This is a genomic window from Bacillus sp. Xin1 (assembly GCF_013314535.1).
Classification (GTDB): Bacteria; Bacillota; Bacilli; order Bacillales; family Bacillaceae_G; genus Bacillus_A.
The window spans coordinates 1-57,671 of the sequence record NZ_JABUAE010000023.1 but is presented as its reverse complement, the minus strand read 5'-3'; the positions used below and the strand labels follow the sequence as shown (position 1 = coordinate 57,671).

General features: G+C 36.7%; 52 protein-coding genes, 1 rRNA gene, 5 pseudogenes and 2 riboswitches (1 of these 60 running past the window's edge). Of the genes and pseudogenes, 14 read left to right on the top strand and 44 right to left on the bottom strand.

Features of this window, described 5'->3' with window-relative positions; all coding sequences use genetic code 11:
- On the top strand, nt 1–251 hold the 3' end of the coding sequence (locus HRG09_RS18480; protein ID WP_174102339.1) for an aminopeptidase. It extends 979 nt beyond the left edge of the window; the window shows 251 of its 1,230 coding nt (coding positions 980–1,230); the start codon falls outside the window, past its left edge; it ends in the stop codon at nt 249–251.
- A 57-nt stretch (nt 252–308) separates the two neighbouring features.
- On the opposite strand, the gene HRG09_RS18475 is transcribed toward HRG09_RS18480, so the two are convergent.
- The 13 genes and pseudogenes from HRG09_RS18475 to HRG09_RS18420 form a co-directional block, all read right to left on the bottom strand.
- Entirely contained in the window at nt 309–1,760 is a 1,452-nt protein-coding gene (locus tag HRG09_RS18475; RefSeq protein WP_174102338.1) for an NAD-dependent succinate-semialdehyde dehydrogenase, read from the bottom strand.
- 275 nt (nt 1,761–2,035) lie between these two features.
- Nucleotides 2,036–3,397: a sigma-54 interaction domain-containing protein gene (locus HRG09_RS18470; RefSeq protein ID WP_174102337.1), complete on the bottom strand. Its 1,362-nt coding sequence runs from the start codon at nt 3,395–3,397 to the stop codon at nt 2,036–2,038.
- A 313-nt stretch (nt 3,398–3,710) separates the two neighbouring features.
- Nucleotides 3,711–5,072, bottom strand: a complete 1,362-nt coding sequence (gene gabT, locus HRG09_RS18465; protein ID WP_174102336.1) for a 4-aminobutyrate--2-oxoglutarate transaminase — start codon at nt 5,070–5,072, stop codon at nt 3,711–3,713.
- Nucleotides 5,073–5,228: 156 nt separating this feature from the next.
- Nucleotides 5,229–5,975 (bottom strand): HAD family hydrolase, encoded by a 747-nt coding sequence (locus HRG09_RS18460; protein ID WP_174102335.1) that lies wholly within the window; start codon nt 5,973–5,975, stop codon nt 5,229–5,231.
- A gap of 311 nt (nt 5,976–6,286) precedes the next feature.
- Complete coding sequence (locus HRG09_RS18455) at nt 6,287–7,192, bottom strand: diacylglycerol kinase (RefSeq protein WP_174102354.1); 906 nt, start codon at nt 7,190–7,192, stop codon at nt 6,287–6,289.
- 482 nt (nt 7,193–7,674) lie between these two features.
- The gene (gene gatB / locus HRG09_RS18450; RefSeq protein ID WP_016112844.1) at nt 7,675–9,102 is read right to left on the bottom strand and encodes an Asp-tRNA(Asn)/Glu-tRNA(Gln) amidotransferase subunit GatB; all 1,428 of its coding nucleotides are present in this window, start codon (nt 9,100–9,102) and stop codon (nt 7,675–7,677) included.
- Nucleotides 9,103–9,115: 13 nt separating this feature from the next.
- On the bottom strand, nt 9,116–10,573 hold the full coding sequence (gatA, locus tag HRG09_RS18445; protein ID WP_174102334.1) for an Asp-tRNA(Asn)/Glu-tRNA(Gln) amidotransferase subunit GatA: 1,458 nt from the start codon (nt 10,571–10,573) through the stop codon (nt 9,116–9,118).
- A gap of 15 nt (nt 10,574–10,588) precedes the next feature.
- The gene (gatC, locus tag HRG09_RS18440) at nt 10,589–10,879 is read right to left on the bottom strand and encodes an Asp-tRNA(Asn)/Glu-tRNA(Gln) amidotransferase subunit GatC (protein ID WP_174102333.1); all 291 of its coding nucleotides are present in this window, start codon (nt 10,877–10,879) and stop codon (nt 10,589–10,591) included.
- 152 nt (nt 10,880–11,031) lie between these two features.
- Nucleotides 11,032–11,178: pseudogene (locus tag HRG09_RS29825) on the bottom strand (YiaA/YiaB family inner membrane protein); the annotation flags it as partial.
- A 57-nt stretch (nt 11,179–11,235) separates the two neighbouring features.
- Complete coding sequence (locus HRG09_RS18435; protein WP_174102332.1) at nt 11,236–12,102, bottom strand: peptidylprolyl isomerase; 867 nt, start codon at nt 12,100–12,102, stop codon at nt 11,236–11,238.
- 214 nt (nt 12,103–12,316) lie between these two features.
- Nucleotides 12,317–12,730, bottom strand: a complete 414-nt coding sequence (locus HRG09_RS18430) for a GtrA family protein (RefSeq protein ID WP_222869302.1) — start codon at nt 12,728–12,730, stop codon at nt 12,317–12,319.
- The gene (locus tag HRG09_RS18425) at nt 12,723–13,703 is read right to left on the bottom strand and encodes a glycosyltransferase family 2 protein (RefSeq protein ID WP_174102330.1); all 981 of its coding nucleotides are present in this window, start codon (nt 13,701–13,703) and stop codon (nt 12,723–12,725) included. Before HRG09_RS18425 ends, HRG09_RS18430 begins: the two co-directional genes overlap by 8 nt.
- A gap of 15 nt (nt 13,704–13,718) precedes the next feature.
- A complete protein-coding gene (locus HRG09_RS18420) occupies nt 13,719–16,037 on the bottom strand; it encodes an ArnT family glycosyltransferase (RefSeq protein WP_174102329.1) in 2,319 nt (772 codons plus the stop codon).
- Nucleotides 16,038–16,274: 237 nt separating this feature from the next.
- Between HRG09_RS18420 and HRG09_RS18415 the strand changes: the two genes are divergently transcribed.
- From HRG09_RS18415 to HRG09_RS18395, 5 genes are all read left to right on the top strand, one after another.
- Nucleotides 16,275–16,961: a response regulator transcription factor gene (locus tag HRG09_RS18415; RefSeq protein ID WP_174102328.1), complete on the top strand. Its 687-nt coding sequence runs from the start codon at nt 16,275–16,277 to the stop codon at nt 16,959–16,961.
- Nucleotides 16,958–18,460 carry a sensor histidine kinase gene (locus HRG09_RS18410; protein ID WP_174102327.1) on the top strand — a complete coding sequence of 501 codons (1,503 nt, stop codon included), beginning with the start codon at nt 16,958–16,960 and terminating at the stop codon, nt 18,458–18,460. Before HRG09_RS18415 ends, HRG09_RS18410 begins: the two co-directional genes overlap by 4 nt.
- Nucleotides 18,461–18,780: 320 nt before the next feature.
- Nucleotides 18,781–19,263: a MarR family winged helix-turn-helix transcriptional regulator gene (locus HRG09_RS18405; RefSeq protein WP_174102326.1), complete on the top strand. Its 483-nt coding sequence runs from the start codon at nt 18,781–18,783 to the stop codon at nt 19,261–19,263.
- Between the two features lie 78 nt (nt 19,264–19,341).
- Entirely contained in the window at nt 19,342–20,520 is a 1,179-nt protein-coding gene (locus HRG09_RS18400) for an ArsA family ATPase (RefSeq protein WP_174102325.1), read from the top strand.
- Complete coding sequence (locus tag HRG09_RS18395) at nt 20,513–20,707, top strand: DUF3926 domain-containing protein (protein WP_174102324.1); 195 nt, start codon at nt 20,513–20,515, stop codon at nt 20,705–20,707. The genes HRG09_RS18400 and HRG09_RS18395 overlap by 8 nt, the downstream gene beginning before the upstream one ends.
- Before the next feature lie 76 nt (nt 20,708–20,783).
- On the opposite strand, the pseudogene HRG09_RS18390 reads toward HRG09_RS18395, so the two are convergent.
- Nucleotides 20,784–21,152 (bottom strand): annotated as a pseudogene (locus HRG09_RS18390) (ATP-binding cassette domain-containing protein); the annotation flags it as partial.
- A 121-nt stretch (nt 21,153–21,273) separates the two neighbouring features.
- A riboswitch (SAM riboswitch) is annotated at nt 21,274–21,378 on the bottom strand.
- 334 nt (nt 21,379–21,712) lie between these two features.
- Between HRG09_RS18390 and HRG09_RS18385 the strand changes: the two are divergent.
- Nucleotides 21,713–22,270, top strand: coding sequence for a cysteine hydrolase family protein (locus HRG09_RS18385; RefSeq protein ID WP_174102323.1), 558 nt, complete (start codon nt 21,713–21,715; stop codon nt 22,268–22,270).
- A gap of 241 nt (nt 22,271–22,511) precedes the next feature.
- On the opposite strand, the gene pruA is transcribed toward HRG09_RS18385, so the two are convergent.
- The 6 genes from pruA to pcrB form a co-directional block, all read right to left on the bottom strand.
- Nucleotides 22,512–24,059 (bottom strand): L-glutamate gamma-semialdehyde dehydrogenase, encoded by a 1,548-nt coding sequence (pruA, locus tag HRG09_RS18380; RefSeq protein ID WP_174102322.1) that lies wholly within the window; start codon nt 24,057–24,059, stop codon nt 22,512–22,514.
- 155 nt (nt 24,060–24,214) lie between these two features.
- Entirely contained in the window at nt 24,215–24,985 is a 771-nt protein-coding gene (locus tag HRG09_RS18375; RefSeq protein ID WP_174102321.1) for a TSUP family transporter, read from the bottom strand.
- 94 nt (nt 24,986–25,079) lie between these two features.
- On the bottom strand, nt 25,080–26,270 hold the full coding sequence (locus tag HRG09_RS18370) for a CamS family sex pheromone protein (RefSeq protein ID WP_174102320.1): 1,191 nt from the start codon (nt 26,268–26,270) through the stop codon (nt 25,080–25,082).
- A 16-nt stretch (nt 26,271–26,286) separates the two neighbouring features.
- A complete protein-coding gene (gene ligA, locus HRG09_RS18365) occupies nt 26,287–28,296 on the bottom strand; it encodes an NAD-dependent DNA ligase LigA (protein ID WP_174102319.1) in 2,010 nt (669 codons plus the stop codon).
- A 14-nt stretch (nt 28,297–28,310) separates the two neighbouring features.
- Nucleotides 28,311–30,545 carry a DNA helicase PcrA gene (gene pcrA / locus HRG09_RS18360; protein WP_174102318.1) on the bottom strand — a complete coding sequence of 745 codons (2,235 nt, stop codon included), beginning with the start codon at nt 30,543–30,545 and terminating at the stop codon, nt 28,311–28,313.
- Between the two features lie 12 nt (nt 30,546–30,557).
- Nucleotides 30,558–31,247: a heptaprenylglyceryl phosphate synthase gene (gene pcrB, locus HRG09_RS18355; protein WP_174102317.1), complete on the bottom strand. Its 690-nt coding sequence runs from the start codon at nt 31,245–31,247 to the stop codon at nt 30,558–30,560.
- 411 nt (nt 31,248–31,658) lie between these two features.
- Between pcrB and HRG09_RS18350 the strand changes: the two genes are divergently transcribed.
- From HRG09_RS18350 to HRG09_RS18335, 4 genes are all read left to right on the top strand, one after another.
- Nucleotides 31,659–32,039 (top strand): YgaP family membrane protein, encoded by a 381-nt coding sequence (locus tag HRG09_RS18350; protein ID WP_174102353.1) that lies wholly within the window; start codon nt 31,659–31,661, stop codon nt 32,037–32,039.
- Nucleotides 32,040–32,350: 311 nt separating this feature from the next.
- Complete coding sequence (locus tag HRG09_RS18345) at nt 32,351–33,196, top strand: SPFH domain-containing protein (RefSeq protein WP_174102316.1); 846 nt, start codon at nt 32,351–32,353, stop codon at nt 33,194–33,196.
- Between the two features lie 14 nt (nt 33,197–33,210).
- Nucleotides 33,211–33,375 (top strand): type II toxin-antitoxin system antitoxin, encoded by a 165-nt coding sequence (locus HRG09_RS18340; protein ID WP_003194620.1) that lies wholly within the window; start codon nt 33,211–33,213, stop codon nt 33,373–33,375.
- Nucleotides 33,376–33,824: 449 nt separating this feature from the next.
- Nucleotides 33,825–34,397 carry a tyrosine-type recombinase/integrase gene (locus tag HRG09_RS18335; RefSeq protein ID WP_174102315.1) on the top strand — a complete coding sequence of 191 codons (573 nt, stop codon included), beginning with the start codon at nt 33,825–33,827 and terminating at the stop codon, nt 34,395–34,397.
- Between the two features lie 155 nt (nt 34,398–34,552).
- Here the strand turns inward: HRG09_RS18335 and HRG09_RS18330 are convergent, their stop codons facing one another.
- The 7 genes and pseudogenes from HRG09_RS18330 to HRG09_RS18305 all read right to left on the bottom strand — a co-directional run bounded on the left by HRG09_RS18330 (nt 34,553) and on the right by HRG09_RS18305 (nt 38,328).
- Nucleotides 34,553–35,023 carry an SMI1/KNR4 family protein gene (locus HRG09_RS18330; RefSeq protein WP_174102314.1) on the bottom strand — a complete coding sequence of 157 codons (471 nt, stop codon included), beginning with the start codon at nt 35,021–35,023 and terminating at the stop codon, nt 34,553–34,555.
- Between the two features lie 90 nt (nt 35,024–35,113).
- On the bottom strand, nt 35,114–35,443 hold the full coding sequence (locus HRG09_RS18325; protein ID WP_174102313.1) for a hypothetical protein: 330 nt from the start codon (nt 35,441–35,443) through the stop codon (nt 35,114–35,116).
- Between the two features lie 19 nt (nt 35,444–35,462).
- On the bottom strand, nt 35,463–35,855 hold the full coding sequence (locus HRG09_RS29710; RefSeq protein WP_254610123.1) for a hypothetical protein: 393 nt from the start codon (nt 35,853–35,855) through the stop codon (nt 35,463–35,465).
- Between the two features lie 215 nt (nt 35,856–36,070).
- A pseudogene (locus HRG09_RS29705) lies at nt 36,071–37,169 on the bottom strand (T7SS effector LXG polymorphic toxin); the annotation flags it as partial.
- The gene (locus HRG09_RS18315) at nt 37,166–37,528 is read right to left on the bottom strand and encodes a DUF3958 family protein (RefSeq protein ID WP_174102312.1); all 363 of its coding nucleotides are present in this window, start codon (nt 37,526–37,528) and stop codon (nt 37,166–37,168) included. The gene HRG09_RS18315 and the pseudogene HRG09_RS29705, both read right to left, overlap by 4 nt.
- 41 nt (nt 37,529–37,569) lie before the next feature.
- On the bottom strand, nt 37,570–37,845 hold the full coding sequence (locus tag HRG09_RS18310) for a TIGR04197 family type VII secretion effector (protein WP_174102311.1): 276 nt from the start codon (nt 37,843–37,845) through the stop codon (nt 37,570–37,572).
- Between the two features lie 186 nt (nt 37,846–38,031).
- Nucleotides 38,032–38,328: a WXG100 family type VII secretion target gene (locus HRG09_RS18305; RefSeq protein ID WP_174100419.1), complete on the bottom strand. Its 297-nt coding sequence runs from the start codon at nt 38,326–38,328 to the stop codon at nt 38,032–38,034.
- 172 nt (nt 38,329–38,500) lie between these two features.
- Here HRG09_RS18305 and HRG09_RS18300 point away from each other — a divergent pair.
- A pseudogene (locus HRG09_RS18300) lies at nt 38,501–38,925 on the top strand (ABC transporter ATP-binding protein); the annotation flags it as partial.
- Nucleotides 38,926–39,122: 197 nt separating this feature from the next.
- On the opposite strand, the gene HRG09_RS18295 reads toward HRG09_RS18300, so the two are convergent.
- The 4 genes and pseudogenes from HRG09_RS18295 to HRG09_RS18275 all read right to left on the bottom strand — a co-directional run bounded on the left by HRG09_RS18295 (nt 39,123) and on the right by HRG09_RS18275 (nt 41,626).
- Entirely contained in the window at nt 39,123–39,503 is a 381-nt protein-coding gene (locus HRG09_RS18295) for a BA_1872 family lipoprotein (protein ID WP_174102310.1), read from the bottom strand.
- A 160-nt stretch (nt 39,504–39,663) separates the two neighbouring features.
- Nucleotides 39,664–39,947: pseudogene (locus HRG09_RS29040) on the bottom strand (DUF4176 domain-containing protein).
- 1 nt (nt 39,948) lies between these two features.
- Nucleotides 39,949–40,158, bottom strand: a complete 210-nt coding sequence (locus HRG09_RS18280) for a hypothetical protein (RefSeq protein ID WP_174102307.1) — start codon at nt 40,156–40,158, stop codon at nt 39,949–39,951.
- A 583-nt stretch (nt 40,159–40,741) separates the two neighbouring features.
- Nucleotides 40,742–41,626 (bottom strand): LysR family transcriptional regulator, encoded by an 885-nt coding sequence (locus HRG09_RS18275; RefSeq protein WP_174102306.1) that lies wholly within the window; start codon nt 41,624–41,626, stop codon nt 40,742–40,744.
- Nucleotides 41,627–41,747: 121 nt separating this feature from the next.
- Between HRG09_RS18275 and HRG09_RS18270 the strand changes: the two genes are divergently transcribed.
- Nucleotides 41,748–42,944: a YbfB/YjiJ family MFS transporter gene (locus tag HRG09_RS18270; RefSeq protein WP_174102305.1), complete on the top strand. Its 1,197-nt coding sequence runs from the start codon at nt 41,748–41,750 to the stop codon at nt 42,942–42,944.
- A gap of 138 nt (nt 42,945–43,082) precedes the next feature.
- Here the strand turns inward: HRG09_RS18270 and purD are convergent, their stop codons facing one another.
- The 12 genes from purD to purE form a co-directional block, all read right to left on the bottom strand.
- A complete protein-coding gene (gene purD / locus HRG09_RS18265) occupies nt 43,083–44,348 on the bottom strand; it encodes a phosphoribosylamine--glycine ligase (RefSeq protein ID WP_174102304.1) in 1,266 nt (421 codons plus the stop codon).
- A 165-nt stretch (nt 44,349–44,513) separates the two neighbouring features.
- Nucleotides 44,514–46,049, bottom strand: coding sequence for a bifunctional phosphoribosylaminoimidazolecarboxamide formyltransferase/IMP cyclohydrolase (gene purH, locus HRG09_RS18260; protein WP_174102303.1), 1,536 nt, complete (start codon nt 46,047–46,049; stop codon nt 44,514–44,516).
- 24 nt (nt 46,050–46,073) lie between these two features.
- A complete protein-coding gene (gene purN, locus HRG09_RS18255; protein WP_174102302.1) occupies nt 46,074–46,661 on the bottom strand; it encodes a phosphoribosylglycinamide formyltransferase in 588 nt (195 codons plus the stop codon).
- Complete coding sequence (gene purM / locus HRG09_RS18250) at nt 46,658–47,698, bottom strand: phosphoribosylformylglycinamidine cyclo-ligase (RefSeq protein ID WP_174102301.1); 1,041 nt, start codon at nt 47,696–47,698, stop codon at nt 46,658–46,660. The genes purN and purM overlap by 4 nt, the downstream gene beginning before the upstream one ends.
- A gap of 99 nt (nt 47,699–47,797) precedes the next feature.
- Nucleotides 47,798–49,213 (bottom strand): amidophosphoribosyltransferase, encoded by a 1,416-nt coding sequence (gene purF, locus HRG09_RS18245; RefSeq protein ID WP_174102300.1) that lies wholly within the window; start codon nt 49,211–49,213, stop codon nt 47,798–47,800.
- Nucleotides 49,198–51,417 carry a phosphoribosylformylglycinamidine synthase II gene (gene purL, locus HRG09_RS18240; RefSeq protein WP_174102299.1) on the bottom strand — a complete coding sequence of 740 codons (2,220 nt, stop codon included), beginning with the start codon at nt 51,415–51,417 and terminating at the stop codon, nt 49,198–49,200. The genes purF and purL overlap by 16 nt, the downstream gene beginning before the upstream one ends.
- Nucleotides 51,401–52,084 carry a phosphoribosylformylglycinamidine synthase subunit PurQ gene (gene purQ / locus HRG09_RS18235; protein WP_174102298.1) on the bottom strand — a complete coding sequence of 228 codons (684 nt, stop codon included), beginning with the start codon at nt 52,082–52,084 and terminating at the stop codon, nt 51,401–51,403. The genes purL and purQ overlap by 17 nt, the downstream gene beginning before the upstream one ends.
- Nucleotides 52,081–52,335: a phosphoribosylformylglycinamidine synthase subunit PurS gene (gene purS / locus HRG09_RS18230; protein WP_000278826.1), complete on the bottom strand. Its 255-nt coding sequence runs from the start codon at nt 52,333–52,335 to the stop codon at nt 52,081–52,083. Before purS ends, purQ begins: the two co-directional genes overlap by 4 nt.
- Nucleotides 52,328–53,047: a phosphoribosylaminoimidazolesuccinocarboxamide synthase gene (gene purC / locus HRG09_RS18225; RefSeq protein ID WP_174102297.1), complete on the bottom strand. Its 720-nt coding sequence runs from the start codon at nt 53,045–53,047 to the stop codon at nt 52,328–52,330. The genes purS and purC overlap by 8 nt, the downstream gene beginning before the upstream one ends.
- A 94-nt stretch (nt 53,048–53,141) precedes the next feature.
- A complete protein-coding gene (gene purB, locus HRG09_RS18220) occupies nt 53,142–54,443 on the bottom strand; it encodes an adenylosuccinate lyase (protein WP_174102296.1) in 1,302 nt (433 codons plus the stop codon).
- A complete protein-coding gene (gene purK, locus HRG09_RS18215) occupies nt 54,440–55,591 on the bottom strand; it encodes a 5-(carboxyamino)imidazole ribonucleotide synthase (RefSeq protein WP_174102295.1) in 1,152 nt (383 codons plus the stop codon). The genes purB and purK overlap by 4 nt, the downstream gene beginning before the upstream one ends.
- Entirely contained in the window at nt 55,588–56,073 is a 486-nt protein-coding gene (purE, locus tag HRG09_RS18210; protein WP_174102294.1) for a 5-(carboxyamino)imidazole ribonucleotide mutase, read from the bottom strand. Before purE ends, purK begins: the two co-directional genes overlap by 4 nt.
- A gap of 110 nt (nt 56,074–56,183) precedes the next feature.
- Nucleotides 56,184–56,285: riboswitch (purine riboswitch) on the bottom strand.
- 838 nt (nt 56,286–57,123) lie between these two features.
- Between purE and HRG09_RS18205 the strand changes: the two genes are divergently transcribed.
- On the top strand, nt 57,124–57,462 hold the full coding sequence (locus HRG09_RS18205; RefSeq protein WP_174102293.1) for a hypothetical protein: 339 nt from the start codon (nt 57,124–57,126) through the stop codon (nt 57,460–57,462).
- 81 nt (nt 57,463–57,543) lie between these two features.
- Here HRG09_RS18205 and rrf read toward each other — a convergent pair.
- A 5S ribosomal RNA gene (gene rrf, locus HRG09_RS18200) occupies nt 57,544–57,659 on the bottom strand.
- Nucleotides 57,660–57,671 lie beyond the last annotated feature (12 nt).

The window sequence follows — 57,671 nt, the reverse complement described above, 5'->3', positions numbered from 1 at the left end:
ACACAAATATTTTATTCTATAATACTTTATTTGATGAAAATGCATCTTGCCATTTAGCAATCGGAAATGCTTATGCATTTAACTTAGACGGAGGTAAAACAATGTCGAAGGAAGAGCTTGCAGAAAATGGTGCAAACGCTAGTATTACACACGAAGACTTTATGATTGGCTCAGCTGAACTTGATATCGATGGTATTACAGCGGATGGAACACATGAACCAATCTTCCGTAAAGGGAATTGGGCGTTCTAAGGCTATAAATAACTTAATAAAAAAGAGCTATTTTCCTAGGAAAATAGCTCTTTTTTATTACAATCCTAACGAAATATATTTAATTTCTAAATACTCTTCAATTCCAAAATGACCGCCTTCACGACCAATCCCACTTTCTTTAAATCCGCCAAATGGAGCTTGTGCAACAGATGGAAGCCCATCGTTTAAGCCAATAATTCCATATTCTAGCGCTTCACTAATTTGAAAGGCTTGGCTAATATCTTTTGTAAATACATACGCCGCTAAGCCATATGGCGTGTTATTCGCACGCTCAATAACCTCTTCTACCGTTTCAAATTTCGCAACTGGTGCCACTGGACCAAATGTTTCTTCAGTCATACATAACATTGTGTCGTTGGCGTCTCCAATGACAGTTGGCTCAATGAAGTGACCATTTAATTCTGTAAGTGTTTGACCTCCATACAGAATTTCACCGCCTTTTTTGATTGCATCTTCAATATGCTCCTGTACTTTTTCTACAGCATTCGCATCAATTAGCGGTCCTACAGTCGTACCTTCTCCAAATCCATCGCCTACTTTAAGCTGCCCTACTGCCTTTTGGAACTTCGCCGCAAATTCTCCATACACCGCTTCTTGTACAAATACGCGATTTGTACATATACATGTTTGTCCAGCATTACGGAATTTCGAACCAATTACTGCTTCTACTGCTTTATCTAAATCCGCATCGTTCATTACGATGAATGGAGCATGGCCACCTAGCTCAAGCGAAACTTTCTTCATCGTTTTCGCAGCTCCACACATTAGTTCTTTGCCGATTTCAGTTGATCCTGTAAATGAAACCTTTCTTACGCGTCCATCTTCCATCCAAGTATCGGCAATTGCCTTTGCACTACCTGTTACAATGTTTAACACACCCTTTGGGATATCAGCTTCATGTGCAAGTTCAGCTAATTTTAATGCCGTTAACGGTGTTTGACTTGCAGGTTTTACAACTGCTGTACAGCCTGCTGCAAGTGCTGGTGCTACTTTTCTTGTAATCATTGCAGCTGGAAAATTCCACGGTGTAATTGCCGCAATAACGCCCACAGGTTGCTTCGTTACTAAAATGCGTTTATTGGGGTGGGAAGCTGGGATCATTTCACCGTATACTCGTTTCCCTTCTTCTGCATACCACTCTACAAAACTATTTGCATAGTTCACTTCCCCAAGTGCTTCTGCAAACGGCTTTCCTTGTTCTTTTGTCATAATCGCCGCAATTTCTTCTTTGTTTTCATCAATTAATGTAAACCACTTTTTTAATTTTTGTGCACGGTCAGCTGCCGTTAATTTTGACCAAGATTTAAAAGCTTCGTGTGCGGCATCTACAGCTTGCTTTGCCTCAGTTACTCCGCCCTTTGGAACAGTTGCAAATACTTCCTGCGTCGCTGGATTATTAATCTCAATTTGTTCCTGCAGCTTAATCCACTCTCCATTTATATACATCGCTTTTTGATCTAAGTTTACATACGTCGCTTTCTTATCCAATGTTCTCTTCCTCCTTTATATTCCCTTCATTTTCTTCTATATTTCTATCATACTTTCAAAAAAGCATTCGAACAAAGAAATAACCTCCAAAAACCTTTCACCCTAATACCATTTTAATTTTCCAACATGTAAGTCGAGGTTCTGAAAATTAAAGAAGTTCTCTCCTTATTCTCTCCTGACATGGAGCTAAAAAAGGTAGTGATCACTTCTACACATGATCAGATACTCTTTTCTGCCAAAGAAAAAAGGCTTTATGCAATTTTTTCAATTTGTATTTATATAATTTCTTCTCCTATAAACTTCTTGATTTTTCTAGTAGCTGCAGATTGACTTATTTTCAGGAATTCTGCGACCTTATAACTTGACCCATGTGTTTTATACGCTTTCATAATAATATTTCGTTCTACTTCTTCCAGCATTTTATAGAGGCTTTGACCGGATTGCTCAACTGTAGATTCCTGCATAGATATCGGTAAGTCTTCTATCATAACGATGTCATCAGCAGTAATAACAATCCTTTCAATTACATTTTCTATTTCTCTATTATTTCCTTCCCAAGGATACCCTACGAGTATTTGTAATGTGCTAGGTGCTAGCTTTACATCACGTCCATACTTTTCATTAAAATGTTGTAGGTAATGATAAACTAACGGTAAAATATCTTCCGTTCTCTCGCGCAGCGGCGGAATTTGAATCGGTATGACATTAAGACGATAATATAAGTCTTTCCGAAACGTCCCTTGCTTTACCATTTCAGCTAAATCCCTATTCGTAGCTGCCACAATTCGAACATCTACTTTTTTTAGTTCTCTACCTCCTACTGGGCGGAATGTTTTTTCTTGTAGTACTTGCAGCAGTTTTGCCTGAATTTCAAGCGGCATTTCACCAATTTCATCTAAGAAAAGGGTTCCTTTATGAGCTAACTCCAAAATGCCCTTTTTCCCTTCGCGATTTGCGCCTGTAAAAGAACCACCTGAGTAGCCAAACAGTTCCGATTCAATTAAGTTTGTCGGTAATGCCGCACAATTAATTTCATAAAACATTTCATTTTTACGATGACTTACTTCATGCAAATGACGTACTAATCTACTTTTTCCTACTCCAGTCTCACCTAAAATAAGAACCGTACTATCTACCATGGATACTTTTTTGATTGTTGCGACTATTTTTTGCATAGCTACACTTTTAAAAATAAGCCCTTCATATTCATACGTTTCTCTTAACTCTTTTTTATATGTCTTTAACTGATTATCCATCTCCTCTACCTTTTTTCGTAATTGATAGAGTTCCGTAAGATCACGAGAGTAACTAATCACTCTTCGTAAATTCCCTTGTTCATCAAACACAGGCCTTGTTCGAACGTGCAAATACTCTCCCGACTTTGTTGTTTGAACAAGTTCAATTGGTTTTTTCTTCTCAATTACTTCCAATGTTGCAGATGGATAAAAAATCCCTTCTTTTTGCAGCTCTTTTACATGTTTTCCTACTAACTCTTCAGCAGATAATTGATAGTGTCTTTCGCATGTACTATTTACACGAACGACAGTCCCTTCCTCATCCGTAACAAAAATTTCATCAAATGCATATTCAAACACATCTTTTAAATCCATAAATGCTCGTTCCTTTTCTGCAACCATTCCAGCCACTCCTCAAATGCAGGATCCAATCTTCCCTTTATTATCACCTACATTTCATTATAAAGTGAAATCTCTTTTTAAGGGAATTTTCTGTATTTTTTCTGAACCGAGTAAACTAGAATGATTGCACATTTGTTGTAAATCCATTTTGCTTTTCAGGCAGATAGGTTACTGCCATGAAAACAAAAGGGAATCCGCACTCATTTTCTCTCTTTTCTTTTATTTGGTATGGGCGAGGAAGAGGACCTGACCGCTTCTATGTATAAACGGACGCTCTCTCCCACCCCAAAAAAAGGTTTTATCTCGCTATTATTTACACACGAGCGATATCTGCTTGCTCATAACAAGCTTGCAAGGAATCTTCAATAATTGTAAGCCCTTCTTCCAATTGCTCATCTGTAATAACCAGTGGCATTAGGACACGAACTACATTCCCATACGTTCCAGCAGATAATAAGAGCAGTCCACGTTTATTTGCTTCAGCACATAAACGTGCTGTTAATTCTTTATCTGCTTCTTTCGTTGTACGGTCTTTAACAAGTTCAAATGCACACATCGCTCCTAAACCACGTACGTCACCAATACAGTTGTACTTTTCCTTCATTTCCTCAAATCGATCCATCACAACTTTCCCTACATGCAGAGCTCGATCATTTAATTTTTCTTTCTCTATAATATCCAAAACAGCTAATGCAGCAGCGCAGCCTAATGGACTTCCAGCGTATGTTCCACCAAGTTCTCCTGGTGCTGATTCATTCATAATTTCTTTTCGCCCAATAACTCCACTAATCGGTACTCCTGCCCCTAATGATTTCGAAACAGTAATTAAGTCTGGAACGACATCATAGTGATCAATTGCAAAGTATTTTCCTGTACGGCTAAAACCTGTTTGGATTTCATCAGCTACAAATAAAATACCGTGTTCCGAGCAAAGACGACTTACTTCTTGTACAAACTTCTTACTTGGAATGATAAAACCACCTTCACCTTGAACAGGCTCCATTACAACGGCAGCTATGCTTTCTGGGGCAACTTCTGAGATTAAGAAATTCTTAAATTCTTCAATAATAAAGTTATCATATTGTTCGTCTGTTAAGCCTTCTGGACGACGGTATTCATATGGGAATGGTGCTTTATATACTTCCGGTGCAAATGGTCCAAATCCAAATTTATAAGGCTTTACTTTACTTGTCATCGTCATTGTCATCAATGTACGACCGTGAAATCCTTTTGTAAATGCAATAATGCCAGTTCTTTTCGTATACTTACGAGCAATTTTCACAGCATTTTCAACCGCTTCAGCACCGCTATTTAAAAACAGTACTTGTTTCTCAAAGTTTCCAGGAGCTAATGCAGCAAGCTTCTCTGCTAATTCAATATACGGTTCATACATCATTACATTAAAGCCAGTATGAATGTATTGATCTACTTGTTTATGAAGCGCCTCTTTCACAGCAGGATGACAATGTCCTACGTTAATCGTTCCAATTGCTCCTGCAAAATCGATAAATTGATTTCCATCTACATCTGTTACAAGCGCACCATCGGCTGACTGTACGAATGTTGCAATCCCATTGCTCACGCCCTTTGGTACGATATTTTGACGGCGTTCTAATAAAGAAGCTGCTTTTGGTCCTGGAATTTGTTCATTTACTTTAGCGAATTTTTTATTCATCGTTTCTCCCATCCTTTTCTATGCTATGATTTTCTTTTTCTATATTGCAAGATGTATGCCAACATAACGAATGCATAATCTTCTAGTTTTCTCAGGATTTCGACATAAAAATAAGTCTATATTGACTTAATGCGAGTCAATATAGACTTATTTTATTTATAGATTAGACTTTTCTCGTTCCCAAATCAGTTCTCCAGAATCAGAAATGAAATTACTGACAGAATCTAATACAATATCTGCAAGTGGTGCTAACGTTTGACGATCACCCGTCCCTGAAAGAACTCCAATTGCATAACAAGCACCGCTATTTTTTGCTAAATATAAATCTGTTGGTGTATCCCCAACAACTACTACCTCTCCTGGGTCTAACCCGAACTTTTCACAAAATGATTCTACAATTTGCTTATCTGGTTTTTGAGCTGGAAATGTATCTGAAGCTATAATATAGTCAAAAAACGATTCTAATTGACACTGTTTTAAAAAGAGTTCTGTTGGCGCAAAATCATCAGCAGTCACAACACCTAAAATTAACCCTTTTTCTTTCAATGCTTGTAAAAGTTTTGGTAAGTCTGCTGTCATTCTCATATGTGAACGATGTTCGTACATAATAGTAAATAGTTTTTCACTTATCCAGTGATGCATATCACTCTCTTCAACAGACGGTATATACTTACAACAAATTTTCGCTATATCGTGGCTTGTTCCTGCTGCCAATACACTACGTGGATGAACGAATGCCCCTTCAACACCAATTTCCTCCAAAATAGTTAACCGTAATGATTGAGGTAATTGATGTAGTTCTATAAGTTCAGCTACAAGTTCTTCTGCTACCTTTATCCAAATTGAGTGAAAATCCATTAACGTTCCATCTTTATCAAAGAGTATTGCCTTTATCTTCTCCATAACACCCTACCTTTCTGCCCTTCTCACATTCAGTGTAGCAAGTAAATGTGGATGTAAGATGAACGCATTGTAAAAATACCATAAAAATCAAACCAACTCCCAATTTACAAAAGAAATTAATGGCAATATTCCATGTACACATAAACCATAAAAGAGGATGCCTTTTATAGGAGGGTACCGAAAAAATCCACTTTATAAGAAAAAGGAGTCCACTACCTACTATATACAGGTAATGGACTCCTTTCTCTTTTCAACATCCTGATAAAATGCGTGCTATTATTTCAAAGCAATGACTTTTTCAGTGCCTTCTTTTATAGGACATCCTCTTGATGTTCAGGAACAAATAGTTCAAGACAATGATATATATTTTCAAATTCCATCGGTGCATCTCCGCCATATTCACCATCTAAATTAATCATTAATTTATCCGGTGAATGAACCTTAATACGATTTGCCTGCGTATATAAAACCTTTGGGTTATTAATATGCTCACCGCGCTGCGCTTGTGTTGCTGCTTTAATTAAATCAGCAATAGAACCCTTCTTCAGCACTAATAAATCAAATAAACCATCGTTAATAGATGCATATGGTGCAACCTTTTCAAAACCACCAACAGAGCGCGTATTCGTAATTAAAAACATCGTAATCTCTTCTTGTAATAGCTTTCCATCATACTCGATTTCAACATATGTTGGATGTAGTGATGGTAACATTTCAATCCCTTTTAAATAGTACGCTAACTGTCCAAGAACTGTTTTTAATTTACTTGGCACTTCATATGTTAATTCTGTAATACGTCCTCCACCAGCAATATTAATAAAATATGTATCATTTGCTCTGCCTAAGTCTAATGGAACTGTTTTACCTTCACAAATAATATTGGCAGCTTCTTCAATAGAACGAGGTACACCAATTGCACGTGCAAAGTCATTTGTCGTTCCAACTGGAATGATACCGAATTTCGGACGATGTTCATGTCCTACTAAACCGTTCACTACTTCATTTAACGTCCCGTCACCGCCTGCTGCAATCACAACATCAAACTTACGATCTGCAGCTTGCCTCGCCGCCACAGTCGCATCTCCAGGACCAGTTGTTGCATGACAAGATGTTTCATATCCAGCTTGTTCTAATTTTTGTAATACTTCTGGTAAGCTCTTTTTAAATAACTCACGACCAGAAGTAGGATTATAAATTATTCTTGCTCGCTTCATTATTCATTAGCACAGGAAATTTCTGATTCATAGAAAAAGAATATACCGAATCCTTATTCAGCGTTCCTATGCCTACCTCCTCTCATCTTCCTATCCTTCTTTTATCCCGCTCAAATAGGCAGTAAGAACCCGATTCGTGTAGCCCTTCATTAGTATATGTTCACTAACGAAGGTTTTGCTTTATTTGACCAAGAAATATATCTTTCCATTCTTTATTACTTCTCATTATTTCATAAAAAATAAATATAACGAATAATAAGTATCTATTATTTCACGAGATGAAAAACTCTCTATGTCTAGATTTATCATTATTCCCACCTTTTTGCAACTATCATACCATAGTTGCTATACAAACATTTTCTCACATTTGACAGTTAATCAAACGTTTGTTTAAATAATTTCTTAATTTAAACAAACGTTTGATTAACTCAGAAAAAACACCCAAATATGGGTGCTTTCTCTGTTTAATCTTTAATCGTTTCAGCTTATCGTTTATTGATTTCTTCTAACAAGATCTTGTTAACAAGTGGCGGGTTAGCTTGTCCTTTTGTTGCCTTCATAATTTGACCAACTAAGAAGCCAATCGCACGGTCTTTACCGTTTTTGAAGTCTTCAATAGATTGTTCGTTATTATCAAGAATTTCAGTTACGACTTTACGAAGTGTGCCTTCGTCAGAAATTTGAACAAGACCTTTTGCTTTAACGATTTCTTCTGGGTCTCCACCTTTTTCAATTAATTCGTTAAATACTTTTTTCGCAATCTTAGACGAAATTGTACCCTTTTCAATTAATTGAACCATTTTAGATAGACCAGCTGGCGTTAATGCTACGTCTTTTAATTCTTTTTGTTGTTTGTTTAAGTATGCAAGTACTTCACCCATTAACCAGTTTGATGTTAATTTCGCGTCTGCACCATCTGCGATTGTCGCTTCAAAGAAATCAGACATCTCTTTTGTTAATGTTAATACGTGTGCATCATAAGCTGGTAAACCAAGTTCTTCAACATAGCGTACTTTACGAGCATCTGGAAGTTCTGGAATAGAAGCACGAACGCGTTCTTTCCACTCATCATCGATGTAAAGTTCAACTAAATCCGGCTCTGGGAAGTAACGATAATCGTCAGATCCTTCTTTGACACGCATTAGGATCGTCTTCTTCGTTGCTTCATCATAACGACGTGTTTCTTGTTGAATGATGCCACCAGATAATAGTTCTTTTTCTTGGCGTACTTGTTCATGCTCAAGTCCTTTTTGTACATAAGTAAATGAGTTTAAGTTTTTCAGTTCTGCTTTTGTACCAAACTTCTCTTGTCCTACTGGACGAAGGGAAATGTTCGCATCACAGCGAAGAGAACCTTCTTCCATTTTACAATCAGATACACCTGTATATTGAATGATCGATTTTAATTTTTCTAAGTATGCATATGCTTCTTCTGGCGTACGCATATCCGGCTCAGATACGATTTCAATTAATGGCATACCTTGACGGTTATAATCCACTAATGAGCCTTCACTTGTATGCGTTGATTTACCCGCATCTTCTTCTAGGTGAAGACGTGTAATACCGATACGTTTCTTTTTGCCATCTACTTCAATTTCAATCCAACCATTTTCCCCAATTGGCTTATCATATTGAGAAATTTGGTATGCTTTCGGATTATCTGGGTAGAAATAGTTTTTACGATCAAACTTTGTTTCTGTTGCGATTTCACAGTTTAATGCCATTGCAGCTTTCATCGCAAAGTTAACTGCTTCTTTATTTAGAGTTGGAAGCACCCCAGGATATCCTAAGTCAATTACACTTGTTTGTGTATTTGGATCTGCTCCGAATTCTGTTGGACTCGCAGAGAAAATTTTCGAATTCGTTTTTAACTCAACGTGAACCTCTAAACCGATAATTGTTTCTAAATTCATCTATGCTCGCCTCCTACAGACTTGCTTTTTTTGTATGATAATCTGTTGCTTGCTCAAACGCATGTGCAACGCGGTAAATTGTCGCTTCATCGAAGTGTTTACCGATAATTTGTAAACCAAGCGGCATGTTGTTCGCACCAAATCCACATGGAACAGAAATTGCCGGAACACCTGCTAAGTTTACTGGGATTGTTAAAATGTCGTTTGCATACATTGTCATTGGATCGTCTACTTTTTCGCCTACTTTAAATGCAGGAGTTGGCGTTGTTGGTCCAATGATAACATCATAGTTAGCAAATACATTTTCAAAGTCATTTTTAATTAATGTACGTACTTGTTGTGCTTTTTTGTAATATGCATCATAGTAACCAGAGCTAAGAGCAAATGTACCAAGCATAATACGACGTTTTACCTCATCACCGAAGCCTTCGCTACGCGTGTTTTTGTAAAGGTCCATTAAGTTATTCACATTGTCAGAACGAACGCCATAGCGTACGCCATCAAAACGTGAAAGGTTAGCAGACGCTTCAGAAGAAGAGATTAAGTAGTACGTTGCTAAAGCATATTTAGAGTGCGGAAGAGATACTTCTTCCCAAGTTGCGCCCATACCTTCTAATACTTTTAAAGCAGCTAGCACTGACTCACGAGCTTCTTCGCCAACACCTTCTCCTAAGTATTCTTTTGGTACAGCGATACGTAAGCCTTTTACATCACCTGTTAAACCAGCTAAGTAGTTACCAACTTCAATATTTGCAGAAGTTGTATCCATGCGGTCAACACCTGAAATTGCTTGTAATAAGTATGCATTATCTTCTACTGTACGTGTAATTGGTCCGATTTGGTCAAGAGAAGATGCGAATGCAACTAAACCAAAGCGAGATACACGTCCATAAGTTGGTTTTAGACCAACAACGCCGCAATATGCAGCTGGTTGACGGATAGAGCCACCAGTATCAGATCCTAAAGAGAATAGTACTTCTCCAGCCGCTACTGCTGCTGCAGAACCACCACTAGATCCACCTGGAACGTAATCTAAATTCCATGGATTTTTCGTAGCATAGAAACCAGAGTTTTCATTTGAAGAACCCATTGCGAACTCGTCCATATTTAATTTACCAATTGTAATTGTGTCAGCAGCTTTTAGCTTTTGCACAACTGTCGCATCATAAATTGGATCGAAGTTTGCTAAAATTTTGCTCGCACAAGTTGTACGAAGACCATTTGTTACAATGTTATCTTTCACACCGATTGGCATACCAAATAGTAAACCATTATCTTCAGCACCAATCTTCGCATCTAATTCTTTTGCTTTCGCACGTGCATTTTCTTCATCTAATGTAAGAAAAGCTTTTACGTTATCTTCAACATCCGCAATACGCTTGTAAGATTCTTCTACTAAATCCGTAACGGAAATCTCTTTGTTGTTTAATTTTTTATGTAACTCTGATACAGAATGATCAAATAATGACATCGAAATTCCCCTCCTCTATTCTAATACTGCTGGAACACGGATTTGATTATCTTTGTGATCCGGTGCATTTTTTAATACTTCTTCAACTGGTAAACCTTTTTCTGGCACATCTTCACGCATAATATTTTTCATATCTAATACGTGAGTTGTTGGTTTAATACCTGTTGTATCTAATTCATTTAACTGTTCTGCAAATGTAACAATTGCATCTAGTTGTTTTTGAAATTTTTCTGCTTCTTGATCTGTAATTGCAAGACGTGCTAAATGCGCTACATGCTTTACATTCTCAACGGAAATTCTTGACACGGCTAGGCCACCTCCATAATATATCGTTCAATCTACAATACTATTGATGATACCAAATTTTCAGTACTTCAAGCAAGTCAACACACGGTACTTACAGCATTTTTACATAAAAAAAGAAAGGCTTCTGCCTTTCTACACAATTCACTCTTTATTTAAGGTTCATTTTTCGGAAAACACTCGTTATCTTCTTCATTATCACAAATTGTTTTTTGAAATACAAAACAAGACATTGCTAAAAGTAATGTTCCAAATAAATAGTAGTCTTTTACACTAAGCATTTTATCTAGTATATACATACCAGTTTTGTATTACTCTATCACATACATTTTCTATCTATAACTACTACATCACTTCCATCATGAAGGTACTGTAGTAGCTATTTGTTTTTTTAAATCCTTATCCATTATTTCTACATTTTTACTTTTCTTCAGTTTGTCCATTACATCATCAATCGATTTAGCATTAGCACTTAAATAACCCTTCTTCACTTGCTCTTTGATATCATTATATTTCTTTTGTTCATGCTTAGTAACTTTGATGATATGGTAACCATAATCTGTTTTCACCGGATTACTGATTGTACCAACTTCTTGATTAAATGCAGCTTCTGCAAATTCTGTAACCATTTCACTACGCGTAAATTCACCAAGAGATCCGCCTTTTTCACCGGAAGTTGTATCTGTAGATTTCTCCTTTGCCAGCTTAGCAAAATCCGATCCATCATCCAGCTGTTTTTTAATTTCAATTGCTTCTTCTTCCGTACTAACCAAAATATGAGATGCTGTCACATATTCATAGTTCGTCTTATTTTCATTATAATAAGCTTTTAGCTTTTTCTCAGATGTCTTGATTCCTTCCGTAGTAGCTTTTTCTTGCAGTAAGCTTAGCTCCAATTGTTCTTTAAAAGCAGCTTCGTCGGCATATCCATTACTAGTCAATGCTAATTCAAATTCATCATCTGACCCATACTGAGATTTTATTTCATTGAACGCTTTATTTAATTCTCCATTGGAAATTTTATATTTTGTACTCAATAATTTTTCTTCAATTAAACTCTCTAGCACTGTTGCTCCGCTCGATGTTTTTAGCACCTCATATAAGTCATCTTTTGTAATATTTCCGGCATCCGTTTTGACGATGACTTCACTGCTGGAGGGTGAGCACCCCACAAGTCCAATAGTGAGCGCTAGGCTGAAAGATAAAGCTGCGATTGTTTTTTTCATTTTTCTTGATCTCCGTTCTACAGTAATATATACGAAATTACCTAATGGAATGTGTTTATTTTTTTACATATACTCTCTTTCATTTTGCCTAAAAAACTTTAATAGCCATTTAAAAATCGAATGATAGATTTATTGATTGGTCTCCCTTTTGACTACGCTTCTATCACTAATAAAAAAACGCTACCTATTCTCGTTGGCAAAATTATTACTTTTGTTAGTTTCTATTTGATTCCACTCTCTTATTGCAAGAAACACGGAACACCCAATATCGACTTCCTACATAATTTATTAAGCTACCAATCAAAGTTGCAGTCACTTTAGAAACAGCCAAAGACTGCTCTAAAGTGTCATACATACCACTTAGTATTAGAGATACTACAACAAGACTTAAAAGATTAACGCACATAAATTTCAATGGTTCTTTTACAACTTGTTTTCCCTTTCGCTGGAATGTCCACTGTCTATTAAGCAAGTAGCTGTTCGCTACACCACAGCTATAGGAAATCCATTGTGCCAATAGCAGCGGTACCTTCCCCATGACCAGCAGTGTGAAAATCATTATATCGATACCAGTATTAAGCACACCCACTGCCAAGAATTTCAAAACTTGTATCAAACCCTTATTCATACACTACCTCATGGTTCGTAATTGACTTTTCCTTTCTCTGTTCCTCATAAAATTCTCGGACAATATATAAAGGTCTTCCTTTTGTTTCATCGTAAATCCGTCCAATATATTCACCAATAATCCCCAGCATAAACAGCATAAAACCGTTAAAGATTAACATAATACTAATCATAGAAGGCCAGCCCTTCATAGTTGCTTCAGTGAAAAGAGCAAGGTAGAGGACATACATAAAATACAGAAAGCCCGATCCAGATAGCAATAAGCCAGAATAGATCGCTAGTTTCAAAGGCTTATATGAGAAAGAAAGAATTCCATCCAAACATAGCTTTATCATTCGTTTGAGGGGGTATTTTGTCTCACCTGCTAACCTTTCATCCCGAACATATTCAATAGATATTTGACGGAATCCAACCCAGCTGACCAATCCTCGAACAAATCTATTATTCTCTGTGATTCGTTTCATTTCTTTACATACCTTTTGGTCCATGAGACGAAAATCTCCAGTATCCACTGGTATATCGATATCTGTGGAAGCGCGAAGCACACGATAAAACGTGCTTGCTGACCACCTTTTAAACCATGTTTCACCCTTACGCTTGATTCTTTTTGCGTAAACTACTTCATAACCTTCTTTCCACTTGTCAATCATTTGTAAAATTAATTCGGGTGGATCCTGTAAATCAGCGTCAATGATAATAACCGCATCCCCTCTCGCGTAATCCATGCCAGCCGTAATTGCAATCTGATGACCAAAATTCCGAGAAAAATCAATGAGCTTCACTGTTTTATCACATCTAGCAAATTCCTTTATAATATCAGCACATCTGTCTTGGCTTCCGTCGTTAATGAACAGTAACTCATACGTACCATTCGTATCCTTCATGACCTTTTTCAGTCTCCGGTAGGTTTCTTCAATAACAGCTTCTTCGTTATACATGGGAATTATGATCGAATAACATATATCGCTTCTCATTCTTGCTCCACTCCTTTACAACGTTACTTTATACAAAGTATTTGAGCGTTCAGGACTACCCATATTAACGCTTTCCTTGTCACTGTTTTGCGTTGTCTGCCATTCTTCAGATGGAATTTTCTCACCATTTTCCTGAATCCACTTTGTCACTTCAGAACTTCCGCCTCGCATCCCTTCACCTGAAATGAGGAAGTATTTTACTTTCCCACTTGATACCAATTCTTTTAATTCCTCAACGGTATAAACCGGATCAGAACCAGAAAATCCGCCCATTGTTATCACGGATTCCCCTTTATCTATCATGTAAGGAGCTCCAGTTTGATAGCTTGTTGTAGCAAACAAATATTGTTCACCAGTATTGTTTTTCTTTAAGTATGACAAAGTTTTACTATCTAAACTCTCGCTATCCATTCCTCCTTGCTTGTTTCTTGGTATTCCCGATGGTTGTCCACTAGTCATTGGCACTTTCATATCATCTTCTGATGAAGTATTAGATTTATCTTCACGATCTCGTTCGGTCGGAATTTCACCGCCGTCAGGACCTTCTTGTCCATTCATTGTAGGCATCGCTCCTCCTGCGAAACCACCCATGTTACCTTTACCATCAGCCGAGCTTGGTCCCGCCTGTGGCAGCATACTGTTTCCACCATACGAAATCGGTGTAGTAGCCCAATACAATGGTCCAATCAGCAGTATAAGTAATCCTGCAATGCTTACTGCAAGAGGTAACTTTACCTTTCTATACTTAAACAGAACAAGCACCAGAGCAAAGATTATTCCTGCAGACGTTATACTAATAGACCAACCAGCCCCAATTACATCATCATAAGGATGGATAATGTACCATTGGAATCCTGCCGTTCCTACAATTGCTGCCGGCAATAACCAAGACTTCCAACCAGCATTGTTTTTATAATCCCCAAAAAGCTGTGTCCAACCTGATCCAAACAAAGCTGCAATAGGAGCTGCAAGCATAATTAGATAATAATGATGGAAGAAACCTGCAATACTGAAGAATGCCATTGCCGGGATTAACCATACGAGCCAGAAGACTGTTTCTTTATGCTTGGGCGTTATATTGTTTCTTCTTAAACCAGCCAGCAAACCGACACTAGCGATGGCAACGAACGGAAGAAGCCAACTAGCCTGCCCAGACAATTCAGACTGGAATAGACGGAGTGGCCCTTTCTCACCAGTTCCAAAATTGCCACCTGCTCTGCCACCCGGACCACCATTATTACCTCCGGGCGGGCCGTCTCCTTTACCAATTTGAACGCCCTGGTTATCTCCGTTTGTTGAATTAACCCTATTTTCAGTGTCATCGTTCGGCTTTGCCTCATTGTTATCTAGAGGCGATTGATATTGACTATTTACATTAGGAGCTCCTCGGTCATCTCCTTCACCCGTTTGAACTCCCTGGTTACCACCATCACTACTTGCCGATTCAACTCCATTTTCAGTCCCACCATTCGTCATCTCCCAATTGTTATCCTGAGTGGGTTGCTGTTGGTCGTTCGCACCAGGTGCTCCCCCGTCGCCTCCTTGATTTCCTGTAAGGCGCGAGAGTCCATTGTAACCAAACGCTAATTCTAGAACTGAATTTGTCTCACTACTACCAACATATGGACGCTTATCCTCAGGAATAGCATCCACAATAACTGCCCATGAAAGAGAAATAGTAAGCATGATAACCGTTGCCCCAGACAGTAAACCAATCTTTTTCTTCCAATTTACTTTGGCAGCCCAAACATAGAAGACATAAAAAGCGGGAAGTACCATATAAGCCTGTAGCATCTTCATATTGAAAGCCAAGCCTATTACCGCAAAGGCACCAAAGAGACTCCAAACGCTACTACGCTTCACGCTTCTAAATAAAAACCAAGTAGCTATCAAAAGGGTAAATACAAGCATACTATCAATATTATTTGTTCGACTCACTGCCGCTGCAATTGGCGTACATGTGAAAGCTAAAGCACCAAGCCGTGCAGCAGTTAAGCCAAAAGATGGTTTTACTAAAAAATAGATGAGTAGTACCGACCCCACTCCAGCCAATGCCTGAGGGAGAATCACGCTCCAACCGCGCAAACCAAAGATATAAGCACTGATTGTTTGTATCCAAAATGTAACAGGTGGTTTATCCACTGTTACAGATCCTGCTGAATCGAGAGAACCGAAAAAGAAATTATGGAAGTTTTGCAACATACTTGCCACTGCGGTCGTATAATAAGTATTTGCATATTGATCGATCCAAATGTTATATCCATTTAAAAAGACTGCCAATAAGACTATTAATATTAAAGGCACATCTAAGCGTTTTTTTAACCGTGAAAACATAGTATTACAACTCCTTTTATATATTGAACTAGGCCATGACTGTATTATCTCTCTTCCATCTGAAATGGACTTGAATATAAGCTGAAAGTTTCCTGAATGCGTAAAATACCTTTAACATTAAGGATTAAATAAGAAGGAAAAAATAATTTCACTACTAATCCAAACTCCTTTCAGCAAATTTTCAGCGTAATCGTAGATAATAATAATAATAATGACAACACAGGAGGTATGAAAAAGATGAATCCTCTTAAAGGAATTAAAATATTGTTAGTAGATGACGAACCACACATTTTACAATTTTTAGAGATAGGATTAATGAACGAAGGATATGAGGTAAAAAAAGCTACTGATGGGATAAGCGCTATTAACCTGGCACAAGAATTTAAGCCACATGTAACAATCTTAGATGTAATGATGCCAGGCATTGATGGATTTGAGGTGTGCCGGATGATGAAAAAAAGCGGTGCCCGCACTTCTGTAATTATGCTCACCGCAAAAGATGAAGTGGATGACCGGATTAAAGGACTAACATTAGGCGCAGATGACTATGTTATAAAGCCGTTTAGTTTTGATGAGTTACTGGCACGTATACACGCTCGCCTTCGCAATCAATTTCCGAACCTATTTGGCGAAGTAATTTATGGCCCATTTAAAGTAGATGATCGTAGAAAAGAATTACTATTTAACGGTCAAATTTTAGAACTTTCCCCAACAGAATATGAACTTCTTAAATACATTGTAGTCAATCATGGAATTGTATTGAGCAAGGGAAGGATACTTGATAAGGTATGGGGCTATGACTTTCAAGGGGATGAAAATATTGTAGAAGTGTATATTCGCTCACTCAGGGAAAAATTAAAAGATAAGGAACATCGACTCATTCGTACGATTAGGGGTGCCGGTTACCGTGTGGATTTACCATGATTACAAACATCACTGCTTTTATAAAAAAGATATTTGTACCCCGGTCTCTACGGCGTCAACTCCTAACGCGAACATTATTTATTTTATCTCTTATTCTTTTGAGTATTGGTCTTTTGCAATATTGGGTGATGAAAGATTTTCTATATAAAAATGAGTCTGAAACATTACGAGCAAAACTAATGTCTTTACCACCAGAAATAGACTTACTTCCCTTTGATTCACAAAATAAAGTAGAAAACCACCCTGAACCTAACCGACCAAAATTCCTGTTTTCACAAGATATTTCACTTGCAGTTATCGGAAAAGATGGTAGTTATGAAGATCTAGCAAGGAGCACTGGCATGTCATCTCCCAAGCTTTCAAACGAAGACTATACAAAAGTATTAGAACAAATTTCAAATCACAAACAAATCGAATATAGAGTGCTACGCAATAAAGAAGGAATCGATCAGTTAGTAGTATTCAGACCAATGAGAGGCACTCCTGCTCATCCGAATGGCACTTTAGATCAAACTCCTGATCATATTCTTCAAATCGGAACAGATACCGCACCTTTACGTGATGTTCTATTCCAACAACTGCTCACATTCATTGTTCTATCTGGACTAGCCCTAGTTGCCGGCTTAGCACTATATTTACCGGTTCTGAAAAAAACACTTGTCCCTCTTTCCAACATTGTAAACGCAGTGAAGAATACAAATGCAGGCAATTTAGCTGAACGCCTACCGACACACCAAGGACAAGAGGAAATTGACCGTTTATCAGAAACGTATAACGGTATGTTAGAACGATTGGAGGCATCCTTTGAGTATGAAAGGGAAACAAAAGAACAAATGAGGCGTTTTATTGCTGATGCTTCTCATGAACTAAGAACACCGCTTACGTCAATTCATGGTTTCTTAGAAGTTCTATTGCGAGGTGCAGCAGACCGTCCTGAACAGCTCTATAACGCTTTAAATAGTATGCATGGCGAATCAAAACGGATCATCAAGCTAGTAGAAGACTTATTATTCCTTGCAAAGATGGATCGCGAACCCGGATTACATTTATCAGAAACCAATATTACAAACCTCATTCGGCAGATGGAGCCGCAATTAAGTGTTTTGGGAGGTAACCGAAAGATAGCATACGATCTAACAGAAGGTATAAAAGGAGATTATGATACCGATAAAATCAAGCAAGTGATCTTAAACTTATTTCACAATGCAGTCCAACATACCGACCCAATTACAGGAAAAATAACAATTTCTTTAATGGCTATGGAGAATCAAGTAGAACTTTCAATCCATGATAATGGTTCCGGTATAAAAACAGAGAATCTCCCCTATCTATTTGACCGTTTTTATCGAATAGATAGCTCTCGAGCAAGACAGTACGGCGGGGCTGGTCTAGGTCTTGCTATTACTCAAACTATCGTTTACGCACATGGCGGAACAGTAGTTGTAAAGAGTAAGCTTGGAGAAGGAACTACATTTTTTGTTTATCTTCCGTTAACATAAGGTATCGCTATTCTCTTTTAAAGTTATAAGAAAAAGAAGAGAACCATCGCTCTCTTCTTTTCTTATACTTATCTTAACTCTTATGAAGAATAACCCTTCCATACTCTCATACTTCTGATTCTTAATAACTTTCCATTGAATTGAACCACCCTATGATGAAATGTCACACAAAGTATCTCTTTCTATTTTATTGCCTTGGCATTTAACATTCTTCCTACAAATAGACTGAAAGATTAAAATAAATATTTGACATTTATTCCTATTCAACATAGAATGATAATAAATATTACGAACCTCGAAATATACGGGAGTGGAAATAATTGTTGCAATACGAACATTTTTTAGACTTACTGCTAGATAACGCCAAGAAGCTTTTCTATCCAGAAGAATGGGTAAGCATTGATTTATCGCTTTCTAAAACGGAGGTATTCTGTCTATTATGGATGGAACGAAATACAGATATTACAATGACAAAGATCACCGAACTCCTTGATATTCCGATGAGCACGACGACAGGTGTCGTGAATCGACTTGTGAAAAAAGGATATATCGAGCGCTACCGAAATGAAAATGATCGACGCATTGTACTCATTCGTTTAACTGAAACTGGCGTAAAACTCGTTCAAGAAGTGAAACAAAATGCAGCTCATTACTTTAATCTTGTGACGGAAGCATTATCAGAAGAAGAGAAAGCATTCTTACTACAAATCTTCCAAAAGATTATGAACCATATCGCTACGTCACAACAAAAACAAGTCGAAAAGCTTCCTACACCTAAGATGAAAAACATTCCGATTGAATAAAGCCCTTTATGGGTTTTTGTTCAAATTATTATTTCGACATTCGTAATATTCGACATTCGAAACAAAGGGGATATAAATATGAGAATTATTTTGTATACAGGTAAAGGCGGCGTAGGAAAAACTAGCATTTCAGCGGCAACAGCACTTCAAAGTGCAAAACAAGGGTTAAAAACATTAGTCATGAGCACGGACCCAGCTCATAGCTTAGGAGATTCATTCGGCATAAAATTATCTTCTGAACCACTAGAAATTCGTGAAAATTTATGGGCGCAGGAAATCAATACAATTTATGAAATGGAAAAAGGCTGGGGGAAATTACAGAAGTATATTACATTGCTATTCACATCAAAAGCAGCTGACGATATTACAACAGAAGAGTTAACAATGTTTCCTGGCATGGAAGACTTAATTAGTTTACTCCGTGTACTCGATTACTATAAACAAAAAACATATGATGTCATCATTATTGACTGCGCACCAACTGGAGAAACGCTAGCCATGTTAAGCTTTCCTGATATGCTCGGCTGGTGGATGGAAAAACTCTTTCCGATCAAAAGAAAAGTTTTAAAAGTTGTCCGTCCTGTTGCACAACCGCTCCTCGGCGTCCCACTCCCTACTGATGATATTATGGATGAATTAACGAATACACTTGAACAGCTAGGGGAAATGCGGAATATTTTATCGAATCGAGAAGTAACGAGTATTCGCGTTGTTGTCAATCCAGAAAAAATGGTTATTAAAGAAGCGCAGCGTAGTTTCACCTATTTAAATTTATATGATTATAACGTCGATGCCATCATGATTAACCGTGTCATCCCTGATACTGTTACCGACTCCTACTTCCAAGCGTGGAAAGATGCTCAAAAGAAATATAAAGCACTCATCCAAGATAGCTTTCAACCACTTCCTATTTATGAAGCTCCGATGTTTGAACAAGAAGTAGTTGGTTTACCTATGCTAGAGCGTGTAGGAGATGCTTTATTCAAAGATGATGCAGAACCAACCCCCGTAAAATTTAACGGTCGTACACAATATGTAAAAAAAGATGGAGATGTATATATTTTTGTTCTCTCTATTCCATTCTCAGATAAAAGTGAGCTCTCTTTAAATCAAAAAGGTGATGAACTTATCATTCGCGCCGGTTCTGTTAAACGTAACATTACGTTACCTAAAACGTTAACACATTTATCCATTCAAGGAGCGAAATTTGAAGGGGATGTACTAAACATTCGTTTTGGAGGTGTGGTTCATGCGTGAAGAGTTATTAAGAAAAGTCATTCGGACAAAAATAGAGGTTGGGATGCATCTTATAAATGAACTACCTACTCCTTTTGGACAACAAGCTAAAAAAGTGATAAATATTTTACAAGAAGAACTCTCTTCTTGTATACAGGAAAAGAAACAACCGACAGAAAAATCATTAAAACGTATCACAATTGAATAATTACAGTAAAAATAAGAAACCTCTTTTCAGTTAGTTTCTTTACTTGATCAAATAAAAAGGACCAGAAAAACTCCTGGTCCTTTACTCTACCTAACAGACATTGGATTTTATATGATACAGAATTGGATGGATAAGCAATATTCCCAAATACTGTTCTCGAATTAAATAGATTAAAACTCTGAAAAATCATTCCGATTCTTTGTCTCAGTTTTCGTAATTCTTTCGTTGTTAACGATGTAATATCTTTCTCATCTATTGAGATTGTTCCCGATGTTGGTCGTTCTAACATATTCACTAAACGTAACAATGTACTCTTTCCAGCTCCACTGAAGCCGATAATGCCAAATATCTCACCCTTTTCAACCGATAAGGTTACATCTTCAACAGCGTAAACTGGTTGACCACCTGATTCATATACTTTACTTACATTTTCAAAAGAAATCATTACTTTCCCCTCCTATATGCTGTAATAACTTGAAGCAGAGCTTTGAGGTAAAATAAAAAATGCCCTCCTTCTTATCCGTAATAAAAATAAGAAGAAGAGCATTTATATACTCATTCACATCTTCTCATCTTCCAAGCCTCTAAGAGCTTGCTGGAATTAGCACGGTATTCAAAAACCCGTTGCTGAGGTATCATAGGGCCAGTCCCTCCACCTCTCTGGATAAGAGTGTATCGATTTAATTGTCATTTAATTAAGTTTTATTATAAGACTCCGAAAAACAAGAGTCAATAAAACATTCTAAAATATATTAATTATTTTTCTATTAAAATTTTCGAATAAAAGAAAATTTCTTTTTTATCCCGCATGAATAGGGAGTAATACTCCCACCTCAAAATTCAGCGAAGCAAAGAAGTTAAGTATGGAATGAAGCTCCCACCCACTGATCAAAGTTTAACTTTATGTAAAATTCTTCTTCGTCTACTTTTTCAAAAAGGAAAATATCCGCTGCTAATTGAATAACATTACATGAATACGAAACAAAATGGAGGCCGATAACTGATATGAAAACAGCCCTTTTACTCGTTGATATTCAAAATGATTATTTTCCAAATGGCAAAATGGAACTGCGCGGTACCGTTGAAGCTAGCGAGTATGCAAGTCAACTACTTCAGCATTTTCGAGAAGTGAATCAATCTATTTTTCATATCCAACATGTATCTATTAAAGAAAATGCTACTTTTTTTCTCCCTAACACAGAAGGCGTCCACATCCATGAGAATGTTCGCCCCTTAAAAAATGAAAAAGTTATTCTCAAACACTATCCAAACAGTTTTCGGGAAACGGACCTATTAGAGCAATTGCAAAACTTAAAAATTGAACATGTGATTATATGCGGGATGATGACTCATATGTGCATTGATGCTACAGTAAGAGCTGCTTTTGATTTCGGTTTTCGTTGCACTGTTGTGCATGATGCATGCGCAACAAAAGATCTCCTCTTTAAAAATGCTACGATTCCTGCTGTCTATATCCATAATACAATTTTAGCAAGTTTAAATGACATATATGCAGATGTCATGAGCACAGAAGAGTTTTTAAGTTTTAGAAACTCCATTTAAAAAATAAAAACACTACTTTCAGTGAGCAAAACCGAAAGTAGTGTCCTCTTGTCTAACCATAGATTTTCTTTCAAATTGTATTATACAGGAAATTCGAAAAATTAATACAGAAAAATATGACGAATGGATTATTTTTTCTGTTGGTTTTGTGTCTTTTCATCTTTAAAGAAATTTTCCCATCAATATCTTTCTTATATAAAAAAGACCTTCCCCATTACAGGAAGGCCTTTTCATCTATTTCTTATAAAGTTTCAGAAGTAGTTTTTCCTTGCATATGAAGTGCGATATAGTCAGGTCCACCAGCTTTAGAGTCTGTACCAGACATGTTAAAGCCACCAAATGGTTGGTAACCTACGATTGCACCAGTACATCCACGGTTGAAGTATAAGTTACCAACGTGGAAGTCTTCACGTGCTTTTTCGATATGTTCACGGTTATTAGAAACAACAGCTCCTGTTAAACCGTATTCTGTATTGTTTGCAATTGCAAGCGCATGATCAAAGTCCTTAGCTTTACAGAATGCTACTACTGGTCCGAAGATTTCTTCTTTCATTAAGCGAGCATCTTCCGCAACGTCAGCAACGATTGTTGGTTGGATGAACCAGCCTTTAGAGTCGTCTCCTTCGCCACCTGCTACGATTTTACCTTCTTCTTTACCAATCGCAACATAGCTCATTACTTTATCGAATGCAGCTTGGTCATTAACAGGACCCATGTTTGTACCTAGTTCAGCTGGGTTCGCAACTGTTAATTCTTTTGTTAATTCAACAGCACGATTTAATACGTGATCGTACACATCTTCGTGGATTACTGCACGAGAACACGCAGAACATTTTTGTCCTGAGAATCCAAATGCAGATGCAACGATAGATTTAGCAGCTAATTCAAGATCTGCTTCTTTATCAACAACGATTGTATCTTTACCGCCCATTTCAGCGATAACGCGTTTTAACCAAATTTGGCCTGGATTTACTTTTGCTGCACGCTCATAAATACGAATACCTACATCGCGTGATCCAGTGAAGCTAATGAAACGTGTACGAGGATGATCTACTAAGTAGTCACCAACTTCAGAACCACTACCTGGAACGAAGTTTACTACGCCAGCTGGTAAACCAGCTTCTTCTAACACTTCCATAAATTTCGCTGCTACTACAGGAGTTGTACTAGCTGGTTTTAGTAATACTGTGTTACCAGAAACTACTGCAGCTGTTGTCATACCCGCCATAATTGCGAATGGGAAGTTCCAAGGAGAAATGATAACACCTACTCCTAATGGAATGTAAGAGAAACGATTATATTCAATTGGACGGCTTTCTACTGGGATACCGTCTTTTAATTTTAACATTTGACGACCATAATATTCCATAAAGTCGATTGCTTCTGCTGTATCAGCATCTGCCTCATTCCATGGTTTACCTGCTTCTTTTACAAGAATAGCAGAGAACTCATGTTTTCTACGACGAACGATTGCTGCAGCACGGAATAAAATGTCTGCACGCATTTCTGGTTTTGACTTTCTCCAAGTTTGGAATGTTTCATCCGCCACTTGCATCGCTTTTTCAGCTAATTCACGGCTTGCTTTTGAAACACTACCCACAACTTCTTCTTTATTTGCAGGGTTTACAGAAACGATTTTCTCGTCTGTAGTGATCTTTTCTCCCCCGATAATTAATGGATAGTCTTGTCCAAGATAAGATTCTACTGTCTTTAAACCTTCTTCAAACGCTAACTTATTAACCTCTACTGAAAAATCTGTAAATGGCTCATGTTTGTATGCTACTACCATTCTTTTTAGCCTCCCCTTAGAAAAACGTTTACATTTTACAACATTATTCTACATGATAATTTAGATTTATTCAAATATTCCTAGACTTATATTTTAAAAATTAATTAATTTTTAAAATATAATAATTAAAAAAAGCTTCATACGTACGTATGAAGCTAAATAATATGAGCATATTCCATAATATTTTTTCCAATTAATAGAATTGTTACTAATAAAAATAAAGTACGAACATATCCAACACCTTTTTGCACAGCAAACTTCGATCCTAAATATGCTCCTAAAATCATAGATAATCCCATAATAATACCGTATTCAAAATGAATAATATCTAAAAATAAAAATGTAATTAAAGATACAATGTTACTAACGAAATTCAAAACTTTTCCAGATGCAGCTGCTCGAATAAAATCCAAACCAATTAATAAAAATGCAAAAATTAAAAATGATCCTGTCCCCGGTCCAAAAAATCCATCATAAAATCCTACAATTAAAATAACGAAGTAAAACATTAATGTTTTTCCTTTTGTCATCTTTTTATAGGTGGAGACACTTCCCCAATCTTTTTTTACAATAATATAAATTGCAATAAATACTAACATAACCAGTACAAGTGGACGTAAAATATCTGGTGGAATAAATTTTACAACTAAAGCTCCCAAAACAGCCCCAATAATAGTTAATGGGATTAACTTTCCTACTATACGAAAATCAACTTTTTTTGAACGAATAAAATAAATTGTACTTGTTAATGACCCCATCGTCGAAGCTAACTTATTTGTCGCGATTGCCGAAGCTGGTGGTAATCCTACAAACATAAGTGCTGGAAGTGAAATAAGCCCTCCTCCTCCAACAACCGAATCAATAAATGCGGCCAAAAAACCAAAAGCAACGAGTAATACAATAATCTGTAAACTTAACTCATCCATGTCTTTTCTCCTTACCCCTTTAATTCATAACATTAGAAATTATAACAAAATTACAGCAAAAAAAAAGCTGTTCCATATAGGAACCGCTTTTTTCTTAATCAAAAATTTTCACAAATGGCTCATCCTGCTTCGCCTCGCGAATAATAATTGCTTCTGGTCGTTCAACAGATTTAATTGTCACTTGTACTTTTACATAATTCGGGAAGTATTCCATCACTTTGCCAGCAACATATTGCGTGAACCCAATTACTTCTGCTTTTCCATTAAACTGAACAGGAATTTCAATCTTCATTTCTTGCAATTGATCATCTTTATAAAATCCTGTACCAACCACAGCTGTATAATCATTTTTGAAATACTTTTTTAACTCTACTTTAAAGTTTTCTACGTTTGTATAATCTTCGCGCACATCTGTTTTGGCTGCTTCAGAAGGGAACAAGTAATATTTTTCGTTAATTGCTTTCCAATCCTCTATCTTTTCACTACCTTTATCTACTTGCGCATACGATACAAATTTCCCTGGTACAAGTGCCGATTTTGGTCCTTGGCGATAAATCGCGAACGTAATCGGAACATTTTTCGTATCTGCATTTTTGTGTAACACTTTTAAAATCTCTTCTGCCATTGGCTTTGCTTTTTCTAACATTTCTTGTTCACTAATTTCTGTTTCACGTGGATATCCATTTTCTTCATTAAAATAATGAACCGAGTTCATCGCAAGACCAATCACAATACCTCCAAGTTCAACTTCGTTATTATTTTTTTTCAAATAATAATCATGCTCTAAAATATTCGAAAGATATATTGGTGTTTTTTTGTTTCGAACCTCTAATGATTCCGATCCTGCTTCTAACGCTGGATTCAACCCAATGTTAGGAAATTTCACTGCGTCTTTTTTCAGCTTTTCTTCTAACTCTTTTTGCTCCGCATCTGTACGCTTTCTCTTTACAAGCATTTGAACTGTTTCTTTATCTAAAAAGTTCCCACCTTTGAATAGGTAATCCTTTGTACTAAATGACCCTTTCGCAATACGCATTAATCCTGTTTCAAATTCATCAATATCTAGGCGACTATTCAATCCTTGTACAACTAAGCCACGTGCAGAACCTGGATCAAATGGAACTGTCGTTTTATAATACTCATCAGAAATAGAATATTTCGGAACGATTGCTTGTTCCTTTGAGTTACCCGATTTTTCAACAACTTTTTCTTCTTTTTGTATACCTGCGCTACATCCGCTTACAAGTAGCCCAAGACTTAATACCGCTAACGCTATTTTTTTCATGGTAAGTTTGCACCTCTTACTTATTCAGCTCTTGTAAGAACCTCTCTTCATTCCAAACCTCAATATTATGCTTCTCTGCTTGTGCTAATTTTGATCCTGCTGCTTCACCAACAACGACTAAATCCGTACTTTTACTTACACTACCTGTTACTTTCCCACCTAGCTCTTCAATCTTTTTCTTCGCTTCAGTGCGCCCCATAACTTCTAGTTTTCCTGTTAGGACAATTGTTTTTCCAGCGAAATAAGATTCAACATGTTGTAAATCCACACGTTTTATACCTTTATAGGTCATATTAACGCCGTACTCTTTAAATTGCTGTAATAATTCTAACACGTCTTCATTATCGAAGTACGTTACGATTGATTGAGCCATTTTCTCGCCAATTTCATTAATCTCTTTTAACTCTTCTTCTGTTGCTTTTACAAGGTGGTCCATTGTTTCAAAATGCTCAGCTAACGTGCGGGCAGCTTTAGCACCAACATGACGAATACCTAGCCCAAATAATAGACGCTCTAGCGAATTTTCCTTAGAATTTTCAATTGCTTGTACTAATTTAGAAGCGGACTTCTCACCAAAACGCTCTAATTGTAGCAATTGATCCTTCGTTAATGGATATAAATCTGCAAATGTTCGAATATAATCTGCTTCAAAGAGCTGTGTAATAACACGTTCCCCGAGTCCATCAATATTCATTGCATTTCTTGAGACGAAATGGATTAACCCTTCACGAATCTGCGCTGGGCATGTCGGATTAATACAACGAAGAGCTACCTCTTCTTCTAAACGAACAAGTTCGCTGTCACAAGTTGGACAATGCGTTGGCATATGATACTCTTCTTCTTCACCAGTACGTTTATCAAAAATCACGTTAACCACTTCTGGAATGATATCTCCAGCTTTTTTCACAACAACATAGTCACCAATTCGAATGTCTTTTTCACGAATTAAATCCTCATTATGTAGAGATGCACGGCGGACAATTGTTCCTGCCACTCGAACAGGCTCTAGTTCCGCAGTTGGTGTTACAACACCAGTGCGTCCCACACTTAGTTCAATCCCTGTTAATCTCGTTACAACTTCTTCTGCCGGAAACTTATAAGCAATCGCCCAGCGCGGGCTCTTTGCTGTTGTTCCTAAACTCTCTTGCAGCGTGACATCGTCTACTTTAATTACAATTCCATCGATCTCATAATCAAGGTCCGGACGCTTTTCCTGCCATTCTTCTACATAAGCGATTACGTCTTCAATTGTTTCACATGTGCGGCGATTTGGATTTGTTTTAAATCCAAGCTCGCCTAAGAAGTTTAGTGACTCGCTATGTGATGCAATCGTCTTTTCTTCTACATCAGCAAGACCGTACACAAACATAGACAGACTCCGTTTCGCAGCAATTTTCGGATCTAGCTGACGAAGTGATCCGGCTGCTGCGTTACGTGGATTTGCAAAAACTGTTTCACCATTTTGTTCTTTTTCTTCATTTAATTTTACGAATGAACGCTTTGGCATATAGGCCTCGCCACGCGCTTCTAATGTTACTTCTTCTTTCAAGCGAAGAGGAATCGCTTTAATTGTTTTTAAATTTTGCGTAATATCTTCACCAGTTACACCATCACCACGTGTTGCCCCTTGAACGAAGCGTCCTTTTTCATAATGAAGGGAAACAGCAAGACCGTCAATTTTTAGTTCGCATATATATCTTACATTTAAACCATCAATTCCTTGACGTACTCTGCGATCAAAATCACGTAAATCTCCTGCATTAAAGGCATTTCCTAAACTTAGCATCGGTGATTTATGCGTTACTTTTTCAAATATATCAAGCACTGCTCCCCCAACTCGAACAGTGGGAGAGTCTTCTGTTAAAAATTCTGGGTTCTCTGCTTCTAATTTTATAAGCTCCTGCATATCACGGTCATATTCCGCGTCAGAAACAGAAGGATTGTCTAATACGTGATATTGATAGTTAAATGCATTCAGCATATCACGCAGTTCTTCTATACGCTGCTTTGCCTTTTCTTTTGACATATCCTTACTCCTCTCTATTGTTTCGTTACAGGTGCGAATTTTGCTAATAAACGTTTAATACCAATCGGGCTTGGGAATGCAATATCTAATTCTTTTGCGTCACCTTCACCTTTCACACTTACAACTGTACCTACTCCCCATTTTTGATGGGATGCTTTATCACCTACAGCCCAACCAATTTGCTCTCCTCCTGTCGTTTTTGCAGTCGGACGTACAAATGGAGAGCGCGAACGTGTTGTCATTGTCGTCGCACTAGCTGTTCTTCCTTTTGCACTAAATGTTTCACGCTTTGGTGCTGTTTCATTTAATGACTCTAGTAACTCTGTGGGAATTTCCGAAATAAATCGAGATGCGGCATTCATATTTGTTCTACCAAATAAAGTACGCATTTGAGCGTTCGATAAATATAACTCTTCTTCCGCACGAGTGATTCCTACATAGGCTAAGCGGCGTTCTTCTTGCATTTCATCTTCTTCCATAAGAGAACGAGTATGTGGGAAGACTCCCTCCTCTAAACCAATAATAAAGACAACCGGGAACTCCAATCCTTTTGCCGAGTGCATCGTCATTAAAATAACTTCTTCACCTGCAGTTGGATCCTCATCCACACGATCAATATCCGCAACAAGCGCTAAATCTGTTAAGAAAGCAACAAGACTCTTATCTTCACTTTGTGATTCGAATGTTTGCGTAACAGATAAGAACTCATCTAAGTTTTCAAGTCGCCCTTCAGCTTCTAAAGAACGTTCATTCTTTAACATATCGCGGTAACCTGTCTTCTCAATTACTTCTTCTACTAGTTCCGTAACGGATAAATATTCTTGCATGTTTACCCAGTTGTGTAATAGACTTGCAAATTCTTTTACTGCTTTTGTGATTTTTGCACTTACTCCAACATGCTCAATTTCATCTAATACAGCTGTTAATGAAATACCATTTTGCACGCCGTAGTTAATAATTTTATCGATAGACGTGGCACCGATTCCGCGTTTTGGCATGTTAATAATACGCGCGAAACTAATTTCATCATCCGGATTTGCAATTAAACGTAAGTAAGCCAAAATATCCTTAATCTCTTTACGGTCGTAGAACTTAATGCCACCGACAATTTTGTATGGGATATTTGATTTTAAGAAAATCTCCTCGACCATACGAGACTGCGCGTTCGTACGATACAGAACCGCAAAGTCTGTATATTTTCGATTTCCCATTTGAATTTCATCACGAATTTTCTTCGCAACAAAATATGCTTCATCTTTTTCCGTTGCAGCACGGTAATACGAAATTTTACTTCCGATTTGATTATCCGTCCATAATTTTTTCGGTTTACGATTTGAATTGTTTTCAATTACAGCGTTGGCTGCATTTAAAATATTTTGTGATGAACGATAATTTTGTTCTAACAAGATAACCTGTGCATTCTCATAGTCCTTTTCAAATGACAAAATGTTAGAAATATCCGCCCCACGCCAACGATAAATTGACTGGTCAGAATCACCAACAACACAAAGATTTTTAAAGCGAGCTGCTAATTTATTTACAAGAATGTATTGTGCTCTGTTCGTATCTTGATACTCATCAACGTGAATATATTGGAATTTACGTTGATAAAATTCCAATACTTCTGGAATACGATCAAATAATTGAATCGTGGTCATAATTAAGTCATCAAAGTCTAATGAATTATTTTTCAGAAGACGTTTTTGATACTCTGTATATACATCACTTGTTAATTTTTCAAATGGATCAGCAATTGAAATTTGCTTTGCATATTTGTCAGCTGATAACAATTCATTTTTCGCATTACTAATACCACCTAAAATAGAACGTGGATCGAATTTCTTCGGATCAATATTTCGCTCTTTCATGATTTTTTTTACGACAGTAAGTTGATCACTTACATCTAAAATCGTAAAGTTTCGATTAATCCCAATACGGTCGATATCACGACGTAAAATACGTACACACATCGAGTGGAACGTAGAAATCCAAATATCTTCTGCTTCCGGACCAACAAGTGTATCGATACGCTCACGCATTTCACGAGCTGCCTTATTTGTAAAGGTAATTGCTAATACGTTCCAAGGTGCTACACCTTTTTCACCAAGTAAGTATGCAATACGATGTGTTAGCACACGCGTCTTACCACTACCTGCACCCGCCATTAATAAAAGTGGTCCATTTGTTGTTTGCACTGCTTTTTGTTGCTCTGGGTTTAAACCATTTAATAATTTATCAGTTATACTCATATGTGCCTGCACCTACTCTCCTTTTACAGCTTTTACTGTTTGTAACGCCGCTTTTATATCATCATAAATTACATTTCCTACAACAACTGTATCAGCGCACTGCGCCATTTCTTTTGCCTCTTTCGCACTTGAAATTCCGCCGCCGTAATATAGTTTTGCTTGTTGTAATTCTGCCTTTACATTTTTAACAAGTTCAATATCTCCATAAGTGCCGCTATATTCTAAATAGAAAATCGGCAAGTTCAGAAGCTTGTCTGCCATACGTGCATATGCAATCACATCATCTTCTGTTAAATCACATTTCGCTTCTGTAAGCTGAGCTACCTTCGCTTTTGGATTTAAAACACAATATCCTTCCATGAAAATTTCATCCCAGTTCATAATATCCCCAAATTCTTTCAATGCCTCATGGTGAATCCCCGTTACCCATTCTACTTTGCGGCTATTTAAAACACTTGGGATGTAGTAAAAATCAAACCCTGGTGTAAGTGCTTCAATGTCAGAAACCTCTAACACGCAAGGAACTGCATACCTACGAATGCTTACTAGCATATGTAATACATTATCTATCGTTACTCCATCACTTCCGCCTACAATTACTGCGTCCGTTCCAGACTCACAAATCATTTCTAAATGTTCATCACTTAATTCTTTATTTGGATCAAGCTTAAATACATGTTTCCACTGTGAAATATCGTACATGAAAACACCCTTTCTTTTATCTAATCATCTTTATATGCTTTTTCAAAAAAGCGGTTATTTTGACCACACTTTTTAAACTTCCTTTTACTATACACGTTTAAAAAGGAGGATCTAGAGAACCGAGCAGTTCGAGGCGCTACAGCCAGGAGGATACGGAGTGTAGCTTTTACTACATGAGTACCGGACTGGCAAAGCAACGAAGAAATGCGAAGGTTATCTTGACCGGACTTTTTAAACTTCCTTTTATGCATTCTTACATTATAACAAAAAAAGACACCTATACACACGCCCAATCCAACATCTTTTTCACCGTCAAATGTTGGATTACATATCGTGAAACTTACGCGGAATAATAACAACTGAAATAGCGTTTTCTATTTCTAAGCTCATGAAGAAGGAGTGTTTTCTTTGATGAAGCAAAACATCGGCATAATGAATGCTCTAATCCGAATCACAATCGGTTTGGTCGTCCTAAGTTGTAGCACAGCGAAACTCACACGTAAACCGTGGTGCACTTGGTCAAAAGTTTTACTGTGGATTGGTGCAATGAAAGTTGCAGAGGGAATTATTCGTTTCTGCCCTATTACGGAAGCATGTAAATTCGGAAAACACATGAACATGAGTGATTTTAAAATACCTAGCATGGATTTAAATAAAAAAGGACATGCTAAACAAGAAGAAGTAAGTCACACTTCCAGTACTGACACCAAAAAGTCACAAGGAAGTTATGATGCTTCTGACAAAGAGATTGAGTCAGCGATTGCAGAAGCAATCCTGACGAAACCGCTTTGAATCATTTGTCACGATGCAAGATGCTCTCAAAGGGACTTAGCTGCTGCAGTGGGCGGCTAAGTCTTCTTTATTTTACCACGAAACAGAACTAACGTTCCCTATTCATTTTATTTTCCCCAAAATATTTTCATAAAAAAGAGCGTATTTTTTATCCTTTATTTCCCTTACGTTTGAATAATTCTTGCTCTTGCTCTAAATTTACTTATTTTTAGGCTTTACCAGCTTTTTTTTTTCAGAAAATTAGGTTTTTCCCCCTTGCATTTCATGATATAAAAGTGATATCATTTTTATATCAGAAGGAGGCGATTCATATGAAAGAAAAACAAGTATTTTATGTAAATGGCTTTCTAGGCATTATCGGAATTTTACTCTTAGCTGGTATTGGTGTATTTTTCCTCGTACAAGAAATATTTATAGTAGCCGCACTTTGTATTATTTTAGCTGCAATTCTTGCTACTGGTATTGGAATTGTTCAACCAAACCAAGCGAAAGTTATTACATTTTTCGGTAATTATTTAGGGACAATTCGTGAAAATGGTTTATATTTAACGGTTCCTTTATCACTTCGTCAAACTGTTTCCCTTCGCGTAGAAAACTTTAATAGTAAAAAATTAAAGGTGAATGATGTCGATGGAAATCCGATTGAAATTGCGGCTGTTGTTGTTTATAAAGTTGTTGATTCAGCAAAAGCAATTTTCGGTGTCGAACATTATGATGAATTTGTAGAGATTCAAAGTGAGACAGCAATTCGTCACGTTGCAACGAAATATCCGTATGATAATTTTCAAGATGACACTTGTATCACACTACGCGGAAATGCTGAAGAAATCTCTGAGGAATTAAAACGTGAATTAGAAGCACGATTAGAAATTGCTGGTGTCGAAGTACTAGAAACACGCTTAACACATTTAGCTTATGCGACAGAAATTGCTCATGCAATGCTTCAACGTCAACAAGCAAAAGCCGTGTTAGCTGCACGAAAAGAGATTGTTGAAGGCGCTGTTCAAATGGCCAAAGATTCTATTCAAAAATTAGATGAAGAAGGCATACTTGATTTAGATGACGAGCGTAAAGCGAACATGGTTAACAACTTATTGGTTGCCATCGTTTCAGATAAAGGCGCACAGCCAGTGATTAATACAGGAAGTCTATATTAAAGGTTGTAGGTAATATGGCGAAAAAGAAAAGTTTTCCATTACGTATCGACCCTGAATTACACGCAGTCATTGAAAAATGGGCGAATGATGAATTCCGCAGTGTTAACGCTCACATCGAGTATTTACTTCGAGAAATGGCGAAACAAAAAGGGAAACTAAAAAAAGAGAAAGAGTCTTAAATTTATGTTAAGTCGTTCTCTTCTCCACAAAAAAGCAACTAGATTTAGTTGCTTTTTCTAATTATTGAAAATGAAATCACTAATAACGTGAAACTTTAATCAGCAGGGACTTTCTTCATCCCCACTGATTATTAACCCTCACCAATCGGGCTTTTACGGGATAAACTTTGTAATATCCATATAACATCGATTATGAAACACGGGTTTTATAACGAATAACGAATACAGAAATGATACGAGAAACAGATTGAAAAACTTTCCACTTATATAATTATCAAAAATTGATCTAATAATTCGAGATTATTCTCCTTTTTCTAATGTAAACTTTTGCATATTAGTTTACATTCAAATCCCCTTAATCATTGACTTCATACCAAATCTCTTGATATCCTCAACATACATAACAAAAGTATACATTCAAAACACTATAAACAAAGAGGTCAAAATCCATGAACAAGAAACCACATCTCATTGATGTCCAACCCATTCGAGGCAAAGAACAAATCGAAAATATGAAATGGGCCCTAAAACGCCACTGTTCAGAACGAGATTATATTCTATTTCTAATTGGAATCAATACAGGATTACGTGTCAGCGATCTACTCCAAATCGAAACACAAACTATATTAAAGTTAAAACGAAAAAAAAGAAAAGAATTCAAAATCAAAGAAGGGAAAACGAAGAAAGAACGCATGATTAATCTTACTTCTATTTTTGATGAAGTCTATTCGTATGCCCAAACCCTAGAAAATACCTGGTTATTCCCTTCCCGAAAAGGAGATCAACCCATTAGTAAGATCCAGGCTTATCGACAATTGCAAAAAGCCGGAGATTTTGCCGGTATAGAATCCATTGGAACCCACACTATGCGTAAAACTTTTGGCTATTGGTTCTATAAACAAACAAAAGATGTCGCTATGTTGCAAGACATACTCAATCACAGCACACCACAAATTACACTTAAATACATTGGAATCAATAAAGAAGAGAAAGATAATGTCCTTGATACATTCCTTATTTAATTCCTTTTAAAATAAAATATCAGTCTATTAAAAAACAAACAAAAGAAGACTAACAATTAAATACTAGTCTTCTTTTTCTAATTAAAATACTAAAAACCGAAAAGCTTTAATACCAATTCGAACTTATAAATAAAAATTTAATTACTTTTCTTATATTATTCTTTTAACATACCTAAAAAATCACTAAAATTATCTACAACTTCACTAGTTACCGGATTCAACTCTTCTGATTCTTCATGATACCATACTACAACAGATGGTATTTCTTTTTCTCTAAAATCTAAACAAAGAAAATCACCTGCGAATAAAGCAGCAAACGGAATAACATTTACTCCTGTTAAATCTTCATCATCCGTTAAACGAGTATCAATATCAGATAATACAACCTCTATATTATACCAACCATTTTCATCACCATCTTCTGGGGTATCCAACAAACATAGGAAACGTTCAATTAGAAGTTCATTTTTTTTATGTGAAAAAACATTAGTAATAGGAATAGAGCCATTATACTTTTTCAAAAAATCTATAAAAGCAGCTGGTAATTTTATTTCACAATAATCCTCAAATGATTGAATTAATTCATCATCTGGTGGTTGAAGTTCACTACCATTTTTAATCTTCATTTTATTCTTTACCTACCTTTAGGAGCTATAAGACCAATCACCCTTTACCCCATCCACCTTTATGAAATATGCTAATATGAAAGTAATTTTCTATTCATCACCAAACATTAAGTCATCCAATTCTTCTATATCTTTTTCGATTTCTTTATTTCTTTCAATTAAATTTTTTATCATTTCTAATGATACTATTCTATTATGTTGATAAATTGTTAACATTGCTCCCATTGACATTAACTTTTCTGCTGTACTTTCTAAAGAAATCAAACCATCAATATCATAACTTTCTTTTATCATCAATGGCTCTTTTGTTTCAATACTCTTTTTTATTTCACTAATTGGTTTAGAAGTAACTTTCCTTAATATAGGAATATACTTATTAGTATTTTCATCACTTTCCACTACTAATTTAATTGAAACCATTATCAAAACCTCCTAATATTTAAAAGTCTACTATGTCGTTAATAGGCTTTCCTGGTAAACTTGTTTTATAATTTCTCCCATGCCATCCATAAAAATGTTCTCTATGTGTTAAAGGAAATATAACCTCTCCTTTATCTGCCAAATGAGGATATTTTGCAGCACTATATGTATGATGTCCTTGTAAAGTCTCTCCATTAAATTTTGCTTTTTTGTTATTTAAAATATCTTGTATTTGTTCCTCAGTCCAATTCCTTGAAGGAGTTTCTCCATTCAATATTCTTTCTTGTTCTTGATTCCAGAATTCATCTACCCCTTTACGTCTTCTAACACTAAATTTTTTATTCCAAATATAAGATTCATATTCCTCTTTTGTAATGGTTCTATTCTCAATTTTTAATTTCAAATTTTTCATTTTTTTTGCAGTTAATTGTTTATACGGAATAGGATGTTCTACTAAATCTAATCCTTTAACCCTTTGAGCTATAATATTTTCCGCTTTTTCAATATTTACTTCACTAACAATTTTATCAACATCATTACTTGTAGTAAAACCATCGATTGATCTAGTATTTTCCTTAACCGTAGTTTTCACAAAGTAATCTTTAATTGTAGGTATTTCAATTCTCATAGAACCCATACCTGCAAAAGCAAAGCGATCCCCCATTTGTAAATTACCAATAGTATGAGAAATAACTTCTGGAATTTTCTCTTTTGCTTTTTTAGTTGCCACCTTACCCAATTTACTTGCTTTACTTAGTCCTTTATCTCCAATAACACCTAATGCAACTTGTGTTAAAGCATAACTTCCCCATTTCGCACGGCTTTCAGCATCTCCATTTATTACATCATTAATAAATGAATCTGACACTACATTATACATAGTACTAAGGGTATCAATAGGATGCAACGCAGCATTCCCCATGTTTTCCCACGTTTCCCGTTTACCAAGCGCTTTAAATCCTTCTATGGTGTCTCCAATTGCTTCTCCTGCACCTTCTATAGTGCCATCTACAACTTTTCGGAAAGTAGATTTTTCAGGTAACTTACCACACATTGCCCCGTCTTCAATTGAACTACTCTTTAGATGGTTTTCAGCCTGACGTGCCCTCTCTTCTCCAATCGCTTGAATAGAAGTTGTCCACTCCATATTTAAGTCCTTCGTACTGAATGTACCACTTGCAGGACTAAAACCTTTCCCACTTTGGACTTCTGCAAGACCTGTAGCGATACTAGCAGCTAATTGAATTGCTGTACTATAATTATCACTAGATGTTTGATTAAACTCATACAGGTGATCTAACTTTTCTTGCAGTTTTTTTCTCATCGCAGTGAAAAGATTCGCCATAGCATCCATACCTGGAATTGGCATAGTTTGAGTGATGGCTTCCATACTTGCCTTCATCCGGTCAATTTCTCGAATTTGTTCTAATATTTCTTGTTCGACTACATCTGTGGAAGCTACCTTTGATTCAAATTGACTTGGAAAGGCATCATTCTGAACGATTAATTCTTCACATAAGTAAATGATCCCTTGTGCTAAAGGGCGAAAGGTTTGTACAAAAAATGCTTTTGCACTGTCATAAGTTTGCCCTTGTAAAACAGTATCAATTGCAAAAGCGTCAATCGAATGAATGGCTTGTTCCATACCTTGAATGGTAGCGGTACATACAGCATTCATGCTTTGAGTTTGGTTTCGTACTTCTCCCAAATACATATTTAAACTCATGCATTGACCTCCCTTGCTAGTTGTTGTTGCTGATAGGAAAGGTCGTTTTCTAAATCACTAAGGTCTCGTCTTTCTTTAAGCAACTTTTCTTTTTGGTTTTCCAATTCGAATGTAAGTTTTCGCTCAATGTGTCCTGCTTCTTGACGCATATTCATAAAAAAATGAGATAATTCTCTATCGCCATGCCAAGTTTCTAGAATACGGTTAAATAAACGATTACTCCGACTTTTCCATTCGTGAAAATCTGCTTCCGCTTGCTCCTGAGTGTGAATCGCAGATTGATTTCGGTCTTGTTCTTCGAATACACTTCGTAACTTTTGGTTTAATTGATTAATTTGGTTTTCAATATCTTGACTCATCATATTCCTCCTACCGTTTTACCTTTACGTAGGTTGTCACATTAGCGAAAAGTGTTGTGAAGTTCGTTATCCATTCTCTCAAACCCTTGGGCTACTAAATGAATATTATCCACCGCTTGTTGAAGGGCGGAACAAAATTGTTTCGTTAAATCTAAAGCTTGTTGGTTCGCTTCTTGTGCTTTGGAGTTAACAGATAGTGTAGTACGCGTCGCCTTCTTTATAGAACGATTTGTCGCACTTTCGATTGTATCCGAAGCATTTCTCATCTGCGTAGCAATTTGTTGTGCCGTTTGAAAATTACTTTGAAATTGTCCCATCGCTCAAATCCTTTCTCTGATTTTCAGAACATGCCAAAGAAATCCCAATAAATATATGAGATTTCCCTATCAATATCGCTCTTTTTAAACGTGTGCCCAACCTAGCTGGGTACGCAATCAAATGAGCCATACAATATAAGTTGTATGGCTCATTTGAAATTCTTGTTATGTAGAGTAAAACGTTTTTTATTTCAAACCGAAATTACGTGATAATTCTTCATCATGAGAAGCAACAGCTTCTGCAGTTTTGGAAAGTTGAACATTAATCTCATGTAGTAATTGTGAGAAGTTTTCTACTTTTGGTCTTAATTCGTTAAATTGTCGATCAAAACCTTCGAAAGCACGACCTTCCCACTCACCGCGTAATTCATTTTGCAATCCTTGTAATTTACGAAGAATATCATCAATTTGTTGAGAACTTTGTCCATATAATGCAGCCTTTGATTTTAGTTCTTCAGGGCTCATACGAATTTGTCCAGCCATTTTAATCTCCCCTTTAAAAATATGAATTGGTTAATTTTACTAAATTATTATAAATTATTGTAAGAATCTTTTAAAGACTTTATTTTACTAAAATAAAGAAATAAAAATAGTTAAAGAGGCTACTCTTGTTTTTTTTCCTTCTCTTCTTTTTCAATTTCAGATACCGATTTTTCAAGTTTTTAGATTGGAAGCAAGTGATGGAGAAATTCTTGCATATTTTCATAGTGAAGTTGAAAATTATGATTGGGCTATTTATGATTCAAATTATAATTGTGTAGGTATGTTTAAAGAAAATACTATACAGGGATTTGGAATGGTACGTGGTTCTTTAATGAATGAAAAAGAAATAAAACTTTCTGAGGTAGAAGTTGAATTTGATTTTTTCGAAACGTCTTTTCGTACGATAGATGATCGTATATTAATAAACTGTAAGAGAGGATATATGCCTTTGAATGGAGTGAAAGATTTGGATTAAATGTACCTATTATTAAATTAGGTAATAATATTTCTAATGCTGAAAAGATATTTGGTTTAGGTATTCTTCTTTATATTTTAGAAACGATTAAAGTAAGAAAAAGTAGGATTTTTAATGATTAGAATTAAATATTTAGATTATAAAATTTATTGAATATTTTATTAGGGGTCACATCACCCAAAGTGAAAGTAACTCCAAAATCAACTTTTATTATATATTTTGAAGTTTAACGTTTACTTCTTAAATTGATGAGCATGTGTTGTGCCAGAGCCAACTGGAAATGGGAACGGCAAGCGGGGTGTACCCGCTTGCCGTTTTTTCATAGCTTCGTATGTATTTGAATTCCTTTCGCTTTCTCCTCTTCCCCCTTCACGCGTACAATTAAATCATATGATCCGGATTTTGGTGCTTCAAAAGAAAGCAAACCTCCTTTTTGAGAAGTGACTTCTTCTTCATAAATGACCTTATCGTCTTTTGTGACTTGCAATAAAATCGTAACTTCTTCAACCGCGGCCTCATAAGGAATTTCCACATTTCCTTTTTCAGCTTTAATCGTTTGCACATTGTAATACCCTTGCAGGGAGCCAATTTTTAAAGTCGTTTCGCCATTTTTTTGAACCTTTGTGACTTTTGTTGCTGTATTGCATGCGCTTAACAATACAACAAGAGTGAGAATGAGAAATGAACGTAGCAATTTCATAGAGATTCCCCTTTGTTTTTTATCATGATAAAATTTTACCATTGCGGTAACTATTTTATCATTTTTTGATAAACCAACATATTCATCAAAATTAAAGCTTATAAAAATATATAAAGATCCACTCTTTAACTATTTCAAAAACACCAACAGCTTAAAAGAATCACTGTTTTTCTTCAACTTCCTTTTTAAATAATTTTTGAAATTCTAATTCTCTTTCATTAATAAAACCAAGATGTAAAACACTAGAAATATCTTCATGATTCAAAAAGAAATTATACTCTGAAGAAATATTACCATGAAGAAAATAATAACATACATAATCCCATGTTTTTTTGTTTCAGAATCGATCTGTTTTCTTCCATAAACCATTAATGGATGTTCCCAATCTTTAAGCATTACAACAGAACCTATTGGAAGTAATTCTAACTCTAAATTTTGTCCCACCTTATTTTCCCTTTCTTAAAATAGCTTTTTTTACAATAAAATAAGTAATAGAAAATAATAAACAAGTACCAATTGTACCAAAAACTACAATTGAAATTTTACCAGCTAGTGTTTCATTCGGATCTAATGCATTAGGTAAAATTGTACCGAAAATTGCAATACACGCTAATATAATCATAAGATATTTAAAATTTTTCACTTTTTTATTCATACTAATTATCTCCTTTACTCCTTAACAGCAACTTCTAAACCAAATCCCCATAAACCTACATCAGGACCAAATGGTAAATGGAATTTGAATCCGCTGTTTCCAGCCTTTATATACCTCTTTCTCTCTAGTTCAAAATTATACCATGTAAAAAACCGGAATTTACTCTTTGTAAAATAAAATTAAATAGATTACATATCATACAATTAATCATTTGTTAAATGCAACTAACATAAAATATCATTATCGGAATTCAATATATCTAGAAACTTAGAAAAGTCTCTTTAGAAGATTTGAAGGGACTTTCGTTCGTATAATTAGTGTTATCAAAAGTTCGACTTTTTCCAATAAAGTGAAACCTTAATCAGTGGGGGCTTCATCGCCCACTAATTATTAGCTCTCACCTCACTTCTTTGCTTCCACCGAATTTTGAGGTGGGAGTATTACTGCCCGCGTTAGTGCGAGATAACGTATTTTATCTAATTTTCTACTTCAGCTAAGGAAGTTATCCAAACTTTATAAATAAAAGAATGAGGAGCAATTTAATCCCAATTACTTTTCATATTAGGTAATCATTTAATATGTTTTAGGAATATTTACAATTCCTTTTTTCTTCTATGCTATAAAGCAATGTAATAAACTTACATAATGCCGCGGTTTTCACACTATCTTTCCGATAAATAAAGTACGTTGGAATAAATCTATTTTCATTTAATAACGGTGTACGGACGAGCTCCCTATGAGAATCAAATTGCTCTGCTACTTCCCGCGGGAGCATGGATACTCCAAGACCAGCTTTCACACATCCGATAATACCATCTAAGGAGTTTACCTCCATTACCTTCCTCGGAACAATCCCTTCCGACAATAACCATTCCTCCAATACCTTTCTATAAAAACAGCCAGATTGAAAAACGATAAATGACTGCTCTTCCATATATTTATGATCCAATAAAAACTTTCTCTTTGACAGTAACATCATTTCCTCCTGAAATACTTCTATCTTTTCTAATGCTGGATCGTCAGTGATATTGGCTACAAATGCTCCTTCTAATTCATGTAAAAGTATTTTTTTTGTTAATTTTTCCGTGCTGTTCGTTTGAATCCCAATCTCAACCTCTGGATATTTTGTATGATAATTAGAAAGAATGTTTGGCAATCTAACTGCTGCTGCCGTTTCCATTGCTCCGATTTTCAACATTCCCCCTGGCAATTTCGTATATTTAATCTCTCTTTTTGACTCATTCAATAATTGAATCATTTTTTCAGCATATTTCAATAATGTTTCTCCTGCTGGCGTTAGTGTGACCCCATTGCGATGCCGGTAAAATAACTGTGTCTCATACTCCGCTTCTAATCTTTTTATTTTAGCTGTAATATTCGATTGGACAAAATTAAGACGAACTGCTGCTTTTGAAATACTTTTTTCCTGCGCTACCATATAAAAAGCTAAAAAATCTTGTAAGTTCATTTTTCTCGTCCTTTCATTCGTATCATTATTTTTGATATTACATATTAAAAAACAGTATTTTACGCACTATGTATATTCCCCTATCATATGTATTAAAAGCTGCGTCAAGAAGGGAGATTACGTGCAAGAAACAAAGACATGGAAAATGATTCTATCCGGTATCTTTGCCTTAATAGCTGTAATGGGCATTAGTCGTTTCGCTTACACGCCAATTATCTCTTTTATGGAAAGGCAGGCTCATGTAGAAGAAGACCTCGCTGGATATTTAGCATCCAGTAACTATCTCGGCTATCTGCTTGGTGCCTTCTTTATTGGATTTATTACGTTAAAAAATCGTGAAAAAGTGTTACATCATTGTTTATTTTTCAACGTCCTTTCGACCCTTTGTATGGGCTTTACCTCTCAAATTTTCTTTTGGTTTTCTCTTCGGTTTATTGGAGGTTTTACGAGTGCTATCGTGTTTGTTCTTGCCTCTAGTATTGTTCTAGATTATTTATTTCATCGGAATAAGATTATACTAAGCGGGATGATTTATAGTGGTGTTGGAATTGGAATTATTTTCGCTGGATTATTCGCCCCTCTGTTCAACTCGCTTTGGTATTGGAAGGGATCTTGGATTGGACTCGGTCTTATTAGCTTTAGTTTAGCTATTTTTGTATGGAAATGGTTAAAAGAAGATACTAGACATACTGTGCAAAAATCAAAAGTTACTACAATAAATACGACTCATAGAAAAAACTATTTATTTTGGCTCATTTTAGCTTATGGATTTGAAGGATTTGGCTACATCATTACCGGAACTTTTCTTGTCACTATTGTAGAAAGAATTACCCTCTCATCCTTTTATGCGTCGTGCAGCTGGATTATTGTTGGTATCGCTGTTATTCCATCTAGCTATATTTGGTCAAGCATTGCTCAAAAGTATGGAACAACACGCGCTCTTATCTCCGCCTACTGTCTACAAATTATAAGTGTTCTTTCTCCACTCCTTATTCCTAACGTAATCGGAGCATTTTTAAGTGCTTTTCTTCTCGGAGCTACATTCGTAGGTATCACTATTTTAACAACGACAGAAGCAAAAAGAAGCAAACCAAATGAAAGTAATAAAGTTATCGGTTATACAACTGGAATTTATGGTATTGGACAAATTATTGGACCGATTTTCACAGGGATTATCGCGAAACAGACACAGAGCTTCTCTTTTCCACTCGTTGGCGCTGCGCTTACATTAGTAATTTCTATTTTTCTATTGTTGATTGGAGAATTACGATGTAAACAAGTCGAGAGAAAGCGATCCTATGTAGATATCAATGGATAAGTATCTTTTTGAAAGCATGAATCTTAAAGCTATTCCACATAGTATGCAAACTTTCCTATCTCGAAAAATATCTTATGTATCATTCATATACTCATAATTTTCTTCATAAAAAGAAGCTAACATAAAACATGTTAGCTTCTAAAAATCTACCTTTGCAATTGCACGATACCCTATATCATTTCGATAAAATAAACCATCACTCTCGATTTTTTCTATCTCTTTATATACTTTATCCTTTGCTTCTTGTAAGTCTTTTGCTTTACAAGCAACAAATAGCACACGACCACCGTTTGTTACAAAATCTCCATGTTTCATAGCTGTGCCTGCATGAAAGACAATTACATCTTCTAATGTATCTAATCCAGAAATCACAGCACCTTTTTCATATGCTGCTGGGTATCCTTTTGAAGCAAGTACGACACCGATAACTGCTTCCTCTGACCACTTAAGTGTTAGCTCTTTTCCATCTAATACGTAATTACATACGTCGACTAAATCACTTTCTAAACGAGGTAATACAACCTCCGTTTCTGGATCACCAAAACGAGCGTTGAATTCAATTACTTTCGGCCCTTCGTTAGTTAAAATAAGCCCCGCGTATAAAATACCTGTAAATGAACGTCCTTCTTGAATCATTGCCTTGGCAGTTGGATGTAAAATTGTCTCAATTGCTTCGCTAACTGCTGATTCTGGAATTTGTGGTACTGGAGAATATGCTCCCATTCCTCCTGTATTTGGTCCTTTATCACCGTCAAAAGCACGTTTATGATCTTGTGCAATGACCATTGGATAAACAGTTGTTCCATTTACGAATGCCATTAAAGAGAATTCCTGTCCATCTAAAAACTCTTCAATAACAACCTTTTTACTCGCTTCACCGAATTTTACATCTTGCAGCATTTCTTTCACAGCTTGCAATGCCTCTTCTAACGTCATTGCCACTGTTACACCTTTTCCAGCTGCTAAACCGTCCGCTTTAATAACAATTGGCGCACCAATTTTTTGAATGTATGCTACTGCTTCCTCATAGTTTGTGAACGTTTCATATGCTGCTGTTGGAATATCGTATTTTTTCATAAGCTCTTTTGTAAAAGCTTTACTTCCTTCAATTACAGCGGCTGCTTTATTCGGTCCAAAAACGCGAAGCCCCTCTGCTTCAAAACGATCAACAATTCCATTCATAAGAGGAATTTCAGGACCAACGAATGTTAAACCGATATTGTTCTCTTTCGCAAACAGAACAAGTGCATCAAAATCATTTTCATCAATATCAACTGGCATTGCCACATCTCTCATGCCTTCATTGCCTGGTGCTACGTACACCTTCTCCACTTGCTCAGACTGTGCAAACTTCCAAGCTAAAGCATGCTCGCGCCCACCGCGACCGATTACTAAAACATTCATATATTATCCTCCACTTTTTAAAACGGAAAACAGGAGCAAGCCTATTTTCCGTGTCGTATTTTGTAGATAAGTCGATATCCCATGTCGAAACGCCGATATATCATGAGAAACGGTCGATATATTTGAATTTGCGCCGATAAAATTTCATATACTTGTATATTTCTATTAATGTTTGAAATGACGTACGCCCGTGAACACCATAGTAATTCCATATTCATCAGCTTTTTTAATAGAATCTTCATCGCGGATAGATCCACCAGGTTGAATGATGGCTGTAATCCCTGCTCTAGCAGCCTCTTCTACTGTGTCTGGCATTGGGAAAAATGCATCAGATGCTAAGGCACTACCTTGCGCTTTGTCAGCAGCTTGCGTGATGGCAATTTTCGCCGAGCCAACGCGGTTCATTTGCCCAGCGCCAACACCGATTGTCATGTTATCTTTTGCTAAAACAATCGCATTTGATTTTACGTGTTTAACAACTTTCCAAGCTAGTTTTAAATCGGCCCATTCTTGCTCCGTTGGTTCACGTTTTGTTGGAACTGTAATTGCATCTTCATCTAGTGCTAGTGTATCTTCTTCCTGAACTAAAAGGCCACCTTGTACAGAAGTTAATTTTTTACTTGCATTTGCTGCTTTTTCAATATTTACAGTTAACAGACGTAAATTTTTCTTACTTTGCAACACTTCTAAAGCTTCTTGTGAGAAAGAAGGTGCGATAATAATTTCTAAGAAGATTTCATGTAACTTTTCAGCCGTAGCTTTATCAATTTCACGATTGGCTGCAATAATGCCTCCAAAAATTGATACAGGATCCGCTTCGTAAGCACGTGTGTATGCTTCATGAATATCAGTACCAACACCAACTCCACATGGGTTCATATGTTTTACAGCTACCACTGCTGGCTCTGTAAATTCTTTTACAATGCTAAGTGCTGCGTCTGCATCATTGATATTGTTATAAGATAATTCTTTTCCATGTAATTGTTCTGCATATGCAACAGAAGAAGTTGCTGCAAATGGCGCTTTATAGAATGTTGCTTTTTGATGCGGATTTTCACCGTAACGTAAATCTTGTTTTTTCTCGAATGTTACTGTTAATGTTTCTGGGCTTTCTTCTCCCATTTGTTCAGTTAAATAGTTTGAGATTAATGCATCATATGCCGCTGTATGGCGGAATACTTTTGCTGCTAATTTTCGTTTTGTTTCGTCTGTAACTTCACCGTTTTCTTTTAGCTCAGCTAGTACAACATCATAATCTGTTGGATCAACGATCACTGATACAAATTTATGATTTTTCGCAGCTGAACGAATCATTGTTGGACCACCGATATCAATATTTTCAATTGCATCAGCAAATGTCACATCAGGTTTAGCAACTGTTTCTTTAAATGGGTATAAGTTTACAACAACAAAGTCGATTGGCTGAATGCCTAATTCATTCATCTGCGCTACATGCGTTTCATTATCACGTACTGCAAGTAAACCACCATGAATGTTTGGATGTAATGTTTTCACACGACCATCCATAATTTCCGGGAATCCTGTTACCTCAGAAATCCCAATTACTTGCAAGCTATTTTCTTCCAATAATTTTTTCGTTCCACCTGTTGAAATAACTTCAATCCCTTGTTCAAGTAGCCCTTTAACAAACTCTACAACACCTGTTTTATCTGAAACACTTACTAATGCACGCTTTTTCATTTATCCTTCACCCCTAGTTGAATGTTATTTAACAGTCTTCTCTTTCATATATTGAACGATTTCGTTCACCGTATCTACGTACAATCTATGTTCAACTTGCTGAATTTTCTTTTGTAAACTCTCTCTCGTATCCACGTCAGAAACATTTACTGCTTCTTGTGCAATAATCGGTCCTGTATCCATCCCTGCATCTACGTAGTGAATTGTCACTCCTGTTACTTTCACTCCTGCCTCTAACGCTTGACCGACAGCATCTTTCCCTGGAAAACTTGGCAATAATGATGGATGAATATTAATGATTTTCCCGCCATATGCTTCTAATAATGTTGGCCCGATAAGACGCATATATCCCGCTAAAATAACACAATCGATCTCGTATTCTCGCAGTTTTTTTAGTATCTCATTTTCAAACGCTTCTTTTGATTGATATTCTTTCGCTGAAAAAGCAAAGCATGGAACATGATGATAATGCGCTCGTTCGATAACACGTGCCTCAGGTTGATCACATACTAGTAAACTAATATCAGCTTGTAAGCTTTTTTCTTCCACTGCATTCATTAGCGCTTGGAAGTTAGAGCCGCTTCCTGAGGCAAAAACTGCCAATCTACTCATAGTTCTGTGCCTCCATGAAAAGCGACACCTGATCCTTTTACAGTGCGCCCAATGATGTGTGCTTTTTCTCCTTGCTCTGCAAGAAGCTTAACAACATCTTTTGCATCTTCTTCTTTTACTGCCACTACCATACCAATACCCATGTTAAAAATATTGAACATCTCTTTTTCTTCTAGTTTTCCAACCTCTTGAAGCAAGCTAAAAATCGGTTGAATTTGCCAAGAACCTAGTTCAATTTCCGCACCGATTCCTTCTGGCAACATACGTGGAATATTTTCAATAAAACCGCCACCTGTAATATGAGCCATGCCATACACTTCATATTTCTTCAATAGTTCTAAAATAGGTTTGACATAAATTTTCGTTGGCTTTAATAGTTCTTCACCAAGAGGTAGTTCTAAACGACCATGTATACGATCTAAAGATAGCTGTCCGTCTTCTAATAACACTTTGCGCACTAAAGAATAACCATTACTATGAATACCGCTAGATGCTAAACCAATTAACACATGACCTTCTTCAATAGACTGACCCGTTACAATTTTCTTTTTATCAACAATACCAACCGTAAAGCCTGCTAAGTCGTACTCTTCAGTGGAATACATACCTGGCATCTCAGCTGTTTCTCCACCAATTAGCGCACAGCCAGCTTGGCGACAACCTTCTGATATACCTTTGACGATGTTTTCAATTTTACTAGGTTCTGCTTTACCGCAAGCAATATAGTCAAGGAAGAAAAGCGGTTCTGCCCCTTGGACAACAATATCATTTACACACATTGCTACTGCATCAATACCAATTGTGTCATGTTTATCCATCATGAAAGCGAGCATCAATTTTGTACCTACACCGTCTGTTCCAGATACTAATACAGGTTCTTCTAATGCAAATTTTGATAGATCAAACATCCCTCCAAAACCGCCAAGACCTCCTAGTACTTCTTTTCTCATTGTTGTTTGTACGTGTTTTTTCATGCGAGATACCGCTTCATATCCAGCTTCAATATCTACTCCTGCTTGCTTATATGCATTCGCCATCGTTTTTTACACCTCGTCTTTTAATTTCTCCCACCAAAGCGGGCGCTTTAGAAAAGAGCTAGCTTCTACTTCAAATAAAGTAGAAGCTCCTCACTTTTTTTATTTCATACTTTCTAAAAGCTCTTGCTCGTAATCATAAAGAGCTGTTGGATAATCCCCATTAAAGTACGCCATACATAAGCCGCCATATTTCCCTTCATATGGGCGTCCAATTGCATCTACTAAACCATCTTCACTTAAAAATGTTAAAGAATCTGCGCCAATGATTTGACGTATTTCTTCTATAGAGTGGTTTGCTGCGATTAATTCTTTTCTTGTTTGAATATCAATGCCATAGAAACAAGGATATTTAAGTGGTGGAGAAGCAATTCTCACATGCACTTCTGTCGCCCCTGCCTCGCGAAGCATTCGAACAATACGTTTACTTGTTGTTCCTCGTACAATCGAATCATCGATCATTACAACGCGTTTCCCTTCAACTACTCCTCGTACCGCTGAAAGCTTCATTTTTACCCCTTGCTCACGCAATTCTTGAGAAGGTTGGATAAAGGTACGACCAACGTAACGATTTTTAATTAATCCTAATTCATATGGAATGCCAGTTGCTTCTGCATAACCGATCGCTGCCGAAATACTAGAATCTGGTACACCTGTTACAACATCTGCTTCAATAGGAGCTTCCTTTGCTAAAGCTTTCCCCATGTTTTTACGCGCTGCATGAACATTGATACCAGCAATATTGGAATCTGGACGTGCAAAGTAAATGTATTCCATACTACAAATTGCGTGTTCCACATCATTTGTAAAACGATCTACTTGAATGCCCTCATCATTAATGATAAGTAGTTCCCCAGGTTCAACATCACGAATGTATGTCGCACCAACTACATCAAAAGCACATGTTTCAGATGCTACAACGTACGCATCTCCCATTTTTCCGATTGAAAGTGGACGGAAACCGTTCGGATCTAACGCAACGATCATTTCATTACCTGTTAGTAAAAGATACGCAAATGCGCCTTTTACTTTGTTCAACGCATCTTTTACGCTCTCAATGAGTGAACCTTTTGTATTACGCTTAATTAAATGAAGTAGTACCTCTGTATCTGAACTCGTTTGAAAAATACTTCCTTCTGCCTCTAATTCGCGACGAAGCATTTTTGCATTAATTAAATTTCCGTTGTGAGCTAATGCCATACTATGATCAGAGAAACGGAATAGTAGTGGTTGAACGTTCGCTACTTCACTTCCGCCTGCTGTTGCATAGCGTACATGTCCAATTGCTGATCTTCCATTTAAGCCTTCTAGCTCACCTCTTGAAAACACTTCTGATACTAAACCTAACCCCTTATGACCAACAATTTTCTCCCCATTATTTACAACAATGCCTGCGCCTTCTTGCCCACGGTGCTGTAAACTGTGCAAGCCGTAGTACGTAACCTGTGCTGCATTTTCATGCCCCCAAATTCCGAAAACGCCACATTCTTCATTTAACCCCTTTATTTCAGCAAGCATGGGATTGCCCCTTTCCAAGCCTTTCTCATTTCATCAACATTTGCTACAAGTAATACTTCGTTTTCTTCATTATGAATTGTTACTTCATTTGTACTTGTAACTTCCCCAACTTGAATTGCTTCTACTGCTTTTTCGAATGCTTCTTGTTGTTCACGTTTTACTGTTACGACAAAGCGTGATTGTGATTCTGCGAATAATGCTGCTGTTGCTTCCCCAGCTAATTTCACAGTAGCACCTAAGCCTTTCGCACCGATTGCACTTTCAGAAATTGCAACTGCCAATCCGCCTTCTGCAACGTCATGTGCAGATTGAACAAGTCCAGCTTGAATTGCTTCTAGTAATTGTTTTTGGCGCTTTAATTCTACTTCTAGGTCGATGCTTGGTGATTGACCAAAGATTTTACCGTATACCATCTTCTGTAATTCACTTCCACCAAACTCAGCTTTCGTTTCACCAATTACATAAACTAGATCTCCAGCTTCCTTAAACTCTTGTGTTGTTACATGTTTTAAGTCATGAACAAGACCTACCATACCAACAGTCGGTGTTGGATAAACAGCTTCACCGCTACGTTCGTTGTACATTGATACGTTTCCGCCGATAACTGGAGTTTGTAATGTACGACAAGCTTCACTCATACCATCTACTGATTTCTCAATTTGCCAGAAAATTTCTGGTTTCTCTGGATTACCAAAGTTCAAGCAATCTGTAATTGCAAGTGGCTCTCCGCCTGAACATACGATATTACGTGCAGCTTCTGCTACTGCAATTTTACCGCCCATTTCAGGATCTAAGTAAATGTAGCGAGAGTTACAGTCTGTTGTCATTGCTAATGCTTTCTCTGTGCCACGTACACGTACAACTGCCGCATCTGACCCTGGTGTAACAACTGTGCTTGTGCGTACTTGATAATCGTACTGATCATATACCCACTCTTTACTTGCAATCGTTGGTTGTTGTAATAAAGCTAGTAATGTCTCTTTATAGTTATCTACTTTTGGTGTTTCCATTTTCATTTCTTGGAACTCTTTAAAATATGCTGCCTCTTTTGAAGGTTTATGATAAACCGGTGCTTCTTCTGCTAATGCATCCGCAGGTACTTCTGCTACCATTTCACCTTTATGGAATAAGCGAAGCATTTTATCTTCCGTTACTTTCCCCATCGTAACAGCCGCTAAACCGTACTTCTCAAATAAGTCTACAATTTCTTGCTCTCTGCCTTTTTTCACCACAATCAACATACGTTCCTGTGATTCAGATAACATCATTTCATATGGTGTCATACCTGTTTCACGTTGTGGTACATCATCTAAATACATTTCAATACCCATTCCTGCTTTACTTGCCATTTCCGCAGAAGATGATGTTAAACCTGCCGCTCCCATATCTTGAATTCCAACAAGAGCATCAGATTGGATTAGCTCTAGACATGCTTCGATAAGAAGTTTCTCCATAAATGGATCGCCTACTTGTACTGCTGGTCGTTTCGCTTCTGAACTCTCAGATAATTCTTCTGATGCGAAAGTTGCACCGTGAATACCATCGCGTCCTGTTGAAGCACCTACGTACATAACCGTGTTACCAGCACCGTGTGCTTGCCCTTTTTTAATATCTTCATGATTAATTAAGCCAACGCACATTGCGTTTACAAGTGGGTTTCCTTCATAACATGGATCAAATTGTACTTCTCCGCCCACAGTTGGAATCCCAATACAGTTACCGTATCCTGCAATCCCTGCAACTACTTCTTCAAATAGATATTTTACGCGTGGTGATTGTAGTTCACCGAAGCGAAGTGAGTTTAATAATGCTACTGGACGCGCTCCCATCGAGAATACGTCGCGAATAATACCACCAACACCCGTTGCCGCACCTTGATATGGCTCAATTGCCGAAGGGTGGTTATGACTTTCCATTTTAAATACAACCGCTTGATTATCACCGATATCTACAATCCCTGCACCTTCGCCAGGTCCTTGCAATACGCGATCTCCTGTTGTTGGGAACTTACGAAGAACCGGTTTTGAGTTTTTATAACTACAATGCTCTGACCACATAACAGAGAATAGTCCTGTTTCTGTGTAGTTCGGCAAACGTCCTAAAATCTTTTCAACCATGGCAAACTCTTCGTCTGTTAGCCCCATTTCCGCATATATACGTTCTTCTTTAATTTGTGTTGGATTTGGTTCAAGCATTAACGACATATGTTTCCCTCCAATGTTTCAAAATAGATTGAAAGACTTTTAAACCTTCAGCGCCGCCAAGAAGTTCATCAACAGCACGCTCTGGATGTGGCATCATGCCAAGTACATTACCTTTTTCATTTACAATACCTGCAATATCTGAAACGCTTCCGTTTGGATTTTCTACGTAACGGAATGCAATTTGGTTCTTTTCTTCTAGTTCTTTAAGCGTTGCTTCATCACAATAGTAATTTCCCTCACCATGTGCGATTGGAATGTTAATTACTGCACCTTTTTCATATTGCGATGTAAACATCGTTTCGTTATTTTCAACACGTAACTGAACAGTACGGCACATAAACTTTAAGTTTTTATTTCGCATTAATGCACCTGGTAACAATCCTGATTCAACTAAAATCTGGAATCCATTACATACACCTAGAATTGGCTTTCCTTGCTCAGCAGCTTTTTGTACTGCCTTCATTGCATTTGCGAAGCGAGAAATGGCACCGCAGCGAAGGTAATCACCGTAAGAGAATCCTCCTGGTAAAAGAATCGCATCATACTCATCTAAATTCTCTGCATCATGCCAAACGTAGTCTACTTCTTCGCCAAGCTCATCTTTAATTGCATGAAACATATCAACATCACAGTTTGAACCTGGAAAAACGATTACGGCAAATTTCACTGTGCGACAACCTCCTCAACTTCATAACGGAAGTCTTCCATTACTACGTTTGCTAATAGTTTTTCACACATTTCTTTTACCTTGCTATCCAGGTCAGTTACTGATTTGTCAATTGTTAATTCCATATATTTACCGATACGAACATCTTGTACTTCTGTGAAAGAAAGACTGTGAAGAGCACCTTTCACTGCTGTTCCTTGTGGATCTAATACGCTCTCTCTTAATGTTACATATACCTTAACTTTATACATGTGAAGCTCCCCCTAAACGTTTTAAAATTTCTTCATATGCCTCTGTTAAATTACCAAGATCACGGCGGAATACATCTTTATCCAATTTCTCATTACTCTCTTCATCCCATAAACGACAAGTATCTGGTGAAATCTCATCTGCTAATATGATTTCGCCTTCTTCTGTTAATCCAAACTCTAATTTAAAATCTACTAATCTTACACGACAGCTTGCGAAGTGCTCAATCAATACTTGATTGATTTGTAGAGCTTTTTCTCTTAATGTACTTACTTGTTCTGGCGTTGCAACGTTTAACACACGAATATGGTCTTCTGTTACAAGTGGGTCTCCTAAATCATCATCTTTGTAGTAAAACTCTACGATTGGTGCTGCAAGTGCAGTTCCTTCTTTCATTCCTAATCGTTTTGAAAGACTTCCCGCAATTACGTTTCTTGTGACAACTTCTAATGGAATAATACTTACCTTTTTCACAAGTTGTTCTATGTCTGACAGCTTCTCAACAAAGTGTGTTTTAATTCCTACTTCTTGTAACTTTCTGAATAAAAGAGTTGTAATCTCATTGTTCAGACGACCTTTTCCTGTAATTGTCGCTTTTTTCTCCGCATTGAAAGCAGTAGCACTATCTTTGTACTCTACCCAAACCATATCTGCTGCTTCTGTACGATAAATCCTTTTTGCCTTACCCTCATACAGCAATTCTAGCTTTTGCATTTCGCAAGCCCCCTGTAGTTTGAAAAATGTGAATAGTATTTTTATAAAGAATGGCACAGAATGACTCTATTCCGTGCCATATAAAATTTTCAGATTAGTTCAGTCCAAGACGTTCAAAAATTGTATCAACATGTTGCATATGATGCTCATAGTTGAAGCATTCGTTGATTTCTTCTTGTGTTAATTTGCTTGTAATACGCTCATCTGCTTCTACAAGCTCTTTAAATTGCACTTGTGTCTCCCAAGCTTCCATCGCTTTAGGCTGTACGATATCATAAGCTTCTTCACGTACCATACCTTTGTCAATTAGCGTAAGCATTACGCGTTGAGAGTAAATTAAACCGTATGTTCTTTGCATGTTGCGCTTCATATTCTCTGGGAATACCGTTAAGTTTTTCACGATATTACCAAAGCGATTTAACATGTAGTTTAATGCGATAGTTGCATCTGGTAAAATCACGCGTTCTGCAGAAGAGTGAGAAATATCACGCTCGTGCCATAATGGAACATTTTCATAAGCAGTTAACATGTAACCACGAATTAAGCGAGCCATACCAGTCATATTTTCAGATCCGATTGGATTACGTTTATGCGGCATTGCAGACGATCCTTTTTGTCCTTTGGCGAAAGCCTCTTCTACTTCACGTGTTTCACTCTTTTGCAGGCCACGAATTTCAACCGCAATCTTTTCAATAGATGTTGCAATTAGTGCAAGTGTTGACATGTAATGCGCATGACGATCACGTTGCAATGTTTGTGTTGAAATTGGTGCTGCTTCCAAACCTAAGTTTTCACAAACATACTTCTCTACGAATGGATCAATGTTCGCGTATGTACCAACTGCACCAGATAATTTACCCACGCGAACTGTGTTAGCTGCTTGCTTGAAACGCTCTAAGTTACGTTTCATTTCTTCATACCAAAGACCAAGTTTTAAACCAAATGTTGTTGGTTCCGCATGCACACCGTGTGTTCTTCCCATCATAACTGTGTATTTATGCTCTTTTGCTTTGTTCGCTAAAATCTCAATGAAGTTTTCTAAGTCTTTTAATAAAATTTCATTTGCTTGTTTTAAGATGTAAGATAACGCTGTATCAACCACGTCTGTTGATGTTAAGCCGTAGTGTACCCATTTACGCTCTTCGCCTAATGCTGGTGTTTCTGATACTGCACGAGTGAAAGCAACTACATCATGACGTGTTTCTTTTTCAATCTCATAAATACGATCAATATCAAATGCTGCATTCTCGCGAAGTTTTTTCACATCTTCTTTTGGAATATCGCCAAGTTCAGCCCATGCTTCACAAGCTAAAATCTCAACTTCTAACCATGCTTTAAATTTGTTCTCTTCCGTCCAAATCGCACCCATCTCAGGGCGTGTATAACGACTAATCATCTTTTTCCCTCCAAAAGTTGTTCTTGATGGTCCCAAATATGCAAACTATGCGCTTTTTCTAAAGCAACTTCAATATTTTCATTTAAAATATTTACATGCCCCATTTTACGCTGCGCTTTTGCTTCTTCTTTTCCATACAAATGTAAATAGCACCCGGTAAATCTATTCACTTGGCTTAGGACCCCTTCTATATGTTCGCCTAAAATGTTTACCATGACAACTGGTTTTAACAAATTTGTTTCTCCTAGAGGTAAATTACAGATTGCTCGAATATGTTGCCCAAATTGACTTGTTTCACATGCATCGATTGTATAATGTCCTGAATTGTGAGGTCTTGGTGCTAATTCATTAATATAAATCTCACCATCTGCAGTAGCGAACATCTCTACCGCTAGTGTTCCCACAAGCTGAAGTTCATCCGCAAGTACCTGTGCGTATTCAATTCCCTTTTGTGAAAGTGCTTCTGTGATGCGAGCTGGTACAATAGATTCATGTAAGATGTTATTCACGTGAATATTTTCAGCTACTGGAAATACCTTCGTTTCACCACTTACGCTACGAGTTACAATCACTGATATTTCTTTTTCAAATGGCACCCATTTTTCTAAAATACATTCAGTTTGACTAGCAAGTTCACTTGCTCTCTCAACATCTGATTCACTTCTTAAAACCACTTGTCCTTTACCGTCATATCCTCCTGTTGTTGTTTTTAACACACAAGGGAAGGACAGTTCTTGAATCGCTTCAAGAAGATCATCTTGCTTTTGGACAAGTCGATATGGCGCTACCGGTAAACCCGCTTTTACAATTGCATTCTTTTCTGTAAAGCGATTTTGTGTTTTGTATAGTAGCTGACTGCCTTGTGGTAAATACGCATGTTTTTCAAGCCATTGTAAACATCTATAATCAATATTTTCGAATTCATATGTGACAACATCGCTTATTTCTGCTAAATGCTGAATCGCTTTCAAATCATCATAAGATGCAACAATTTCAATATCAGCAACTTGTGCACATGGTGAATGTTTTGTCGGATCTAGTACAGCAATTTTATAACCCATTTCCTTCGCTGCTAGCGCCATCATTCTTCCAAGCTGGCCACCGCCAATAATTCCAATTGTTTTTCCTGGTAAAATGATTCTTGTCATATTAGTTCACTACCTTCACGCACATTTTTCTCAATTGCTTCTCGTCTCAGTTCTAGTGCATCATGTATATCATCATGAAATGAGCCAAGTATTTGTGCTGCAAGTAGTCCTGCGTTTGTTGAACCAGCCTTACCAATCGCAACAGTTGCAACTGGAACTCCTCCTGGCATTTGAACGATAGACAGTAACGAATCCAAACCATTTAACGCTTTTGATTGAACAGGAACACCGATTACAGGAATATTGGTCTTCGCTGCAACCATTCCTGGTAAATGAGCAGCTCCTCCAGCTCCAGCAATAATAACTTTTAATCCACGTTCACGAGCTGTTTCTGCATATTCAAACATATAATCTGGAGTCCGATGAGCGGATACAACTTTCTTCTCATACGGAATATTTAATTCATCTAAAATGTCACAAGCATATTTCATTGTTTCCCAGTCTGACGTGCTTCCCATTATGACTCCAACTAGTGATTTCATATTAGAATCCCCCCGATTCAAATAAAAAAAGCCTGAAATAGAACATTTTCTCTTTTACTATGAGAGAAAGCGCTCTACTCAGGCATACGTATCCTTTGTGAATAGAAAAATACCGAGTGACTTTCCCTCATAGTCTAACGAATAACGGTCGTTAGGTAGAGACTTGCAGGCCATATCCCCGCGATTATATGAGGTGCGATATAATATTGTTTCTATGGCTATATTAACAATATTCCATGAACAATGTCAACAAATAATCGAATGTTTTTTTATTAGTTATTGATAACGTTCGTGTTTTAGTTATATTCAAAAGAGGAAGTGAAAATATATACAAATCAGAAAGGAAATTAAGATAATAATTCAAAATATAGATATACCAGGATTTCCCTGTAACTACAAGGTTTCATTAGGGTACTATATCAATGGAGCTAAAAAGAATTACATAAATGAATCAAGCATTTCCTAAAGCATATGAATCATTTACAGTTATCAAGATTCAACATATATTTTTTATTTATGAGCTTTGTGCTTATATTAATGTGTACGGAAAAAATTGTTATGAGAAAAGCTAGTTGATGAATTAACAGTACTAGACTTTTCAGGTGGTTTAAACGGTTCAATCGTATCAGAAGATTGAACATTAAACAATGATAAAATATTCCCAATGGTATGTAGAGATCTTAAAGATATTGAACTACTCCCACCTACCTCTACAAGAGCTTGAGGTGGGAGATTCTCCTGTCACTGTCCTCCCAAAAACAGTTCCTCTCGTTCAACAAAGAGGATACAACGATAAGAGTTCGGTAGTGTCTGTATGTAATGTAAGACGACCCATTCTATCTTCCGACGAAAGGCAAACAAAATAGGTACAGCTACTTTTTCTTATATCGAGGCTAGAACACTTTGTCATGCATCCAGTTCCTAGACTTGTTATCTGCTCTGGTAGTAAGCGTAAAAATCTGGGACAAAGTGCTCTTTTTTTATCATACAAATTGAATAGCACTATATGTTTAAAATAAAAAATAAGAAGCTTAGGGAGAACAAATAACAATGAAAAAGGATAAAGAATTAAAAGCCTATGCAATAGGTAATGATCACTGTTATGAAGTTGTTATTAGCAATAGTAAAGATATTGCTGTTTTTTGGTTAAGAGATGCCGCAGGATATAATAATGAGGAAATGGACAAGTTGGATGTGTGGAAGTTCCCATTAGATAAAAAAGTATTTATTAGGGATTATGGAGAAATATCTGCAAGAGAATTAATTCAAGAAGTAGTTCAAAGCGAAGTTTTTCGCAGTTTTCCAATAGTTGTTTTTAAAAAGAAAATGGAAAATGATTATTTTGAAAACTGGCATTCTCACTTTGAGATAGAAGAACCTACCGATTAAAGTGTTTTTGAACTAAATGATGCCTTTATGCCTGAATATAAAACCACAAAAAAACCTAAGTCAAAATGACTTAAGTTTTTTGCTTGGCGACGTCCTACTCTCACAGGGACAAGGTCCCAACTACCATTGGCGCTAGAGAGCTTAACTTCCGTGTTCGGTATGGGAACGGGTGTGACCTCTCTGCCATCATCACCAAACTATTGAAGGTA

Excerpts from the sequence above, each read along its gene's own strand:
- purL (WP_174102299.1), bottom strand. The coding sequence starts at position 51,417 with ATGTCGTTAATGCTTGAACCAAATCCAACACAAATTAAAGAAGAACGT.
- HRG09_RS18305 (WP_174100419.1), bottom strand. The coding sequence starts at position 38,328 with ATGGCTGGACAAATTCGTATGAGCCCTGAAGAACTAAAATCAAAGGCT.
- HRG09_RS18400 (WP_174102325.1), top strand. The coding sequence starts at position 19,342 with ATGAGAATTATTTTGTATACAGGTAAAGGCGGCGTAGGAAAAACTAGC.
- gabT (WP_174102336.1), bottom strand. The coding sequence starts at position 5,072 with ATGAATAAAAAATTCGCTAAAGTAAATGAACAAATTCCAGGACCAAAA.
- pruA (WP_174102322.1), bottom strand. The coding sequence starts at position 24,059 with ATGGTAGTAGCATACAAACATGAGCCATTTACAGATTTTTCAGTAGAG.
- HRG09_RS18310 (WP_174102311.1), bottom strand. The coding sequence starts at position 37,845 with ATGGGACAATTTCAAAGTAATTTTCAAACGGCACAACAAATTGCTACG.
- purD (WP_174102304.1), bottom strand. The coding sequence starts at position 44,348 with ATGAATGTTTTAGTAATCGGTCGCGGTGGGCGCGAGCATGCTTTAGCT.
- purN (WP_174102302.1), bottom strand. The coding sequence starts at position 46,661 with ATGAGTAGATTGGCAGTTTTTGCCTCAGGAAGCGGCTCTAACTTCCAA.
- gatB (WP_016112844.1), bottom strand. The coding sequence starts at position 9,102 with ATGAATTTAGAAACAATTATCGGTTTAGAGGTTCACGTTGAGTTAAAA.
- HRG09_RS18420 (WP_174102329.1), bottom strand. The coding sequence starts at position 16,037 with ATGTTTTCACGGTTAAAAAAACGCTTAGATGTGCCTTTAATATTAATA.
- HRG09_RS18330 (WP_174102314.1), bottom strand. The coding sequence starts at position 35,023 with ATGAAGATTAAAAATGGTAGTGAACTTCAACCACCAGATGATGAATTA.
- HRG09_RS18315 (WP_174102312.1), bottom strand. The coding sequence starts at position 37,528 with ATGAGTCAAGATATTGAAAACCAAATTAATCAATTAAACCAAAAGTTA.
- HRG09_RS18205 (WP_174102293.1), top strand. The coding sequence starts at position 57,124 with ATGAAAAAGGATAAAGAATTAAAAGCCTATGCAATAGGTAATGATCAC.
- HRG09_RS18425 (WP_174102330.1), bottom strand. The coding sequence starts at position 13,703 with ATGAGAAGCGATATATGTTATTCGATCATAATTCCCATGTATAACGAA.
- HRG09_RS18435 (WP_174102332.1), bottom strand. The coding sequence starts at position 12,102 with ATGAAAAAAACAATCGCAGCTTTATCTTTCAGCCTAGCGCTCACTATT.
- purE (WP_174102294.1), bottom strand. The coding sequence starts at position 56,073 with ATGAAATCACTAGTTGGAGTCATAATGGGAAGCACGTCAGACTGGGAA.
- HRG09_RS18410 (WP_174102327.1), top strand. The coding sequence starts at position 16,958 with ATGATTACAAACATCACTGCTTTTATAAAAAAGATATTTGTACCCCGG.
- HRG09_RS18385 (WP_174102323.1), top strand. The coding sequence starts at position 21,713 with ATGAAAACAGCCCTTTTACTCGTTGATATTCAAAATGATTATTTTCCA.
- HRG09_RS18340 (WP_003194620.1), top strand. The coding sequence starts at position 33,211 with ATGGCGAAAAAGAAAAGTTTTCCATTACGTATCGACCCTGAATTACAC.
- HRG09_RS18335 (WP_174102315.1), top strand. The coding sequence starts at position 33,825 with ATGAACAAGAAACCACATCTCATTGATGTCCAACCCATTCGAGGCAAA.
- purF (WP_174102300.1), bottom strand. The coding sequence starts at position 49,213 with ATGCTTGCTGAAATAAAGGGGTTAAATGAAGAATGTGGCGTTTTCGGA.
- purC (WP_174102297.1), bottom strand. The coding sequence starts at position 53,047 with ATGCAAAAGCTAGAATTGCTGTATGAGGGTAAGGCAAAAAGGATTTAT.
- HRG09_RS18415 (WP_174102328.1), top strand. The coding sequence starts at position 16,275 with ATGAATCCTCTTAAAGGAATTAAAATATTGTTAGTAGATGACGAACCA.
- HRG09_RS18395 (WP_174102324.1), top strand. The coding sequence starts at position 20,513 with ATGCGTGAAGAGTTATTAAGAAAAGTCATTCGGACAAAAATAGAGGTT.
- gatA (WP_174102334.1), bottom strand. The coding sequence starts at position 10,573 with ATGTCATTATTTGATCATTCTGTATCAGAGTTACATAAAAAATTAAAC.
- HRG09_RS18350 (WP_174102353.1), top strand. The coding sequence starts at position 31,659 with ATGAAGCAAAACATCGGCATAATGAATGCTCTAATCCGAATCACAATC.
- purM (WP_174102301.1), bottom strand. The coding sequence starts at position 47,698 with ATGGCGAATGCATATAAGCAAGCAGGAGTAGATATTGAAGCTGGATAT.
- HRG09_RS18295 (WP_174102310.1), bottom strand. The coding sequence starts at position 39,503 with ATGAAATTGCTACGTTCATTTCTCATTCTCACTCTTGTTGTATTGTTA.
- HRG09_RS18460 (WP_174102335.1), bottom strand. The coding sequence starts at position 5,975 with ATGGAGAAGATAAAGGCAATACTCTTTGATAAAGATGGAACGTTAATG.
- HRG09_RS29710 (WP_254610123.1), bottom strand. The coding sequence starts at position 35,855 with ATGAAAAATTTGAAATTAAAAATTGAGAATAGAACCATTACAAAAGAG.
- pcrB (WP_174102317.1), bottom strand. The coding sequence starts at position 31,247 with ATGTACGATATTTCACAGTGGAAACATGTATTTAAGCTTGATCCAAAT.
- purK (WP_174102295.1), bottom strand. The coding sequence starts at position 55,591 with ATGACAAGAATCATTTTACCAGGAAAAACAATTGGAATTATTGGCGGT.
- HRG09_RS18370 (WP_174102320.1), bottom strand. The coding sequence starts at position 26,270 with ATGAAAAAAATAGCGTTAGCGGTATTAAGTCTTGGGCTACTTGTAAGC.
- purS (WP_000278826.1), bottom strand. The coding sequence starts at position 52,335 with ATGTATAAAGTTAAGGTATATGTAACATTAAGAGAGAGCGTATTAGAT.
- HRG09_RS18470 (WP_174102337.1), bottom strand. The coding sequence starts at position 3,397 with ATGGTTGCAGAAAAGGAACGAGCATTTATGGATTTAAAAGATGTGTTT.
- purH (WP_174102303.1), bottom strand. The coding sequence starts at position 46,049 with ATGAAAAAGCGTGCATTAGTAAGTGTTTCAGATAAAACAGGTGTTGTA.
- purB (WP_174102296.1), bottom strand. The coding sequence starts at position 54,443 with ATGATTAGTCGTTATACACGCCCTGAGATGGGTGCGATTTGGACGGAA.
- HRG09_RS18375 (WP_174102321.1), bottom strand. The coding sequence starts at position 24,985 with ATGGATGAGTTAAGTTTACAGATTATTGTATTACTCGTTGCTTTTGGT.
- HRG09_RS18280 (WP_174102307.1), bottom strand. The coding sequence starts at position 40,158 with ATGAATAAAAAAGTGAAAAATTTTAAATATCTTATGATTATATTAGCG.
- HRG09_RS18275 (WP_174102306.1), bottom strand. The coding sequence starts at position 41,626 with ATGAACTTACAAGATTTTTTAGCTTTTTATATGGTAGCGCAGGAAAAA.
- ligA (WP_174102319.1), bottom strand. The coding sequence starts at position 28,296 with ATGTCAAAAGAAAAGGCAAAGCAGCGTATAGAAGAACTGCGTGATATG.
- HRG09_RS18345 (WP_174102316.1), top strand. The coding sequence starts at position 32,351 with ATGAAAGAAAAACAAGTATTTTATGTAAATGGCTTTCTAGGCATTATC.
- pcrA (WP_174102318.1), bottom strand. The coding sequence starts at position 30,545 with ATGAGTATAACTGATAAATTATTAAATGGTTTAAACCCAGAGCAACAA.
- HRG09_RS18325 (WP_174102313.1), bottom strand. The coding sequence starts at position 35,443 with ATGGTTTCAATTAAATTAGTAGTGGAAAGTGATGAAAATACTAATAAG.
- HRG09_RS18430 (WP_222869302.1), bottom strand. The coding sequence starts at position 12,730 with ATGAATAAGGGTTTGATACAAGTTTTGAAATTCTTGGCAGTGGGTGTG.